This is a genomic window from Aeromonas sp. L_1B5_3 (assembly GCF_963866575.1).
Lineage (GTDB): Bacteria > Pseudomonadota > Gammaproteobacteria > Enterobacterales > Aeromonadaceae > Aeromonas > Aeromonas jandaei.
Genome location: NZ_CAWMDN010000046.1, coordinates 1 through 55867, shown reverse-complemented (window position 1 = coordinate 55867; position 55867 = coordinate 1). Strand labels below are relative to the sequence as shown.

Below are 55867 nucleotides of genomic sequence, written 5' to 3'. Positions count from 1 at the left end.
CGGCCATCTGCTGGCGCCGCTCGGCATCCAGCTCGCCTACAACCCCATCGGCGTCGTTATCGCCCTCACCTTTATCGGGCTGCCTTTTGTGGTGCGCACCCTGCAGCCGGTGCTGCGAGAGGCTGAGAGCGAGCAGGAGGAGGCCGCCGCCAGCCTCGGCGCCGATCGCTGGCAGACCTTTATCCACGTGCTCTGGCCGACCCTGATCCCGGCCCTGCTCACCGGCTTTGCGTTGGCGTTTGCCCGTGCAGTAGGGGAGTACGGCTCCGTCATCTTTATCGCCGGCAACCTGCCGATGGTCTCGGAAATCGCACCGCTGATGATCATGAGCCATCTGGAGGAGTACGACTATGCCGGCGCCTCTGCCATTGCCGTGGTGATGCTGCTGATCTCATTTATTTTGTTACTGCTAATCAACAAGTTGCAGGCCTGGAGCTGGTCTCGTATCGGAGGGAGCCGGATATGAACGCATCGACACTCGCCCTTGAAGTCGCCCCTGTGGAGGTTGCTCCCGTGCGCAAGGCACCTCCAGTGATCCGCGAACCCCAGTGGGTCAAATGGCTGCTCATCACGGTGGGTCTCGGCTGGTTTGCCGCCCTGTTGCTGCTGCCGTTGGCCACCGTCTTTATTCAGGCGCTGAGCCCAGGGCTGGCCTTCTTCTGGCACGCCATCAGCGAGCCGGATGCCCTGAGCGCCCTCGGTCTCACCGCACTGGTGACGTTCTGCGCCGTTCCACTCAATCTGTTGTTCGGGATCGCTGCGGCCTGGGCCATCGCCCGTTTCCGCTTCCCCGGTCGGCAGCTGCTCATCACCATCATCGATCTGCCCTTCTCGGTGTCGCCGGTGATCGCCGGTCTGATGCTGGTGTTGATGTTCGGCAGCCGCGGCTGGTTCGGTGACTGGCTGAGCGAACATGACATCAAGATCATCTTCGCCACCCCGGGGATCATCCTGGCCACCACCTTCATTACCGTGCCCTTTGTGGTGCGCGAGCTGCTGCCCCAGATGGAGGCGCGCGGCCCGGAAGAGGAGGAGGCGGCCATTATGCTGGGGGCGAGCGGCCTGCAGATGTTCTGGCGCGTCACCCTGCCCGGCATTCGCTGGAGCCTGATGTATGGCCTGCTGCTCTGTACCGCCCGCGCGGTTGGGGAGTTTGGCGCGGTGTCGGTAGTTTCCGGTCATATTCGCGGCCAGACCAATACCCTGCCGCTGCATATCGAGATCCTCTACAACGAGTACCAGACCGGCGCCGCCTTTGCAGTGGCAAGCCTCTTGGCTCTGTTCGGGATCTTCACCCTGCTGGGTGAAACCCTGTTGGCCCGGCTGCGTGCCCAGCCCACCAAATCTCACTGATCACCGTTTTAAAGAGGCAGCCATGAGCATTCAGGTTCAACAACTCAACAAGCATTTCAATCAGTACGCGGCGCTGGCAGACATCAACCTCGACTTTCACGACGGTGAGCTGGTGGCGCTGCTCGGCCCCTCCGGTTGCGGCAAGACCACCCTGCTGCGGATCATCGCCGGGCTGGAGCAGGCCGACTCTGGCCACGTCATCATCCGTGGCGAGGATGCCTCGGATCTCCATGTGCGTGAGCGCAACGTCGGCTTCGTGTTCCAGCACTACGCCCTGTTTCGCCACATGACGGTGTTCGAAAACGTGGCGTTTGGCCTTAGGGTCAAACCGCGCAGTGAACGCCCGGCCGAGGCGGCCATTCGTGCCCGGGTCAAGGAGCTGCTGGAGCTGGTGCAACTCAGCCACGTGGCCGAGCGCTACCCGACCCAGCTCTCCGGCGGTCAGCGTCAGCGGGTCGCGCTGGCCCGCGCGCTGGCGGTGCAGCCCAAGGTGTTGCTCTTGGACGAGCCCTTCGGCGCCCTTGATGCCCAGGTGCGCAAGGAGCTGCGCCGCTGGCTGCGCGAGCTGCACGACGAGCTGCACGTCACCAGTCTGTTCGTGACTCACGATCAGGAAGAGGCGCTGGAGGTAGCGGATCGGGTGGTGCTGATGAACGCCGGACGGGTCGAGCAGATCGGCACCCCGGCCGAGGTCTATGACCAGCCCGCCAGCTCCTTCGTCCACAGCTTTCTTGGCAGCGTGAACCAGTTCCGCGGTCGGGTGGCGGAGCAGGGATTCGGTGTCGGCGAGCAGCTGCTCGGCGGGCCGTCGGCTTCTCATCTGGCCCACGGCAGTGCCGCCATCGCCTATGTCCGTCCCCATGAACTGGAGATTCTGCCAGCCGATGCGCCGGGCGGGATCCGCGCCACCATCACCCGTCTGTTGCCCATGGGACCACGCATTCGGGTGGAGCTGCGTGGCGATGGCGAGACCAAAGGGGCCCACTACGAGGCGGAGCTGAGCAAGGAGGCGGCCAAGCAGTTTGCTCCGGGACAGGGGGTACGGCTGGTGGCCAGACAGGCGCAGTTCTATCCCGATTACCAGATTTGATGTTGTGTTGCGGGTGGCATGGTTGCCCGGGTTCAGGCGCTCTGCCGGGGCATGATCCGGCCAAATAACAAAAATGAGGGGGTGACCAGCTTGTGTCACCCACTCTTCGCAGGAGGCGACAAGGTGAATTTTCAGCAGTTACGAATTATCCGGGAGGCAGCGCGGCGGGATTACAACCTGACCGAGGTGGCCAACGCCCTTTTTACCTCGCAATCCGGGGTGAGTCGCCATATCCGCGAGCTGGAAGAGGAGCTCGGTATCGAGCTCTTTATCCGCTACGGCAAGCGGCTGCTCGGTATGACCGAGCCTGGCAAGGAGCTGCTGGTGATTGCCGAGCGCATTCTCAATGACGCCAACAACATCCGCAAACTGGCCAGCACCTTTGCCAACCGCGACTCGGGCCGTTTGCTGGTGGCTACCACCCATACCCAGGCGCGCTATGCCTTGCCGCGGGTGGTAAAGGCGTTTCGCGAGCAGTTCCCGCTGGTACAGCTGGAGCTGCGTCAGGGCAGCCCGGAGGAGATAGTGCGGCTGGTGCAGACCGGCGAGGTGGATATCGGCATCAGCAGCGAGCAGCTCGACAAGAGCGAAGGGGTGGTGGCATTCCCCTACTACCGCTGGCACCACAACATCGTGGTGCCCGAGCAACATCCGCTGGCAGGCGAGCGGGATCTGACGCTGGCGGCGCTGGCCAACTGGCCCATCGTCACCTATCAAGCCGGGTTGACCGGGCGGGTGCGGGTGGATGAAGCCTTTGCTGCGGCTGGTATCGAGCCGCAGATCCTGCTGACGGCGCAGGACTCCGATGTCATCAAGACCTATGTCGAGCTGGAGATGGGGGTCGGCATACTGGCCGACATGGCGTTCGACGCCCAGCGCGATCAGGGGCTGATACAGCTCGATGGCAGCCATCTGTTTGCCCCCCACACCGCCTGGATTGGCCTCAAGCAGGGGCAGTTCCAGCACAACTTTGCCTGGCAGTTTATCCAGCTCTGCAACCCCGAGCTGGCGTTGGCGGATATTCAGGCCCGCGCCATGGGCAGCGAGCCTGCCATCGACTTCCAGATTTGAATCGGAAGAGAAGAGCAGAAGGGGAGCCAATGGCTCCCCTTCTTTATTGCTGGCAGAGGAGATTGCCAGCGAAAATAGACGGCTTCATATGAATTTTTTCACTTAGGTTTGCCAGTTAATTTTGTTTGTTATCCGGTACTTGGATTGCAGGATGGAATAAGTGACTGACCAAAGTCGATCCATTCAGGATAAAGCATGCCGTATAGCTACCTATCACATCTGCGTTGCAGCAAGAGTGGCGAGATCCATGATGCCGACCAACCCTGGCAACTGAGCCGGGCAGGTGCACCACTGCTGGCCAGCTACGATCTCGATGCGCTGAAGCGAGCCTGGCACCCGGCGGCATTGTCGGGTCGCCCGGCCAGCCTGTGGCGTTATCACGAGTTGCTGCCGGTGCGGGATCCCGCCCATGTTGTGACGTTGGGGGAGGGGCTTACCCCGCTGCTACGGCTGCCCACGCTGGGCAAACAGATCGGTATTCCGGATCTCTGGATGAAGGACGAGAGTGTCATCCCCACCGGCTCCTTCAAGGCCCGTGGCGCAGCGGTGGGCATCTCCCGCGCGCGTGAACTCGGCGTCACTCACTTCGCCATGCCGACCAACGGCAACGCAGGGGCTGCATGGGCGCTCTACGGTGCCCGCGCCGGACTGCGCAGTACCATCGTCATGCCGCAGGCAGCTCCCGCCATCACCCGACTGGAGACCTCACTCGCCGGTTCCCGTCTCTATCTGGTGGATGGCCTGATCAGCGATGCCGGTCGCCAGGTGGCGCAGGCGGTGGCGGAGCACGCCCTGTTTGATGCCTCAACCCTGAAGGAGCCCTACCGGATAGAGGGCAAGAAGACCATGGGGCTGGAGATTGCCGAACAGCTGGGCTGGACCCTGCCGGATGTGATCATTTATCCCACCGGTGGCGGGGTCGGCCTTATCGGTATCTACAAGGGGCTGCGCGAGCTGCAGGAGCTGGGGTGGGTCAAGGGTGAGCTGCCCCGGCTGGTGGCCGTGCAGGCGAGCGGTTGCGCACCCATCGTACAGGCGTGGCAACAGAGAGCCGCCGAGTCGAGCTTCTGGCCCGACTCCAGGACGCTGGCATTCGGCATCAATGTGCCCAAGGCGCTGGGGGATTTTCTGGTGCTGGACGCCCTCTATCGCACCGAGGGTTGCGCCATCGCGGTCGATGACAAGGCGATCCAGAGCGAGATCCGCTTGCTTGCTTCTCGCGAAGGGAGCTTTGTCTGCCCGGAAGGGGCCGCCGCGTTTGCTGCCGCTCGCCAACTGCGCGAGGCGGGCTGGATCCGGGAGCAGGAGCAGGTTGTCGTGCTCAATACCGGTACCGGCATCAAGTACCCGGATGCGATCACTGTGCTGCCCCAGCGTCTGCAGCGTGACGGGAGGATCCCGGCATGAATCTGGATCTGCCCTTTATCGTCACAACGCTGCCCGCCTTCGGCAAGGCGGTCTGGGTCACCTTGCAGCTGGGAACCATAGTGATCCTCACTTCGCTGGCGGTCGCCTTGCTCAACGTCGCCCTGCTGAGCCTGCACAAGCGGCCGCTCAGCGCCCTGATCCGCGGATATGTCGAGCTGGCCCGCAACACGCCGCTGCTGATCCAGCTCTTCTTCCTCTATTTCGGGCTGCCTGCGCTCGGCTTGTCGCTCTCTGGGTTTACTACCGCGGTGATTGCCATGACCTTCCTCGGCGGTGGTTATCTAACCGAGGCGCTGCGGGCGGGCATTCAGGCGGTGCCCGCCAGTCAGCTGGAGGCTGGCAGGGCTATCGGGCTTTCTCGCTGGCAACTGCTGCGCCACGTGCAGTTGCCCCAGGCCTGGCTCGCCAGCCTGCCCGCGCTGTTTGCCAACTTCATCTTCCTGCTCAAGGAGACGACCGTGGCTTCGGCGGTGGCGGTGCCAGAGCTGCTCTACACCACCAAGAATTACATCGCCCTCTACTACAAGACCTACGAGATGCTGGCGGTGCTGACCTTGATGTGCGTGCTGATCTTTCTGCCGCTCTCTCTCGCTCTGCGCGTCGTTGAAAGGAGGCTGCAACATGGTCAGTTCGGTCACTGAATCGCTGATGCAGGCGAGGATCCCGATGTGGGCACTTATCTTCCAGCTGCCGCAGTCACTCGCCACCGAGGCGCAGGAAAGGAGGGCTCAATATGGCCAGTGAAATTTCTGAACAGCTGATGCAGGCGTTGCCACTGCTGGCGGTGGGCGCAGGCCAGACCCTCGCCATCTCGCTGCTGGCCATCCTGTTTGCCACCCTCGGCGGTGTCGCTTACGGCGTGTTGGCACAACAGGGCGGCCGGTTGGTGCGGGGTCTGCTGCGGCTTTATCTCGAGCTGTTTCGGGTAGTGCCGGTGCTGGTGTGGCTCTATCTCTTTTTCTTCGGGTTGCCGATCTTTTTCGGCCTCGATATTCCGGCCTTCTGGTGTGCCGTGCTGGTACTCGCCCTCTGGGGCGCCAGCGAGGTGGGGGAGGTGGTGCGCGGTGGCCTCAACTCCCTCGCCCGTGGTCAGCAGGAGGCCGGGTTGGCGCTCGGGCTCTCGACCTGGCAGCTCTATCGCCATGTGTTGCTGCCGCAGGCGTTGCAGCGGCTGACGCCGCCGACCATCAACATCTACACCCGCATCATCAAGACCAGTTCGCTGGCGGTGCTGATCGGGGTGGTGGAGGTGATCAAGGTGGGCCAGCAGATCATCGAGCGCACCTATGGCTCGCTGCTTATTTACGGTCTGCTGTTTCTGTTCTTTTTTCTGGTCTGCTATCCGCTCTCGCTCGCCTCGCGCCGGCTGGAGCAACAATGGGGTAATGCGGTATGACACCTCTGCTTGAACTCGGTTCTGTCAGTAAACAGTTCGGCCCGAATCTGGTGCTGGATCGGATCAGCCTCAGCGTGCGCGCCGGAGAGGTGATCGTCATCCTGGGGCCAAGCGGTTGTGGCAAGAGCACCTTGCTGCGCACTCTCAACGGGCTCGAACCCATTCAGGGGGGCGAGATCCGCTTCGATGGTGTGCTGCTGGATGGTGCCACCGACTGGCAACGAGTGCGCCAGCGGATCGGCATGGTGTTCCAGAGCTATCACCTCTTCCCCAATCTGACGGTGTTGGAAAATGTGCTGCTTGGCCCCCTGCAGGTGCAAAAGCGGGAGCGAGCAGAGGCGCTGCTGCAAGCCGAGCAGCTGCTGACCCGCATCGGCCTGTGGGAGCGGCGCCACGACTACCCGCGCCAGCTCTCCGGTGGTCAGCAGCAGCGTATCGCTATCGTGCGGGCGCTGTGCATGAACCCGCAGGTGATGCTGTTTGACGAGGTGACCGCCGCCCTCGACCCCGAGATGGTGCAGGAGGTGCTGGAGGTGATCCGCGATCTCGCCGGCAGCGGCATGACCCTGCTTATCGTCACCCACGAGCTGGCCTTCGCCCGGGCGGTGGCGGATCGCATCGTCTTCATGGATGGCGGCCACATTCTGGAGCAGGCCGCCCCCCACCAATTTTTCGACAATCCCAGGAGCCTGCGTGCGCGCCAGTTCCTCGCCAAGTTTTCTTATACAAATGTCATCAAACGAAAGGAGTCAGCATGAAAAAAATCACCTCGGTTCTGCTTAGTGCCTTATTGGGACTGGGTATCGCCAGCGGCGCTGCCTATGCGGCGGACGGTTCTCTCGACAAGATCAAGGCGCGAGACAAGCTCATCGTCGGCGTATTCACCGACAAGCCACCGTTTGGCTACGTGGACGAGAAGGGGAACTACGTCGGTTTTGACACCGATCTCGGCCGCCGCTTCGCCAAGGACCTGCTGGGGGACGAGAACAAGATCGAGTTCGTGGCGGTGGAGCCAGCCAGCCGCATCCCCTTCCTGCAGAGCGACAAGGTGGATCTGATCCTCGCCAATATGACGGTGACCCCGGAGCGGCGCGAGGTGGTGGATTTCACCAACCCGAACCTGCGAGTGGCGGTACAGGTGCTGGTGCCGGAAGGGAGCCCGGCCAAGAAGCTCGACGATCTGGCCAGCAAGACCTTGATCGTGACCACCGGCACCACGGCCGACATCTGGCTGACCCGCAACCACCCGGAGTGGAAGGTACTCAAGTTCGAGAAGAACACCGAATCCCTGCAGGCGCTGGCCCAGGGGCGTGGCGATGCCTACGCCCAGGACAACCTGGTACTGTTCAGCTGGGCCAAGGAGAATCCGGGCTATCGGGTATTGCCCGAAAAACTGGGCTCGGAAGATCCCATCGCCCCGGCGGTGAAGAAGGGCAATATCGAGCTGCGTGACTGGGTCAACGACCGTCTCGCCAAGCTGGGGGAGGAGAAGTACCTGCTGAAACTCTATGACCAGTATGTGCGTGACAAGCTGAGCCCTGATACCGATCCGAATGATGTGATTGTCGAAGGAGGAAAATGGCAGGGTTAATGGACAAACCCTGTTTTGAAGAGTGTGTTGAGTGTGTGAAGTAAGTGAAGAGTGAGGTCTTGGTTCCGTTGGTATGCAAACCGCAAGGTTTGATTTTTCCGGGCGTCCCCTGCTAGAGAGGACGCCCTTTTTTATGTGGCCAAGCGTGGGTTAGTGCACTTCATCCCAAGCCATCTGCCAGTGGGAGCCGATGCCCGGCTCGTACTGGGTAGCTGTGGTGGTCCACTGCTGGCAGTAGCCGCTGTAGGGGAAGGGCTTGCACTGATAGACCTTGCCATTTTTCGGCTGCTGCACCTTGGAGCCGGCGGCATAGGATTTGAGCGAGTTCGGGAAGACGAAGTCGTATTCGCCGCTGCTCTGCTCCTTGAACATCAGATCCATGGTCTGCTGGATGGTCTCGCCGCCCGCTTTCGGGGTGGCCTTGATCACCAGCTGGTGGTGACCCGCCTTGAGCCCTTCCAGCGCCATGGTGAAGGTGTGGCTGCTGTCCCTGATGTCGGCACTGCTTTCACCCTTGGCGACGCCGCCGTGGTCATAGAGGGTGTTGGTGACGGCCAGATCGCCCTGTGCGGTGACGGTGAAATCGAGGGTTGCCTTGCCGTTGTCCAGCACATAGTCGCTGGCCAGACCGCTGACGCTGATGCTGTCCACCACTGGCGGTTGCAGCTGTTGCAGGTCAATCTCGACTCGATCCAGTTTGCTGTCTCGATGCAGATAGACGGGGTTCATACCGTAGATCGGATTGAACTGGCCATCGGCTCCTTGCTGACCGGCGCGGATCAGGCTCTGCTCGGCGTTGATCTTGCTGGCGAGGGCATGAGCCCAGCTGTTCTTCTGGCCCTGCTCGGCGGTGGTGATGGTCAGCACGGTCTGCAGATCGGGGCGCTCGCCGTTGGCATCGAATACCCGGGTCATCGCCTTGTCACCCACAGCAAGGTCAATGGAGGGGTAGATGGTGCCTGCCTGGCTCCACTCCAGCGGCGGCTGGCTACCATCTTTGAACTTGGCATCGATGATGTTGTAGAAACTGTTGCTGGTATCGCCCACTTCCCACACGCCGAGGATCACCTGATAACCGGTGCGCTCCGGCAGCACGCACTGATGGGTCATCTCCTTGGGCGGCTGCACCATGTTGCCGTTGATGACGCAGAAGGGAGTCAGGTCGAACGAGGCGCGGGTGAGCGGCTGGTTGGGGTTCCAGTCCTGCTTGGTGAGGTAGTAGCGCCAGTTGCGGGTGACGTGGTTGGCAGTGAAGGTCCAGCTGATGGCGAAGGGGCCGGGCTGTACTTCACGCTTGGTCCAGCGGTCGCTGGTCTGGATGTTCAGCTCGCTCCAGCGCGGGCTGCCCGCCGAGGCGATTTGACCATCCTGCGGGCCGGTTTGCGGGAAGCCTGATGGGCCCTCCACGCTCTGGGGCTCCCACTGCACGCCGCCACACTGGCTGTTGCCACCTGTTTTGCACAGGTAGTTGCGACTCTCTGGCTGGTTGATGTAGCCGTGGGCCAGGGCGCTGCCGCTGGCCAGCAGGGCCAGCACCGTTGCGATGTGATTGAGTTGGATTTTTGCTGCCATACATTCCTCTGTTCGATAGATGTGGGCAGTCAGTTGGCCGGGGAGTTCCCCGATGCACACTTGCGTGTGGCAACCCCGCTATCCTGGACAAAACGTCTGTAGACCGGAGGCTTTGCGTCCCGACCTTTCGGTCAGTTTGCCAAATGACTAGATGGTTACTGATGGGCCAAATGTTCGGCCATCGCCATTGTGCACTGCTTTGATTAATTATTTGAAGTTAAATGTTTAAATACATCGTTCAGCGACGCACGAATCATTCTAACTAACTGTTTTTAAATTGTTCTCTAATTTATGAATGGCGTCGAATACCGTTGAATATGCCGATAAGGTGCATGCTGATTGCGTGTTGGCGGCGTAAAAAAACCTGCCAGCTTGGCTGGCAGGTCGGGTGACAAGGCGACACGGGTTGACGCCATCAATGACGGGCGCGCTGCTCTCCGGAGAGAGGAGACACAGGAGCCATCATTGGCGCTGCAGCTGACTCCTTGCCCAGTTTGAACACCGCAAGCCGCTCATCCAGGCTGCGGGATAGACCGGCCAGCAGCTCGCTCTCCTGCGCCAGTTGCGAGGCGGACTGGGACATCTCCAGCGCCGAGTCGTTGATGCCGCTGACGTTGCGGTTCATATCCTCGGCCACCATGCTCTGCTGCTCGGCGGCGGTGGCGATCTGGGTCGCCATGTCGCTCACATGCTGGATGTGGTTGACGATCAGGGTGAGATCCTGGCCCGCCTGCTGGGATTGATCGACGCTGCTCTCCGCCAGCTTGCGGCTGGCATCCATAGCATTGGCTGCACTGACGGCCCGTTGTTGCAGCTGGGCAATGGTGCTCTGGATCTCCTCGGTGGACTGGCGAGTGCGGCTGGCCAGTTGGCGCACCTCGTCGGCCACCACGGCAAAACCGCGGCCCTGCTCGCCGGCGCGGGCTGCCTCGATGGCAGCGTTGAGAGCCAGCAGGTTGGTCTGATCCGAGATGGCACTGATGACCGCCGTCACCTCGCCGATCTGCATGACCCCCTCTTTGAGCTGATTGACCTGTTGGGTCGCCTGCTCCACTTCGCTGGCGAGCGCCTTGATGCCGTTCACGCTGGCGTGCACATCCCGGTTGCCGAGGCCAGCCTCACCGGTCGCCTCCTGGGTGTCGCGCGCAGTGTTCTCGGCATGACCCGCGACGTCAGAGATGGTGGTACTCATCTCGTTCATGGCGGTAGCGAGCTGGGCCAGCTGATCCCGCTGGTTGGTGACCGCCTGATTGGTCTGCTCGGCGGAGGCGGCGATGCGCAGGGCGGCATCGGCCACGTTGCGGGCCCCCTGACTTGCCTCCAGCAGCGCGTGGCGGATGGCATCGAGACTCTGGTTGGTGCAGCTTGCCACCATGCCCAGCTCATCCTTGCCCTGCACCGGAATAGTGACCACCAGATCGCCCCTGGCGACTCGCTGCATGGCGTGGTTGATCTGGTTGAGCGGGGAGACGATGGAGTGGGTGATGCGCCAGCCCAGCAGCCCCATCAGCACAATGACGATGGCGGTGGCACTGCCCATCTTCATGTATTGGGCCCAGATGGTCTGGTGGATGTCCTGCAGCAGCATACCGGTGCCGAGGATCCAGCCCCAGGGTTGATAGCCAGAGACCATGGAGAGCTTGTCAGCGGTTTCCCCAGACGGGCCGGTCCAGATGTATTGCAGGGTTCCCTGCTTGCCGCCACGGGCGATGTCGACCATCTGGAACCAGAACTGCCCTGCGGTGGCACCCGAACCCTCTCCCATGGTCTGGCCGACCAGTTCGGGCCGGATGGGATGTACCAGCATCTTGCGGCTCTCGTCGATGACGAACAAATAGTTGTTGCCATCAAAGCGCATATTGGTCAGCAGCTTGCGCGCCTCCTGCTGCGCCTGCTCTGCCGGCAGGGTGCTGGCCAGAAACTGGATCTGGCTCATGGCCTGTCCCAGCACGGCATTGAGTCGCGCTTCCCGTTCACTCATCAGATTGCGCTGGAGTGCGTTGGCGGAGATGAGCAGCAGTGACACGAAACCGACAAACGCAACCGTGAGCAGCAAGATCAATTTGCGGCTCACGGTGATATCACCGAGCTTGAACATGACTAACCCCTCGTTATCCCGTTGATGTTATGGTGGCTCGATACAGCGGTAGCCTCTATCTCTCTTGCTGAACGTCTCATTTAACAATTCATTTACTTTCAGTGGCTTGGCGAGCCTGTTTAAATGAGCGTTTTAACATCAGTATAGTCAGCAGAGGTTACAACCCGCTTTCGGGTAGCACATTGAAAAGGGTTTCTTCGCACGATTTGCCGAAAAATGTGAATAGCTTGGCATTTCACCAACCAGAACAGGGGCCATCCGGAGCGCTCCTGCGACAAGAGGGAATTTATGAGTTCGATTGCCAGAGAGTATTTTGACCAGCTCAATCGCGACTATCTGCAGGTTCACAGATGCAAGGAGGATCTGTTCTGGGCCACCTACATGGGCACCAGCGACGATCAGGCCGGGTTTACCGCAGCCGAGCAGGCCTACAAGGCCTTTTGCGCCAATCCGGAGCGGTTGCCGGAACTGCGCAAGATGCACGCCCTCGCCGAAGATGAAGAGTTAAAACGGGGTCTGGCGGGCTGGATTGCCTTCTTCGAGTGCAACGTCATCGAGGATCCCGTTGCCGCCGCCCTGATGGATGAGCTGGTGGCTGCCGAGGCGGATCTGTTTGCCCGCCGCAAAGGTCTGAAACTGACCCTGCTGGATGAGCAGGGCCAGCAGGTGGTTGGCAGCCTGCCCGCCGCCAGCACCTCGCTGGCCGCCAGCTCGAACGAGGCGGTGCGACAAAGCGCCATCGCCATGTTCCACACCCTGGAGCAGTGGGTGGTCGGCAACGGCTTTCTCGAGGTGGTAGCGCTGCGCAACCGCTTTGCCCGCGCCATGGGCTATCGCGACTACTTCGCCTACAAGGTGCGCAAGAACGAGCAGATGAGCCCGGATCAGCTGTTCGCCATCCTCGATGACTTCATCGCCCGCACCGACGCCCGGTTGCAGCAGAGTCTGGTCGAACTGAAAGCGGCCAAAGGGGAGGTGGCCCTGTTGCCCCACAACCTGCGTTACTTCGTCAGTGGCGACGTGACCCGCCAGCTCGACCCCTATGTGCCCTTCTCGCGGGCGCTGCGAGATTGGGTCGAGAGCTTCCGCCGGCTCGGCATCCAGTATCGCGGTGCGACCCTGACGTTGGACTTGCTGACCCGGGAGGGGAAATACGAGAACGGCTTCTGCCACGGCCCGGTTCCGAGCTTCTTCCAGCAAGGGGAGTGGGTGCCTGCGGTGGTCAATTTCACCAGCTTGGCCAATCCGGCGCAGGTGGGCAGCGGCTGGAGTGGCCTCAATACCCTGTTCCACGAGGGGGGCCACGCCGCGCACTTTGCCAATGTCACCGGCAACGCGCCCTGCTTCTCCCAGGAGTTCCCGCCAACTTCCATGGCTTATGCCGAGACCCAGTCAATGTTCTGCGACAGCCTGCTGGACGATGCCGACTGGCTCAAACGCTACGCCAGAAATGCGGCAGGAGAGGCGATCCCCGATGCGCTTATCAAGGAGATGATCGAAGCGCGCCAGCCGTTTCGCGCTTTTAACGAACGCCAGATCGCGCTGGTGGCCTACTTCGAGCGGGATCTCTACGCCATGGCAGAGAGCGATCGCACTCCCGAGGCTGTGCTGGCACTGGCCCGCAAGTGGGAGCGCAAGATCCTCGGGGTCGAGAGCCCGCGCCCGTTGCTGGCCATTCCGCACCTCCTTAATCAGGAGTCGGCCTGCGCCTATCACGGCTACCTGCTGGCGCTGATGGCGGTGGAGCAGACCCGCGCTTACTTCCTCAAGCGCGATGGCTACCTTACCGACAACCCGCGCATCGGGCCGGATCTGGCTGCCCACTACTGGGGGCCGGGCAACGGCATGACTCACGATGAGACCTTGCGCAGCCTGACCGGTGAAGGCTTCAGTGCCGTGCCGCTGGCCGAGGCGTGCAACCTGAGCGCCGCCGAGGCGTGGCAACAGGCGCAAGCCTGCATGGCTGCCGCGCAGCAGCGCCCCGCGGCGGGTGAGGGAAGCCCGCTCGACGCCCATATCCGGGTGGTACACGGCGCCGAGCTTATCGCCGACAACCGCGAGTCGGAGGCGCGCATGCTGTCCGATTTCGAGGCGTGGATTGCTCAGCACTATTTTTCCGAGAATGTCGGGGAGGGGCGGAGCTGCGTGCAGTGAGCAATCTAATAGGCGTTAACTTGCTTTGATACGGCAATTGGCAGGCGGGGAAACCTTCCTGCCATTCTTTTTGCTCATTGTTCACTACTCATCGATGACCTTTTTTCCACAATTTTCACAGATGGCGTGGCGCTCAAAGCGATCCATGTTGGCCAGAAAGGGGCCGGCGGCCCAGCCGGTAATGAAGTCCTTGATAAACGCTTTGCGCTTTTGCTCCGGTGTCAGCTGCTGGCCAAAGGATTTGTCGACCAGCACCACGACATGGTTGGTCTCGAGTTGGCAACTGGGGCAGACGCGTTTTTCGGTGGATGAAAGCAAGGGGGAGCTCCTTGTCCGGAAGGTGGGTAGCAGGTTTTTCGCCGCAGATATGTGTCGTCCCCATTTGATTCCTTTTGCAGACCGGTCGTCAATCACGGCAGAGGTGGATTGTGCGCCATCTCCTGTGAAGAGGGGCGAGCCAACAAGGGTGATCACGAGGGGCCAGTCGGCCCCTCTTTTGTTTCCGTTTGTCACACATTGCCACACAAGCTTCCCCCTCTGGCAAAGTCTTGTGACCGGACGGGGTTGTAATGGAACCATGAGCAGGGGTGAGGCCCTGCCACGATGGAACCAGGGAGTATGTTATGACGGGTAAACGGGTGTGGTGGCTGTTGCCGCTGCTGGCGGTCGGAGTCTGGTGGCTGGGTTATGCGGGAGACGCGAACGGGGTGTGGCCCTGGCGCCATGAGATGTTGCTGCTGACGGGCCTGCTGGGGATGGCCTATATGGCCATTTCGCTGTTGCTGGCGTTGCGCCTGCCGCAGCTGGAGGTGTGGTGTGGCGGTCTGGACCGGATGTTGCGATTGCACCGCCAGACGGCCATCGGCGGCGCATTGGCACTGACCGCTCACTGGCTGCTGGTAGAGGCGCCCAAGTGGGCGGTCTCGGCGGGTTGGCTGAGCCGCCCCGCAAGGCGTGGGGCCAGTGCTGCCGCCGCTGGTGCAGGAGCAGGCAATGGCATCTCGCTCCATGCCCTTGGCAATACCCTGGGGGAGTGGAGTTTCTATCTGCTGATCGCGCTGGTGGTGGTGAGCTTGCTGGCGCTGGTGAGTTATGGCCGCTTTCGGCTGATCCACCGGTTGGCGCCGCTCATCTATCTGGCGGGCTGGGGCCACGGGCTCTGCCTGCTGCCTCAGGTGGGAGCCATGACGCCGGTTGGGGTAGCGATCTGGTTGATCGGCGGGATCGGCGCTATCGGGGCCCTCTACTCCCTGCTGGGGCAAGTGGGGGCGCGCAAGCGCCATCCCGGCCGGGTCGTTGCGGTGCGCACATTGGCGGATCAGACCTGCGAGCTGACCATGCAGCTGGAGCGGCCGCTCGCCCATTACCGCCCGGGTCAGTTTGCCTTTTTCGAATTTGACGCCAAGGAGGGGCCGCACCCCTTTACTCTGGTGCGGGTGTCGGCGGATCGGCGCCAGCTGGTGATCGCGGTACGGGCGCTCGGGGATCATACCCGTCAGCTGGTGGCAGAGGCGCGCGTCGGGGATGAGGTGGTGGTGACCGGCCCCTATGGCGCTTTTGTCGCCCCGCAAGGGGGAGGGCGAGCCCTCTGGCTGGGGGCCGGGATCGGTATCACGCCGTTTGTGGCCTGGCTGGAGGGGCTGGCTGCCCGTGGCGAGCGCGGCGAGGGGATTACCCTGATCCAGTGCGCACCGGATCTGGCGGGTGCTGTCTACCACCAGCGGTTGGCCGAGCTCTGTCATCGCACCGGTGTGCGCTATCAGCTGCATCTGGACAAGGCGGCCGGGCGGCTGGATCTGACCCGCATCGCGCAGGATGCACCCGAGCAGGTGTGGTTTTGCGGGCCGGAGGGGATGGCAGATGCCCTGACCCGGCTGTTGCCGGACGGGCATCTGCATCGCGAGCTGTTTCGTTTTCGGTGAGCTCGATGGGCGCCGTTATTTGGCGCTGGCGGGCAACTGCTTGAGGGCGGCTTTTACTGCGGCCTCCAGCTGGGGATCCCGCCCGGCCAGCATGTCGGCGGGGGTGAGGGGCACCTGCAGATCCGGGATCAGCTCCTGATTCTCGTAGAAGGTGCCGTCCGGTTTGCGCAGCCCCAGAGTTGGAATGCCGTAGGAGAGGCCGGGCACGAGGCGGGAAGTATGGCCATAGACCATGGTGCCGGTGCCGGGCACCGGCTCGCCGACGATGGGGCCAATCTTGAGCGCGCGGTAGTACTCGGGGAAGGCGGAGCCCTCCGAGTAGCTGCCGGCGTTGACCAGCACCACCGAGGGTTTGGTCCATTGACGGGTCGCGGCATCGCTGGCCCCTTGTCCCGCCTTGGGATCCGAGATGGCCATGCCGTGCGCGCTGCTGCTGCCGGTGAGGAAGCCGACCAGGGTATTGGCCAGATAGCCCCCCTTGTTGAAGCGCACGTCGACGATGAGCGCCTCGCTGCTGCGCAAACGGCCGAGCGCCTCCGACACCAGCTCCTCATAGACGGCGCTGTTCATCTCCGGCAGATAGACGTAGCCGACCCGGCCCTTGCTCAGCTTGGCCACCAGATCCCGCCGCTTGGTGATCCAGCTGTCGAGTTGCAGCCGATACTCCTGCTGCTGATCGATGGCGGTTACCTCCACCTCGTCCGGCTCCTTGTTGCCCACCTGCTGGAAGGTGAGGGCGAGCCGCGCTCCGGCCTTGTGGTTGAGGGCGCGATCTAGCTCTGTCCGGGTGGCAACCGGATTGCCGTTGATGGCAAGCAGACGGGCACCGGCAGCGATGTCGCTCTCCTGATCCAGCGGCCCGCCGGGCAGCAGATGGGTCAGCACTACCCCCTCTTTGCCATCCTGCCAGTAGCCCCCGAGGCTGGCGGTCTCATCCGCCATGTCGGGATAGCGGGTGGGGCCATAGCCCCAGGTGTGGGAGACGTTCAGCTCGCCCGCCAGCTCCGCCAGCAGGTCACCGAAGTCGCGGCCGTTGTTGATGCCGGCAAGCAGTCGGCGATAGGTGGCGACATAGCCGTTCCAGTCCACTCCGTTCATGTCGTCGCGATAGAACTCGTCCCGGGTGAGGCGGGCTATCTGGTCAAAGGCGGCCACCATCCGGGCGTGCTGGCCCCTGCTCTGCACCAGCTCGAAAGCGGAGCTGAGCGCCTCGCCGGAGTCGAGGTTAATGCGGGTGATCTCTCCGTCCCGCACCAGAGTGGCCAGGGTCGCCTCCCGATTGAGGGTGGCCATGGCCGGCCCCGGCTGATCGCCAAACAGCTGGCGGGTCTCCCCCTTGCGCAGGTCGAGCGCGTAACCCTTGATCTCGCTCTCGTTGTTGGGGCCCCCCTCTTCCACCAGATAGACGAGCTGGTCGTGAACGACCCGGCTGGCGAGCAGCGTGCCGCTGGGGAAGAGTTGCAGCGCCTCCCGATGGGAGAGGCGATCGGTCTCGAAGCCATACCCCTCCTTGGGCGGCGCCACTTCGGCCAGAAAGTCCGCCTTGGCCGCCCGGCTGCTGTAGATGCCGAGCAGGTTGCTGCCAAGGGGTTCACCATCGGCATCCAGCACACCATAGCGGGTCGATTGCCAGTAGAGGATGCCGCCATCCTGACTCCAGGCCGGCGCTCCGTCCTGATAGCCGTTGAGGCTGACGTTAACCGGCTTGGCTTTGGCATCGGCCGTATCGAGCACGGCGATCTCCTGCTGGGCCGAGTCGGGGCGGAAGGTGAGCGCCAGATGGCGGGAGTCGGGAGCAAAGGCGAGCATCACCTCGTGGCGCGAGGGGTTGAAGCTGGCGGGAACCAGCTCGCGCTCTTTGTTGCTCGCCAGATCGAGCAGATGGATGGCCTGACCATCGACCACGAAGGCGAGCAGCTTGCCATCGGGAGAGAGCACCGGACGGCTGATCCCCTTGCCGGGAATGGCCAGCAGCAGGCTCTCCTGCAAGGGGCCCGGATCGCTGAAGAGACGCTCCGGATCCGCTTTGCGCAGGCGATAGAGGGCGGCCGGCCCATCCTGCTCGGAGAGGTAGATAAGCGAGCTTTCCTTCTCGGCAAAGAGGGGGTTGGACTGCTCGCTAGGGGAGTCGGTGAGCTGGCGTACCCGCTCCCGCTCGGGATCGACGGCGAACAGGCTCCCCTCGCTCACCAGGATCAGCTCCTTGCCCTCCTCGCTGACCAGGATCTCGTCAGCCTGATTGTTGGACTGGCTCTGTTCATCCGGCTCGCTCACCACCTGCGGCGTGATGGCGAGCTTGCGCGGCTCGGTGCTGCCGGCATCGAGGCGGTAGAGCTCCCCGAGCCACGACCAGACCAGATCGCCGCTGCGCGAGGCGCTCAGCCCCCGCACCGGATTGCCCTTGTAGTGGGTCAGCTGCTGCTCCTTGCCGCTGGCCAGATCGCGGCGCCAGACGTTGAAGTCACCGCTGCGCTCGCTCAGGTAAAAGAGGGTATCCCCCTTGTCGCTCCAGACCGGGTCGGTGGCCGCCACTCGATCTTCGGTCAGCTGCTTGTGCTGCTTGCCATCAAACAGCCAGAGACGGGGCACCGCGAACGAGTGCTGGTGCTTGCGAAAGGGTTGCTCCATAGACGGCATCTGGTAGGCGAGCTGCTGCCCGTGCGGGCGAGCGAGGATCGCTGGCAGCGGCAGATCGGCCTGCAGCTTGCCTCCTGTTACCGGCGCCCAGTAGAGGGCGCTGACCTGAACTCCTTCGGCCACGAAGTGATCGGCATTGGGGTCGGTCAGCCTCTGGCTGCTCAGCAGCAGCTGTTTGCCATCGGGGCTGAATGCCTGCGGCAGGTCGTTGCGCGAGTCGCGGGTGAGCCGCACCATCTTGCCGCCGCTGGCGGGCACCACGAACACATCCTCGTTGCCATAGAGGTTGGCGGCAAAGGCGATCTGCTTGCCATCCGGCGACCAGATGGGGCGCTGGCTCAGGTAGCTGCTGCCGGTAAGGGCACTGGCCGGCCCCCCTTGTGCGCTGGTGATGAAGATCCGTCCCTGCCAGGTGAAGGCAAGCTGCTTGCCATCGGGGGAGAGGGCGGGATCGCGCAGCCAGAGCGCATCCGCTGCGTAAGATGCGGGCAGCCAGAGCAGCAGGGGTGACAACAGCAGGTGGACGAAGCGGCATGAAGAGCGCATGGCATGATCCTGTCGATGGATTGAAAAGTAATCATCGCCGATCATCAGGTCATACGCCAGAACTGATGTTTGACGCTATCTTATTGTTTTGAATATTAATTATTGAAGTCTGACCGACGTGCGCGGGGATCAGGCGAAACCGGTGCCAAGATATGTTTTATCGCGCATATTGAGTATTGATGGCGATCCAATATCATGGCGCTCGCTCGCCAGCAGGCGAAGATTATTCAGATGATTTGGCAACACCAAAGCCCGTATCAGAGGCTTGTCGAGGGATGGAATGAGAGCCGTATTACTGTGTTTACTGGGGCTGTGGCCCGCATTGAGTTTTGCCACCCTGTCTGCCGACATGGTGGTGGTCAAGAAGTCCACCTATAGCCTGACCCTGATGAAGGATGGCAAAGAGGTCAAACGCTACTGGATCGCGCTGGGCCCGGCGCCCAAGGGTCACAAGCAGCGGGAAGGGGATCAGCGCACACCGGAAGGTCGCTACATCCTCGACTATAAAAAGACCAACTCCGGCTATTACAAGGCGATCCACATCAACTACCCCAATCTGGACGACATCAAGGCGGCCAACGAGAAGGGGGTAAACCCGGGTGGCATGATCATGATCCACGGCCAGATCAACAGCATTGGCAACCGCAGGGTACAGCCCTCCAACTGGACCAATGGCTGCATCGCCATGCTCAACCACGATCTGGATGAGGTGTGGGAGGCCGTCAAGCCCGGCACGCCCATCATCATCGAACCCTGATTGATGAACAGGGCCCGCTCCATCGAGCGGGCCCCGTTGGTTTATAGCGGATGTGATCCCGCCTTTCGGATGTCTTTTATGGACATCCACCATGTTATGAATGTCAATTCCAAAAAAGCCTGCAAAAGGTGAGGATATGGGCTCAGCCAGTGAAGGAGCTTGCCATGTCTTTGACCGAAACCTGCCAGCGCATCGTGCGCGATCCCCATCTCTCTCCCGCCCAGAAGAGCCACGCGCTGGCGCTGGCCGCCGAGAATGCGCTGCCATACCCCGACCTGCCTGCCGCAGTGGCCGAGGCGATGGAGCAGGGATTTGTCTGTGACATGTTCGAGGGCCACGCTCCCTACAAGCCGCGCTATGTGCTGCCGGACTACGAGAAGTTCCTGACCCAGGGCTCCGCCTGGCTGGAGCTGGCAGCGCCGCGGGATTTCGATGAAGCGCTCGATGCCCTGCGCATCCTCTATCACCACGTTCCTTCCGTCACCGGCATGCCGGTCTGGCTGGGACGGCTCGATCAGCTGCTGCTCCCTTTTGTCGGCGAGCTGGATGACGAGACTCTCTACCGCAAGCTGAAAGGGTTCTGGATCTATCTGGACCGGGTGCTGCCGGACGCCTTCATGCACGTCAACATCGGCCCCGATGACAACCGGATCTGCCGCCTGATCCTGCGCATCGACAACGAGCTCAAGCAGGTGGCCCCCAACCTCACCTTCTTTCACGATCCGGAGCAGACTCCCGATGATCTGCTGCTGAGGGCTGTGAAGAACATCGCCGAGTGCAGCAAGCCGCACATCGCCAACTACCCGATCCATCGCGATACCTTCGACCAGCGTGGGTTTGGCATCGTCAGCTGCTACAACTCCCTGCCGCAGGCCGGTGGTGCCAACACCCTGGTGCGCATCTCCCTCAAGCGGGTCGCCGAGCAGGCACAGGGGATCGATGACTTCCTTGGTTGCCTGTTGCCCCACTACTGCCGTCTCACGTCCCAGCTGATCGCGGTGCGCGCCGCCTTCCTGCACGAGGAGTCCGGTTTCTTCGACAGCTTCCTGATCAAGGAGGGGCTGCTGGATGAGGATCGCTTCGTCCCCATGTTCGGCATCTACGGCATGGCGGAAGCGGTCAACATCCTGATGGATAAAGAGAATCTGCCGGGCCGCTACGGTCACGACGAAGAGGCAAATCAGCTTGGCTATCGCATCTCGGCCCAGCTTTCGGAATATGTCACTGCGACGCCGCAGGCCCATGCCTGGGGTGGGCACGCTCTGCTGCACTCACAGGGCGGCCTCAGCATCGATGTGGCGGTGACCCCGGGGGTACGGATTCCCTACGGGCAGGAGCCGGATCCTGCCAGCCATGTGCTGGCGCTGGCGCCGCACCACGGCTACTACCACTCGGGGATCAGCGAGATCCTGACCCTGGATCCCACCATCCGCCAGAATCCGCAGGCGCTGCTGCAGCTCTGCAAGGGGGCGCTCGCCATCGGCATGCGCGAGTTCACCGCCAACGTGGCCGACAGCGATCTGGTGCGGGTGACCGGCTACATGATCCGCAAGAGCGACGTGGCCCGCTTCGCAGAGGAGGGGTCGCGGTTGCAGACCACCTGTCTTGGTGCCGAGGCGAGTGAAGTGACCGCCATCCGCCAGCGGGCACCGCGAGTGGTGGCCAATGAGTCGACCATCAGCCAGTACTGAGCCGAGTCCGATGGATGAAGCTCTGCTGACGCGCAGCGCCCTGGTGAGCAGGGTGCTGCCTTTTTCCTGTGTTGACGGGCCGGGCAACCGGCTGGTCTTGTTTCTGCAAGGGTGCAACTTCAGCTGCCCCGGTTGTCACAATCCCCACACTATCGGGCTGTGCGACGATTGCGGCGACTGCCTTGCGGTCTGCCCGAATGGCGCCCTCACCATGAGCGAGGGCAAGGTTCATTGGCAGGAGGCGCACTGTACCGATTGCGACGCCTGTCTGGAGGCCTGCCCGCGCAGCGCCAATCCCAAAACCACTACCATGACGGTGGCCGACGTGCTGGCCCTGCTACGCCGCTACGGCCCGCTGCTGAGCGGCATTACCGTCTCGGGCGGTGAGGCGACCACCCGGCTTCCTTTCGTGGCGGCCCTGTTTCGCGCTATCAAGGAGGCGCCGGATCTGGCCCATCTCAGCTGTCTGCTCGACAGCAATGGCTCGCTGGCCGAGACTGGCTGGCAGCGGCTGCTGCCGCAGCTCGACGGCGCCATGATCGACCTCAAGGGGTGGCGTGACTCGGTACACCTCTCCCTGACCGGCTATGGCCGCGAGCGGGTGCTGGCTTCGCTCAGGTTGCTGGCAAGTCACGGCAAGCTGGCCGAGTTGCGGCTGCTCCATGTGCCGGGCAGGAGCGATTTTCTGGATGTAGAGGGGCAGCTCGATCGCGGTCTTGCCGATTTTCTGCGCCAGCTCGGCGCCGTGCCGATCCGGCTCAACGGTTTTCGCCACCACGGGGTGAGGGGAGAAGCGATCCGCTGGCCCGAGGCAACCCGTGACGAGCTGGAACAGCTGGCAAGTCGTTTGCGTGAGGCCGGGCTTGGGCCAGTGACGCTGCCGCCGCTAATCTGATTTCGGAGTCATGCCACAATACGACAGGCTGCGCCGCCAAAGCGGACAACTGTGATTTCTGTCTATTGGAGGGGGCGATTGGGGCGGCTAGAATATCGGCCATCCTCTTCCCCGCAATGACAAAGAATCATGAGTGAAAGCAAGGCGTTATATCGGGTTCAGTTTATTTGCCACAGCGAGCGCTACGAAGTGTATGTGCGCGAGGTGAATCAGGGTCAGCTGTTCGGCTTTATCGAGATCGCCGATTTTGTGTGGGACAACCACACGGCGCTTATCGTCGACCCCAGCCACGAGAAGCTCAAAAACGAATTTGCCGATGTCCGCCACACCATGATCCCCATGCATCAGGTGCTGCGCATCGATCAGGTGCAAAAACAGGGGGCGGCCCGCATTACCGAGCTGGGCAATAATGTCTCCCACTTCCCCAGTCCCATCTACACCAAACGCCCCTGATGGCACAGCGCCCAGCTCAGGGCGGCGTCAATTCACGGCCCAGCTGCAGGATCCGCTGGCGGAACCAGTGGCGGGCCGAACCATCGCCGGCCGGGCCATACCAGACCAGACTGTGGCTCACCTTGCCGTAATCGAACGGGACCGGCCGGATCGCCAGATCCTGCTGGCTGGCCATGCGTGTCGCCCAGCCACCGATGGCGGTGAGAATGAGATCGCAGTGAGGTAGCAGGGCCGCGGCGCTGGCAAAATCGGGCAGGGTGGCGCCAATCTGGCGGCGTACCTGCTGCTGGGCCAGGCTCTGCTCGAAGAAGGGATTGGCCAGCTCGCTGTCGCGGATGGCGATGTGGCGCCAGCTCAGGTAAGCATCGAGATCCCATGGCTGTGCCAGCGCCGGATGATCCTTACGCAGCAGGCAGACCAGCTGCTCCTCCCGGAGTGTCTCCCACACCAGCCCTTGCTGGCGCGGCAGTGGCTGGCTCTGATCGTGAGGCAGAATGACGAAGTCGAGCTTGCCCGCCGCCAGCGCCTCCAGCCCCTGCTCATCCTTGTTGCGGATCTCCGGCACCATGCCGGGCACCTCTCTCATCAGTTGCCCCAAGATCGGCCCCACCGGCCAGCTCATCACGCTCTCGCGCAATCCCAGCCGCAAGGTGCCTTGCCACTGTTGGGGGTCGAAGGCGTTCTGGCGGGTCAGTCCGCTCAGTTCGCTCAGCAGTCGGTGCAGGGTCGGGGCCAGCCGTTCGGCAAAGGGGGTGAGCAGCAGCTGGTTGCCCTGGCGGTAGAGCAGCTGGTCGCCGAGCTGTTCACGCAGCTGATTGAGGGTCTTGCTGACGGTAGAGGGGGTGGTGCAGAGCCGCTCTGCGGTGCGGGTGACACTCTGGTTGTCGAGCAGCAAGTGCAGGGTGACCAGATGGCGACCGCCCAATCTCGAGAGTGCGATCAGATCCATAACGACTCCACAAGCGAATGAAACAGACCAAAAGCCCCGCCAAAGCGGGGCTTGCGCGGATTAGCCCTTGAGCACCGCCGCCATGGCGTCAGCAACATAGTCGACGTTGCGGCTGTTGAGGCCCGCCACGCACATACGGCCGGAGCGCACCAGATAGACGGCGAACTCCTCGCGCAGGCGATCTACCTGCTCCGGGGTGAAGCCGGTGTAGCTGAACATGCCGCGCTGGTTGATGAAGTAGCTGAAATCTCGGCCTGGCACTTTGGCGCTCAACACCTCGAACAGCTTCTGGCGCATCGCCTTGATGCGGGTGCGCATCTCGGTCACTTCATCGACCCACATGGCGTGCAGCTCGGGCTGGCTCATCACCGCCGCGGTGATTTGGCCACCGTGAGTGGGAGGGCTGGAGTAGTTGCGGCGCACGGTGGCCTTCATCTGGCCCAGCACCCGGCCCGCCTCTTCGGCATCCTGGCAGATGACCGACAGGCCGCCACAGCGCTCACCGTAGAAGGAGAGGTTCTTGGAAAACGAGTTGCTGACGAAGAAGCTGACCCCGGCGGCCACCATGGCGCGGATGGCGTAGGCATCCTCTTCCAGTCCGTCACCGAAGCCCTGATAGGCGATGTCCATAAAGGGGATCAGGTTCTTCTCGACCACCAGCGCAATCACCCTATCCCACTGGGCGCGGGAGAGATCCACCCCGGTCGGGTTGTGGCAGCAGGGGTGCAGCAGCACGATGCTCTTGGCCGGCAGGCTGCTCAGGCAGTCGATCATCGCATCGAACTGCACGCCGCCGGTGGCCGCATCGTAGTAGGGGTAGTCGTGCACCTTGATGCCGGCGCCCTCGAACATCGCCTTGTGGTTGTCCCATGTCGGATTGCTGACCCACACCTCGGAGGCCGGGAAGTAGCGCTTGAGCAGATCTGCGCCGATCTTCAGTGCGCCCGAGCCACCGATGGTCTGGATGGTGGCGATACGTCCCGCCTTGATCGCTTCATGGTCGGCACCAAACAGCAGGTGCTGCACCGCGGTGCGGTAGTTGGCGGCACCCTCCATCGGCTGGTAGGGGCGCGGCGCCGGGGCGGCGGCGCGCTGGGCTTCGGCCTGCTGCACCGACGGCAGCAGCGGAATGCGGCCCTGCTCATCGTAATAGAGGCCGATCCCCAGATTCACCTTCTGCTCGCGGGTGTCTTTGTGGAAGGTCTCGACTAGGGTCAGGATGGGGTCGCCAGCATAGGCATCGACGTGTTCAAACATGGGGGGTCCTTGCGAAATGGAATCCAGAGTATGGCGATCAATGATCGGCGCTCATCATGGCGTAAAGCCGGCGAGGGCTCAAGTCGGAAAGGGGTAGGGCTGGCGGGTCGACACTGGTCTGCTGTAAACGGGATGATGCGGGGCTGCCAGCAGCCCCATTCTGAGGCCTTACTTCAGATAGGATCGCAAGACCCGCACGACCTGATCCAGATCCTCCAGCCGCTCGGCGTGGGTCGCCTCTTCGGCGCCCAGGTGTTCGCGCATGTGCCCCTCAAGCACCTCCAGCATCAGGCCGTTGACGGCACCGCGGATGGCGGCGATCTGCTGCAAAATAGCGGCGCACTCGCTCTCCTGATCCAGCGCGCTCTCCAGCGCACCGGCCTGTCCCTTGATGCGGCGCACCCGTGCCAGCAGCTTCTTCTTGTCGTGGATGGTGTGTGACATGCAGGATCCTCTCGATCAATAAAACTATACTGGGGTATAGTATATCGCGTTGTCGTTATCAGGAGAAATTCATGTCATCCCTCGCCTCATCCCACTGCCACCAACCCGTTGTGCACGAAGGCAATCCGCTGGCCGAACAGAAGACCCGCTGGGCCGTGCTGCTCACAGTCATCATGATGGTGGCGGAGATCGGCGGCGGCTGGTTCTACAACTCCATGGCGCTGTTGGCCGACGGCTGGCACATGAGTTCCCACGCGCTGGCGCTCGGTCTCTCGGTATTGGCCTACCGCGCCGCCCGCCACTTTGCCCGTGACCACAGATTCAGCTTCGGCACCTGGAAGATCGAGGTGCTGGGTGGCTTCACCAGCGCTCTCTTGCTGGTGGGGGTGGCCGGCATGATGCTGTTCGAGTCGGTATTCCGGCTGCTGGATCCCAGCCCGATCCACTACCAGCAGGCTATCGCCATCGCCATCGTCGGCCTGCTGGTGAACCTTACCTGTGCCTGGCTGCTCAAGGATGATCACGGTCACCACCATCATCACGGCCATGGGCATGGTCACCATGATGATCATCACGACCACGATCACTCGCACGATCATCACCACGGCCATCAGGATCTCAACCTGCGCGCCGCCTACATCCACGTGCTGGCAGATGCAGCCACCTCGGTGCTGGCGATTCTGGCGCTGGTGGGTGGCATGCTGTGGGGCGCTGACTGGCTCGATCCGCTGATGGGCATAGTGGGTGCCGGACTGGTCGCTGTATGGGCCTGGGGGCTGCTGCGCGACTCCGGCCGGGTGCTGCTGGATGCCGAGATGGATGCCCCGCTGGTGGCGGAAATCCGCGAGGTGATTGCCGAACTGCCACAGACCGAGATCCGTGATCTCCACGTCTGGCGAGTGGGGCAGCAGCAGTATGCCTGCGTGCTCTCCCTGCTGATGATGGCGCCCCTGTCGGCCAATCAGATCCGCGAGCGGCTCGCCATCCATGAAGAACTGGTGCACGTGACCATCGAGATTGCGACCGAATAAGAGCAAACATGGGGGCCTTGGCCCCCCGGTTTCAATGCCGTTGGCGCTCTGATGTCAGTGTGGTTGCCCGGTGATCTCCTCCTGCGGCTTGTGTTGCCAGACAGCGCCCAGCAGCAGCTTGAGTAGCAGTTGTGGCGGGTTATCGAGCAGTTTGCCTGACTCCAGCAGCAGCTGTCCGTCGGCACCAAAGCCAAGGCTTGCATCGATGGTGCCATCTTCGGCTACCACCTGGAGCAGGCCGTTGAGGGCGCCGCGCTCACCGGGCTGGCAGCGCAGCCGCAGCTCGCGGGCCTCTCCCAGCAGAGTGAAGGCGCGGCTCAGGGGAGGTGAGTCCTCATAGTCGGGCCAGTTGAAGAAGTGATACTGCTCGGCCAGGGTGCCAGCTTGCTGGCAAAACTGGTCGAACAACTGACCGATCGCCTGGTACTCCAGATCCAGTCGTTGCGCCTGTTCCTCAATCCTTTTCATCACCAGCTCCTTCTCTATCCACGTGATCGAAAATTGCTTTTCCCGACCCGGTGACCACCGTTAGTCAGATATGAGGCCAAATTGCCGCGGGGTCTGTGAGCCGGATCCAAGTTTCCATCTGAAAACGTTATCTTGTTGAAAAAGTTTGGCTTTTCTGCCTGACTGCTCACATTTGCAACGATTTTCGCTGATTAAGATGGCACCACCTGGCAATGACCGGGTGCTCGACTATCGAGACTAACTACACAGCGGGAATTATAAAAATCATGGATATGAAAAAGACCAAAGTGGCGCTGGCAACAGCCTCACTGCTCATGCTTTTGTCTGGCTGTAATGACAACAGCTCAGACTCCTCCGGTGTGAAACCCGTCCCCCCTACACCGCCTACGCCTGAAGTAACTGATGGGCCTGTTGCCCGTTTACCCAAGATGGATCCCCCCAAAGAGCTGCTGATGGCTGGTAACAATCAGGCGGTGATCGCTCTGGTCGATACCCAGACAGCGGCGGCCAAAAGTGCCCAAGGGCCCTTTGCCAGCTACAGCCTCCATCTCTGGAACAATGAGGCCTGCTCTGCCACCGAGGCGAGCGGTCTGAACAGCGGTTGGGACGACAAGAGCAAGAGCCCGGCAGCGGCTGACAGCTTTGGCCCGGCCTGGGTGGTGCCGCTCAGCAAGCTGGAAGGTTGCATCAACTTTATCGCTCGCAACGGCGATCTGGCCAACCTGACCGGTAGCGATATGAAGGTGATCTTCCAGGATCATCCGGATCGCACCGTGGCCATTGTGGCGGGCAAGAAGGAGGTGTTTGGCAGCCGCGCCGACGCCTTCACCGCCGCGTTTGGCGTGGCGGGGGCCAGCGCTCATCTGATCGATGGCAACACCCTGATCTGGCAAGGTGGCAAGGACAAGCCCCATGTTCGTCTCTATTACACCGACACGGGATCCATCAAGGCCAATGCTGATGGGGTGTTCGATTTCCCCTATATCAGCCTGACCGCGACCAATCTGACTGCCGAGCAGCAGGCCAAATATCCGCACCTCAAGGATGCGGCTGCCTTTGCCCTGCCGGCTGGCAAGGATCTCAAGCCGCTGCTCAAGGGGGAGCTGGTGGCTATCGGCACCGATGCCGACGGCATTTTGCAGGGAGCAACCCTGGTGCAGAGCGCTGGTGCCCTCGATGCTCTCTATGCGACCGAGGCAACCAAGCTCAGCTATGGCGCCGTGGTAGATGGCAATCGGGTGACCTTCCGCCTCTGGGCGCCGACCGCCAAGTCGGTCAAACTGGCTCTCTACAACGCCAGCCACCAGAAGAGTGGCGAGGTAGCTATGACCTTTGACAGCGCCAGCGGCAGCTGGAGTTACGAAGGGGGGAGCGAGCTGATCGGTAAGTTCTACCGCTACGACATGGAGGTGTACCACCCGCTGAGCCGCAAAGTCGAGCACTACGAGGTGACCGACCCCTATTCCCTGAGCCTCGCGATGAACTCCGAGTTCAGTCAGGTGGTGGATCTCAACGATCCGGCCCTCAAGCCGGAAGGGTGGGATAGCCTGAAGGCGCCCCACAGCCAGCAGAATCCAGCCGATATTACCATCTATGAAGCCCATGTCCGCGATCTCACCGGCAACGATGATTCCACCCCGGTGGAGCATCGCGGCAAGTTCCTCGGCCTGACCGACAATGGCACCAAGCCGGTCGCCCACCTGCAGGCGCTGGCCAAGAGCGGTGTCAGTCATTTGCATCTGCTGCCGGTGTTCGATATCGCTACCGTCAACGAGGATCCGGCCAAGGTGGCCAATATCAGCGATGACTTCAGCAAGCTCTGCCAGGTCAATCCGGATGTGAAAACGTCCAGGTTTGGCACTTACTGCGGTGGCGGCCAGACAGTCGGCCAGGTGCTGGATACGCTCAAGTCGGGCGACACCAAGGATAACCCGCAGGTGCAGGAGCTCTCCGGCTATCTGCGCGGCGTCGACTCCTTCAACTGGGGTTATGACCCCTACCACTACACGACGCCGGAAGGTTCCTACGCCACCAATGCCGAGGGCACCCAGCGCATCCTTGAGTTCCGCGAGATGGTCAAGGCCATCAAGCAGAATATCGGCATGAACGTGGTGATGGACGTGGTCTACAACCACACCAACGAATCCGGACTTGGCACCAAGTCGGTGCTCGACAAAATAGTGCCCTGGTACTATCAGCGCCTCAACCCGGAGACCGGCTCGGTGGAGAACTCCACCTGTTGTTCCAACACGGCGCCGGAGCACGCCATGTTCGCCAAGCTGATGGATGACTCTCTGGTCACCTGGGCGCGGGACTACAAGATCGATGCCTTCCGCTTCGACCTGATGGGCCACCACCCGAAAGATCAGATGGTGCAGGCGCTGGCCGCGGTGAAGAAGGTCAACCCGGATATGTACTTCTACGGCGAGGGGTGGAACTTCGGCGAGGTGCAGGATGACAAGCGCTTTGTGCAGGCGACCCAGAAGCATCTGGCCGGCACCGGCATCGGCTCCTTCTCCGACCGCTTGCGGGATGCGGTGCGCGGCGGCAGTCCGTTCGACGGTGGCGATACCATTCGCGAGACCCAGGGCTTTGGCAACGGTGCCTTTGTCTACCCCAATGAAGCGAGCAAGGTGACCAGGGATCAGGCACTCCATCTGGCGGATCTGGTGCGTCTTGGCATGGCGGGCAACCTCAGGGATTTCGTCCTGACCGACAAGGACGGGGTGCCGAAGAAGGGCTCCGAGATCGACTACAACGGCCAGAGCGCCGGTTATGCCAAGGATCCGGGGGAGGTGCAGAACTATGTCGACAAGCACGACAACCAGACTCTGTTCGACAACCTGATCTACAAGGCACCTGCCAGTGCCGATCTGGTGCGGATGCAGGGGGTATCGCTCGCCACCGCCATGCTGGGGCAGGGTATCCCCTTCACCCACGCCGGTGTCGAGCTGCTGAGATCCAAATCCATGGAACGGGACAGCTACGACTCGGGCGACTGGTACAACAAGGTCGACTACACCCTGGCTGACAACAACTTCGACAAGGGATTGCCGCGCAAGGATAAGGATGGCGACAACTATCCGCTGATCGAGAAGGTGCTGACGCTCAATGGCAAGCCAAATGGCACCGACATGGAGACCATGGTTGGCTTCTATCAGGAGCTGGCGGAGCTGCGCAAATCATCGCGTTTGCTGCGTCTTGGCAGCGGGGCCGAGGTGATCAAGCGGGTCGATTTCCGCAATACCGGCCCGGCTCAGGTGCCCGGCCTCATCGTGATGACGGTGGATGACGGCATTAATGCGGGAGCGGATCTGGATCCGGCCATCGACGGTCTGGTGGTGATGATCAACGCCACCAACCAGAGCCAGAGCATTGGCGATTTCCGTGATGGCAACGATCAGCCGATCGACCTGAGCGGCTTGCAACTGAGCTCCGCTCACCACGCTGGCAACAGCATCGCCCGCGATGCCGCTGTCAGTGGCGGCACCCTGACGCTGGGGGCCTGGTCGGCCGCTGTGTTCGTCAAGCCGCAGTCCGGTGCGCAGGGGGCGGGTCTGCCGCTTGGCAAGAAAACCGACCTGAGCACCCTGCCACCGTTTGGCAACACGGGCATTTTTGTGCGTGGTTTCCTGGGTCAGTGGGATGCGGTCAACCAGATGAGCTTTGATGGCAACTACATATACGGGTTGACCATGCCGGTCACCGATAGCCAATTGGGTCAGATCACCCTGAAGATCGCCGATGCCAGCTGGAACATCGCCAACTATGGCAAGTGTGCGCCGAGCGATGTGCTGACCGTTTCAGCCCCTCTTACCCTGTGCAAAGGAGGGAGTGACGTCGGTATGACCCTGAGCAAGGCGGGTAACTACAAGTTTGTCTTTACCGCCATGGACAAGGAGAAGCCGACCCTGAGCGTCAGCGTGGCGGATGCAACACCCTAGGTAAACCCATTGAGCCCGGGGGATGGCTCGGCGTCCCCGGGTTGAATTCCACCTCGCCAAGGGTGGGATAATCCGAGAGAGTAAGCAAAGCGCGACTGCCGACCGGCAGGCGCGCTTTTTCTTTTACGGGGCGCAATGAGAGGAAAAAGAAAAGCCGTCCCGGTTGGGGGACGGCTTTTGGTTGGGATGCTGTCGACTGGCTTAACGCTTGCGCAGCAGGCGCAGGGCGTTGGCGGTGACCAGCGCGGTGGCGCCGGTATCGGCCAGCACCGCAATCCATAGGCCGGTGATGCCGAGCAGACTGGTGACCAGGAAGATGGCCTTCAGTCCCAGAGCCAGCGCGATATTCTGGTGAATATTGGCCAGCGCCGAGCGGGAGAGGCGGATCATCGCGGCGATACCGGCGAGCTGGTTGTGAGTCAGCGCCGCATCAGCGGTCTCCAGTGCCACGTCGGTGCCACCACCCATGGCGATGCCGATACTGGCCCGCTTCATGGCCGGGGCATCGTTGATGCCATCACCGATCATCGCGACTTTCTGCGAGCTGGCGAGTTTGGCAATCTCATCGACTTTGCCCTCCGGCAACAGGCCGGCGCGCCAGCCCATCCCAAGTTCACCGGCGATGGCCTCGGCGGCGCGGGCGTTGTCCCCGGTCAGCATGATGCTCTGCAGGCCGAGTCGGTTGAGCTCTTGCAGCGCCTCTGCCGCTTCCGGCCGGATCTGATCCCGCAGGGCCAGCAGGGCTACCGGCAGAGCCTGTTCGCTGCTGCTCTGGCAGAGCACGACCACCGTCTTGCCCTGTTGTTCCAGCATGGCGATCTGGGCCTGTTGATCTTTGCTCAGCGTAGCTATCCGGCTCGGTGCCAGCAGTTGCCACAGCTCGCCGTTGATGCGCCCTTCAACCCCCATGCCCGGCAGGGCACGCAGATCGCGGGCTTCTACCTGTGCCAGCCCCTGCTCGTTGGCAGCGGCCACCACAGCACGGGCCAGCGGGTGGTGGGAGCCCTGCTCGATGGCGGCAGCCAGCGCCAGCAGTTCGCCATTGCTCTGACCATTGAGGCTCACCAGCTCGGTCAGCTGCGGCTTGCCCAGGGTCAGGGTGCCGGTCTTGTCAAACGCCACAGTATCGATATGGGCCAATCGCTCCAGTGCGGCACCACCCTTGATCAGGGCCCCCTGCCGGGTTGCCGCCGCCAGTGCGGAGGTAACCGCTGCCGGGGTGGAGATGACCAACGCACAGGGGCAACCGATCAGCAGCAATGCCAGCCCACGATAAACCCACTCATCCCAGCTCTGGCCGAAGACAAGGGGCGGCACCAGCACCACCAGCAGGGCAACCAGCATCATGGCCGGGGTATACCAGCGGCTGAAGCGGTCGATAAAGCGCTCGATAGGGGCGCGCTGGCTTTCGGCCTCCTCGATGAGGTGCAGGATGCGGTCGATGGCGTTGTTGCCCGGTTCCGATACCACCTCAAGACGCAGCACCCGATCGGCAGCCAGACTACCGGCCGGCACCTTGTCACCCTGGCTGCGCTCCACCGGAATGGATTCACCAGTCAGGGCGCTCTCGTCAAAGGCGCCGAGGGCGTCGAGCAGGCGGGCATCGGCCGGGAGGCGCGCACCCGGAGCGATTTCGATAATGTCACCGGGACGCAGCTCATCGGCGCCGACCTCTTCGCGCACCTCGCCCTCGGCAGTGGTACGGATCCGCAACGCCTTGTCAGGCACCAGCGCCATCAGGGCGGTGACCCCGGCCCGGGCGCGACCGGCGGCGTAGGCCTCCAGATGCTCGCCCAACATGAACAGCAGCAACACCATGGCCGCTTCGGCGGTTTCGCCGAGGAACAGGGCCCCCACGGCGGCGACCGTCATCAGGGTCTCGATGGCGAAGGGGGAGCCGCTCTTGGTCAGCGCCCACGCCTTGCGGGAGATGGGCCACAGTCCCCAGAGGGTGGCCAGGGTAAAGAGCGGTTGGCCGATTTCCCCCGGCAGCAGGGCCGCCACCAGCATCAGGCCGGCCAGCGACAGCGGCTGCCAATATTTGGCGAGCAGGGTCTGCAGCGGGCCGCGCTCACGGCCGGGCTCCTGCTTGCCGCTGCTCTCGCCCTTGAGCTGGAAGCCGGCGGCCAGCACGGCGGCAGTGACGGGATCAGGGGAGAGGCCGGGGGCCAGATCCACCACCAGCTTCTCGGTGGCAAACAACACGCGTGCCTGCTGGACACCGTTGACGCGGCTGACGGCTGTCTCGATCTTGCGAGCGCAGCTGGGGCAATCCATCCCCAACACCTGCCAGCTGTGGCGACTGTTGCCTTGCGCGGGTGCGGTCAGCGGCTCGACAGGAGCCTGCGCATCGTGGTCATGATGGTCATGGTCATGGTTATGGTCATGGGATGAATTCGCTGTGCAGCAGCTCCGGGAGTGCGCGCCGCCTAGGGGGGGCTCTTCATCTCCCGGTGAGTCGCACTTCTCGAGATCCTGATGATCATGAGAGGTGGTGCCGCCACAGCAGCTGACCGGCGCGGCATTGTCACAGCAGTGACTGTTATGCTGGTGCTCGGTGGAGCTGGCCTTGCTGACAGCCTTGATGGGGGTCGCAGCATGCTGGGTGGAGCAGCAGGATTTGCTCATGGTGTGTTCCTCTTGGCTGGATCCCGCCCCTGCGGGATCCTGAATAACTGAGGCGAGTGTAAACCTTGGTGTTATATCCAAGGTCAACCCCCTTTTTATCGCGTTGATGGTGCGGCCGGGGAGGCGCCATTTTTCCCGTTATATCCCTGTGGTTGGCGGGTGTTTGTGTACCCCGGGCACGCCTATACTGGGAGGCCTGATTTTTACAACACCAATAAAGGACATGACACATGAGCAACTCAGTCACTCTGCAAGGCAACCCGGTTTCCGTCGCTGGCCACTTCCCGCTTGCCGGTGAGCAGGCCAAGCCTTTCGCTCTGGTGGCCAAGGATCTCTCCGACCTGACCCTGGAGAGCTTCGCCGGTCAGCGCAAGATCCTGAACATCTTCCCGAGCGTCGATACCCCGACCTGCGCCACCTCGGTGCGCAAGTTCAACGAGCAGGCCAGCGCCCTGAATAACACAGTCGTGCTCTGCATCTCCGCCGACCTGCCGTTCGCCCAGTCCCGCTTCTGCGGCGCCGAAGGTCTGGACAAGGTGGTAACCCTCTCCACCCTGCGTGGTGCCGCCTTCCTGCAGGATTACGGCGTGGCCTTCTCCTCCGGCCCGCTGGTAGGTCTGGCTGCCCGTGCCATCGTGGTGCTGGATGAAGAGAACAAGGTGCTGCACAGCGAGCTGGTGGCCGAAGTGGCCGACGAGCCGAACTACGCCGCCGCGCTGGCCGTGCTGTAAGAGGCAGAGCGTAAAAAATCCCGCCTTGGCGGGATTTTTTTATGGGGAGGGAACCTGTTCAGGGCTTGGTGGTTACCGATTCAGCCCTGGCAAGCGGGGATGGTTGCCAATCAACATAAGGTCGGTGGATTTTCTCGTAAATCTCGGCCAGCTTGCCGGAGGCGGCGAGTTGCTCGATGGCGCGACTTAAAAATTCGTCCATTTCATCCCCGTTCCCCCCTTTCTGGATGATGAATACATCCTCGAAATCACCAAAGAACTCACGGTGAATATTGGTCAGTTTCAGATTTTTCAGCATGAGATCCGCCTCTTCCTGAGCCCAGACAAAGGCGTCGATGCGACCCCGAGAGAGCTTGCGCAGTGACTGCTCGATACTCATCGAACGCTGTACCGGGAAGGGCATATAGTCGGGCACGGCTTCGATCAACAGATCCCGTTTGGTGGGAACTATGCCATAAGCCATGTCAGTGGTGACCGGATTGGCGGTATTGCTGTAAATCACGTGGGTCACCTTGCCAAAGCTGCGGGTGCTGAAGCGGTAGGGCAGCATGTCGACATCCTTGAGATTGCGGATGGCGGGCAGGCCGAGATCGGCTTTGCCGGCGATCACCCCGACCATGGCTCGCGCAATGGGATAGATAGTGATCTTGATGGTCACATCGGGGTAGAGATCGTCGATGGCGTGCACCAGATCGACGAAAGGGCCCGTCTTGTCGGCATTGATCAGCCCCGGTAGCTCGCCAAGGTGGGCATTGATGATGCGAGCCGGTTTGGCCTGAGTGGTGGCAGTGTCACTCGCCGTGCTGCGGGAGAGGCCGAGGGTGACGCTGCCGGTCAGGGCTGCAGCCAACAGCAGGAGGGGGATGTGTCTGATCATGGCTTCTCACTCTTTGCATAGGGTCAGGACAAGTGTAGCCATCCCCCTCTCCCTGCCGTGCCATAACGGATTGGGTTTTACTTCTCTCTCCCTGCTCACTAGACTTCGCCTCCACCTCTTCATTCAGCCGATATCTGCGTAACGCCATGACCTTTAACGAACTCGCCCTCGCGCCCGCTCTGCTGGCAGCCCTGCCAACCGACCTCAAGCACCCGACCCGGGTGCAGCAACTGGCCATCCCTGCCGTGCTGGCGGGACGGGATCTGCTGGCGCTGGCCCGAACCGGCAGTGGCAAGACGCTGGCGTTCGGTCTGCCGCTGCTGCAGCGGCTGGATCCCGCCATATCCGAGGTGCAGGGGGTGGTGCTGGTGCCGACTCGCGAGCTGGCCGCACAGGTGAGCGGTGCGCTGCAAGGTTTTGCCGATGAGCTGGGCGTGCGGCTGGTGACCCTGTGTGGCGGGGTAGCGCAGGAGCAGCAACAGGCCGAGCTGGCGCAGGGGCCACAACTGCTGGTGGCGACGCCGGGGCGATTGCGGGATCTGCTGGGTCAGCAACTGCTGAATCTGGCCGGGTTGCGCACCCTGGTACTGGATGAGGCTGATCGCCTGCTGGAGATGGGCTTCTGGCCCGACATCCAGTGGCTGCTGAACGGCATGCCGGTCGGGCGCCAGACTCTGCTCTTCTCTGCCACCCTGCCGGGCGAGCTTGAGGAGTTGGCGACCGGCCTGCTGAAGGAGCCGGATCGGGTGGAAGCGGATCCTCGCAACAGCGTGGCCGACGATATCGAAGAGCGGCTCTATCGGGTCAACAAGAGCAGCAAGGTGCCGGCGCTCATCAGTCTGCTCAAGGAGCAGGCGTGGCCGCAGGTACTGGTCTTTATCAGTGCGCGGGATGATGCCGACGGCGTCGCCAGAAAGCTGGCCAAGGCGGGCATTGCGGTGGCGGCTCTGCACGGCGAGAAGGAGCAGGCGGTGCGCGAGCAGGCTCTTGCCGATTTCAAGGCGGGCAAGGTTCGGGTGCTGGTGGCCACCGACCTGATGGCGCGCGGCATCCATGTGGAGGCTCTGCCGGTGGTGATCAATCTGGATCTGCCCGCCAGCGCCCCCGTCTATGTGCACCGCATCGGCCGTACCGCCCGGGCCGGGCGCAGCGGGCTCGCCATCTCGCTCACCTGTCATGGTGAAGCCGATATGCTGATTGCGATCCGCACCCTTACCGGACGTGAGTTGCCGGTGAGTGAGCTGGCCGGCTTCCCGGTCACCGACCAGCCAGCCAGCGGGGAGGGCAAGCGCCCACCCCGCGACAAGCAGGCCAATCGTCGCACTCAGGCCAAACGCAGCGTCAAGCAGTTCAAGGGACGGCGCTAACTCTCTGTTCGTTGGCGAAAAAATCGCGCCTGAACCGGCTTAGCTGCTCTTCGCGGTACTGCTGCCACGCGGCAGGCGCCATAGCCCCCTGCGCGGCGGCCAGCTGCTGTTCCAACGCTGCGAGCTGCTGCTGATAGCGGCTGCGCTGATCCAGCTGTTGCTGGCGGTTGGCGGCAAACTGCACGGTCGCCTCTGCTCGCTCTGCTGGCAGGAAGTGGCGAGCCTGCGTCGCCAGCTCCTCATCCCCCCACAGCTGGCGAGCCTGCTGCAAACGGGCATCCGGATTGAACAGTTCGCCCGCCAGATCCGGGTGATCTGCCGCCCACTGATCCTGCAAGCGGCTGAGGGCGTCCAGTCGCTCGGCCAGTGATAACTGCTCGCTCTCCTGAGCCAGCTCCTCCAGCGCCAGCGCATAGCGCCCCTGTAGCCGATACAGGCTCTCCCCCTCGCCAAGCCAGCGGGCCTCTGCCCCTTCCAGATTGGCAAGCCGCTCGGCCAGTGGCAGATCGCTGTCGCTTACCTCGCTCGCGAGCTGCTGGCTCAGCTCATCCGGCATAGCCCGCCAGCTGGCGGGCAGGGGTTCGCTGCGAGCAGATGACGCAGTGGTGGCCTGCGAGCTGACGACCGTAGAAAGCGGCACCTGAGCTGCCACGTTGGCTGCTCGGGTCGGCTGGCTGGCCGGAGCCTGCTGCTCTGGTGTTGTTTGTTCGCCGAACAGGTTGAACAGCAACAGTGCCGGCACAGTCAACGCCAGCAAGCCGTGGTAACGTTTCATCGGCTTATCTCTCCCTTGACCGGGAAGTGATCGGAGAGGTTGCTGGCGGGCCAGAGGCTGGCGGCGCTGCTGCGCGGGATCCAGACGCTGTTGAGGTTGTGGCGTACGGCGCCGTACTCACGGCTCACCACCAGATAGTCCAGATACTCGACGTTGGCTCCGCCCGAGAGCGGCCCACCGGCATAGGGGTTGATCCTGGGATCGAAGGTCGCTTCGGTATAGCCGCCGTAGGCCGGCTCATCGGCATTGAGGTTGGCCAGCATGCCGGCGTAGTCATCGGCAAACTTGCGTTTGTTGACGTTGAAGTCACCGCCGTAGATGACGGTATCCGTGGTCGGGATCTTCAGGCTGGCAGCCAGAGTGCGGATCTGGCCGAACTGGATCTGGCGCAGCTTGCGCGCCTCGTCGGTGTCGAAGCTGGCGGTGTGGGTAGCGAACAGGTGCCACGCCTTGCCCCCCTTGATCACCTCGGCGTACATCACCCCCTTGTCGGCGAAGCAGTCGGTGCCGGTGCATTGGGGATAGACCAGCTGTGCCTCCCGCACTATGGGATAGCGGCTGACGATCACCACGCCGCCGTCGTGGACGTTGACCCCGGGCTTGTCGAGCACCTTGGTCTGGTAGGGATACTCTTTCGCCAACGCCTGCAAAAAGCCCTCGCGGCGGCCATCGAATACCTCTTGCAGCAGCAGGGCGTCATAGCCCTTGAGATGCTCTGGCAGCAGTGCCAGCCGCTCACCGATGCTGGAGGCGATCACCGGCAGCGCCCAGACGTTGTAGCTGGCCACCTTGAGCCTGTTTTCTGCCGGTTCCGGCTGCTCCCGTTTTTGGGGTGGCGTGATCATATAGTGCAGATCGTCGTAGCGGCCGGTGAACTTGGCGGCAAAGGCCAGCTCTTGTGGCCCCGCCACGCGATGGATCTCCCGATCGTTTTGCCAGCCGGATGCGCCGGTCGGCGTCTCGCCACCGTGCTGCAAGGTGGTGTTCCACCAGGTTCCCTCCATGAGCTGGTTGAGGCGATAGACGTCGCCACTCGCTGTAGTCACGCGGGTTTCGAACAGATAGCTCTTGCCCGCCTTGACCCCCTCATAGCGATTGAAGCTGAGCACCATGGCACTCTCCCATGGGCCCAGCTCGGTGCGGTGCTGAAGCCACTGACTGCCGGGTTGCAGCTCGCCGGAACCGCTTTGGCGGATGTCGATCTGGAGCGGTTCAGGGCTGTTGTTGGTGAGATAGACATCGGTATCGGCCAGTGCCAGTTGCGGGAACTGGCTGACCAGCAGCAGGGCGGCATAACTGAGGGTTTTCTGCATCACAGGATCCTTTTGGTTGCAGGGCAATGGAAAGTGACTGTTATGGCGAATGCAGAGGTCAGTTTGTTTACATTTTCGTTACAAGTAAATGAATTGGTTTTGTTTGGAGCTTTGTGGAGCTGTAAAGCGAGCAAGGCAGCACGCTTGAAGAGAGGGCGTTTCGCGAGAAAGCGCCCGTGTCGGGCGCCTGCAGGAGTTAGTGATGGGCCAGCGGATAGGTGAAGAGCGCCAGATGTGCGAAGTTGAAGGCGAAGTGCACTGCGATGGCGACGCTGAGTCGGCCGCTTAGCTGGAAGGCCAGACCATAACAGCAGCCCGCAAGGGCAGCGAAGAGCGCCAGCAGGGGCCCGCCCGGCAGGTGGATGGCGCCAAACAGCAGGGCGCTGGTCACAATGGCAAACCAGGGTTTGCTGCGGCTTGCCAGCTCCTGCTGGATCGCGCCGCGAAACAGCGCCTCTTCCGCCACACAGGTGAAGAGCAGATTGTTGAGGGCAAACAGCCACCACCAGTGGGGCAGCCCCACCTCGGGGCGCAGTGCTCCCAGTTGCCAGGCAATGCCGAACAGCGCCGCCAGCGGCAGGATCAGCAGAGCCAGCGGACGCCAGCGAATGATCCCTCCTTTGCCTAGCAGGGTCGGGAAGGCGAGCAGCAGGGCGAAGATCTGCAGCGGCTTGTCCAGATTGAGGTACATGTTGAACGGCACGCTGCCGGGGCCGGCGAGCACCTTGTCCAGCACCTTGAGATTGCTGAAGCCGGGGATGAAGTGCAGGGTCAGCGCAAGCGACCAGACAATCAGTGCAACTCTGGCCGCGGTCGCCCAGCGGGGGGGCAGGGCGGGCGTGCGCCACGCCAGCAGCAATCCCGCCAGCGTGATGACCAGCGCAGGCGGCGTGATACGGCCAAGCCAGAGGGCCAGCAGCAGAGAGAAGCCCAGCAGGCCAAACGCGGGAAGGCGCTGGCGCAGCAGGGCAAACAGCACGGCCAGCGCCAGCGCGCCCCAGATAAGCGAATCGGGAAGGGGTAACATTGGATCTCCTTGGTCGAGGCAAACGGCCACCTTAACAAGGGGCCGCCGCGAGAACAACCGCGCAGCAGGTGGTCGGGCCCCTTCTCTATACTCATCACAGGGTGAAGGGAGAGTCGGTGATGAAGCACTATCTGTGGTTGTTCTGTTGTTGGTGCACCTGGTTGCAGGCAGCCCCCGTGCTGCTGGCGACCGGGGAGTTTGCTCCCTATAGCGGCAAGGAGCTGGCGGATGGCGGGGAGAGCACCCGGCTGGTGACAACGCTGCTGCGCCAGGCCGGTTATGACGAGGTGAAGGTAGATTATCTGCCCTGGAACCGGGGTTATGAACTGACCCGCAATGGCCTGATGACGGCCACCTATCCCTACGCCTGGACGAGCGAGCGGGCCAAGCTCTTCTACTACAGCGCCCCGCTCCATATCGATCACCTCTCCTGGTTTACCTATCAGGGCAGCGATGCGGTGCTGGACGGCAAGTGGCAGGGGCTGCGGGTCTGCATTCCGGCGGGCTGGAGCACCAGTCATGCCGACGAAGTGATCGCCCGCTTTTCGCTGCAGCTGATCCGTCCAGCCTCTCTGGCGCAGTGCCTGCAGATGGTGGCACTGAAGCGGGTGGAGCTGATGCCGATGAACGATACGGTTACTGCCGATGCCAGCATGCAGATCTTCGGCGATCCCAACTATCTGCAGCCGCTCCCCTATTTTCGCCAGACCGACAGTTTTTATCTGATGGTCTCGCGCAAGGCGCCCGGTGGCCGGGAGCTGATCGAGCGGTTCAACGAGGCGCTGGCGGCGAGTCGGGCCAGCGGTCATTACGACAAGCTGGTGCCAAGAAGCATGCCCCGCTCGCCTCGCTGCAAGTAAGGGGGTCAGAAACAACAAAGCCGGAGCAGTGGCTCCGGCTTTGTTTATTCAGGGACGTGATTAGCGGCCTGATTCGGCGATGACGCGGGCGATGATGTCGGCGCGCTGGTTGGCATCCAGCTCACCCAACGCGATCAGGCCTGCCTTGAAGATGACGTTCTTCGGCAGGCTGACATCATCCAGGGTGGTGATTGCTTCAACGTGCATGCCGTTCAGACGGCTGGCATCGCGCGGGCTCAGGTTGACCTGAGTGTTCAGCACCTGCTTGCCCTTTTTCTTGGGTTGGGCGGGTTTCTTCGGTTGATCCTGCTCGTCTTCCGGCAGCTCGTCATCAAAATCGTAAATAGACATAGTCAATCCTGTTGGTTTGGATGGTCGACCGCAGTGGCCGACCAGAATAAGCGAAACGGGGTCAATCAGCCCATATCCTCGTTGCGGATAAAGGCGCGCCAGGAGGTGAGCACCTGGGCAAAGTCTTCCAGCCCGCACATGGCAAGCTGTTCATCATCGTAGTAGGCGAGATCGTCGAGATCCTCGCCCAGTTCGATATTGAGGACGTTGGCTTTCACCTCCGCCTCTTCGTGGGTCAGCAGCAGGGAGTAATCCCCGCCGGTGAGCCGGTATTCGGTGCGACTCCGACTGGATAGCTGGTCGATGATGGCGAAGAGCTCGTCGATCTTCTCCTCATCTTTGCCCACTTCGTCGATCAGCCACTGGCCGATGGCTTCATGGCCCATGGAGAAGCGGGCGCGATAACCACCGAACGGGTCGCGGCGAAATTCATAATCCATAGCGCACTCCAAATCGGGGGGATGGGCCTGCACGAAGCCGTGGTGGCAGCACCAAATCCTGCTCCATGGCGGGCTCACATCGGGTAAAGTGGCCTATTCTAGCGATCCCCCTCTCGCTTGTCTTGATGATGTGGCATCTTTGCCCCGTAGCAGGCGCTTTCCTGCGGGTTGCCGAGTCCCTTCTTTGGAGATGTTATGCAGCTAAACGATACCCTGGCGCGCCAGATTGTGAGCCGGGCGATGAAGATCCTGTCGTTCTCGGTCAACGTGATGGATGAACACGGTCTCATCATTGCGTCCGGCAATCCGGAGCGGCTCCATCAGCGTCACGAGGGGGCCGTGCTGGCACTGACCGAAAACCGGGTGGTGGAGATCAGCGAAGCGACCGCCCGCGAGCTCAAGGGGGTGCGTCCTGGCATCAACCTGCCCATCGCCTATCAGGGGGAGTTGCTGGGGGTCATCGGTATCTCCGGCGATCCGGACATCGTTCGAGCTTACGCCGAGCTGGTGCGAATGACTGCCGAGCTGATCCTGGAGCAGGCGGCGCTCACCGAACAGCTGCAGTGGGACAAGCGCCACAAGGAGGAGCTGGTGCTGCAGCTGATCCGCGGCGAGGGGCGGGTCGATCAGTTGCAGCAGGCGGCCCGTTTCCTCGGGCTCGATCTCGGCCAGCCGCGAGTGGTGGCGGTGCTGGCACTGGAGGAGAGCGATCCGGCCCGGCTGCGAGAGCTGGTACATCTGCTGGAGAACCCGGAGCGGGACAATCTGGTGGCCATCAACGGTCTTGACGAGATAGTGGTGCTAAAACCGGCCCAGCTCAGCGACGGCCTCTGGCAATCGGCGCAGGAGCGCAGCCGCATCAAGCTGCTGCTGGCACGCATCCCCCACTTCAAGGTGCGGATCGGGGTGGGGGATTACTTCGCCGGGATCGACGGGCTGGCGCGCTCCTACCAGACGGCGCGCGATACATTGCGCCGTGGCATGCGCCAAGCGCCGCGCAAGCAGGTCTACTTCTTCGAGGATTACCGCTTGCCGGTGTTGCTCGGCAGTCTGGCGGACTCCTGGCAGGCGGATCAGCTGCGCACACCGCTGCAGAAACTGGCCAAGGAAGATGGCAAGGGGACGCTGCAGAAGACCCTGCGCCAATATTTCTTGCAGGATTGTGATCTGCATCGCTGTGCCGAAGCCTTGTTCATTCACCCCAATACCCTGCGTTACCGGCTAAGCCGGATCGAGCAGATAACCGGATTGAATTTCAACAAGTTAGACGACAAATTTTTGCTCTATCTCGGCCTTAATCTAGATTTGTGATTGTTCAGATAGACAAATAAACCCTGTTCTATGACGCAATGTTTGGCCATTTGGCCAAAGCATTCTGATTGCAGATCTCCATAATGGCGGCCATTCACTCCCATTGAAGGTGTCCGTCATGATCCAGGTTACTGCCCTTGGCGCCATCGCGGCGCTCTCCATCGCCATCTTCCTCATTCTGAAGAAGGTTCCGCCCGCTTACGGCATGATCGTCGGCGCGCTCGCTGGCGGCCTGATCGGCGGCGCCGATCTCAGCCAGACCGTTGCCCTGATGATCGGCGGCGCCCAGGGGATCACCACTGCGGTGATGCGGATCCTGGCGGCCGGCGTACTGGCCGGCGTGCTGATCGAATCGGGTGCGGCTACCACCATCGCCGAGACCATCGTCAAGAAACTGGGTGAGACCCGCGCCTTGCTGGCGCTGGCGCTGGCGACCATGATCCTGACTGCGGTCGGTGTATTCGTGGACGTGGCAGTCATCACGGTGGCGCCCATTGCGCTGGCCATCGCCCGCCGTGCCGACCTCTCCAAGGCGGCCATCCTGCTGGCGATGATCGGTGGCGGCAAGGCGGGCAACGTCATGTCACCCAACCCCAACGCCATCGCGGCTGCGGATGCCTTCCACCTGCCCCTTACCTCGGTCATGGCGGCCGGCATCATCCCGGGCCTGTTTGGTCTGGTGATGGCTTACTGGCTGGCCAAGCGTCTGAACAACAAGGGCAGCAAGGTTGCCGCTGACGAGGTGGTGAGCTTCGAGGGCACCAAACTGCCGGGCTTTGCTGCCGCCATCAGTGCGCCGCTGGTTGCCATCCTGCTGCTGGCCCTGCGCCCGGTCGCCGGTATCGTGGTGGATCCGCTGATTGCGCTGCCGCTCGGTGGTCTGGTCGGTGCCCTGATGATGGGCAAGTTCAGCAAGGTGAACCAGTTTGCTGTCTCCGGCCTCTCCCGCATGGCGCCGGTGGCCATCATGCTGCTGGGTACCGGTACCCTGGCGGGCATCATTGCCAACTCCGGCCTGAAAGATGTGCTGATCAGTGGCCTGACCGCCTCCGGTCTGCCCTCTTACCTGCTGGCCCCCATCTCCGGTGCCCTGATGTCGCTGGCAACCGCCTCGACTACCGCCGGTACTGTAGTGGCTTCCAACGTATTCAGCTCCACCCTGCTTGAACTGGGTGTCAGCGCGCTGGCGGGTGCCGCCATGATCCATGCCGGTGCCACCGTGTTTGACCATATGCCCCACGGCTCCTTCTTCCATGCTACTGGCGGCAGCGTCCACATGGGCGTGGGTGAGCGTCTCAAGCTCATCCCTTACGAAACCGCAGTCGGTCTGACCATTGCTGCTGTCTCTACCCTGATGTTTGGCGTGTTTGGCCTCGCCTAAGGAATTGATATGAAAATTGTTATTGCCCCCGATTCATTCAAGGAGAGCCTGAGCGCCATGGCGGTGGCCGATGCCATCGAGGCCGGTTTCAAACAGGTGTTGCCAAACGCCACCTACGTCAAATTGCCGATGGCCGATGGCGGCGAGGGCACGGTGCAGTCGCTGGTCGATGCCACCGGCGGCCGCATCCTCCCGGTCGAAGTGACAGCGCCCCTTGGCAACAAGGTGCAGGGTTTTGTCGGCCTGCTGGGTGATGGTCAGCGCGCCGTCATCGAGATGGCCGCCGCCTCCGGTATCCATCTGGTCGCTCCCGAGCAGCGCAATCCGCTGCTCACCTCCAGCTTCGGTACCGGCGAGCTGATCCTGGCCGCACTGGAGATGGGGGTGAAGCACCTCATCCTCGGTATCGGCGGCAGCGCCACCAATGACGGCGGTGCCGGTATGATCCAGGCACTCGGCGGCAAGTTGCTCAAAGCCGATGGCTCAGCCATCGAGCTGGGTGGCGCCGGTCTTGCCGAACTCGCGACCATCGACCTGAGCGGTCTGGACCCGCGTCTGGGTGAGCTGGTTATCGAGGTGGCGTGTGATGTGAACAACCCACTGTGCGGCCCGAAAGGTGCCTCCGCGGTGTTTGGCCCGCAGAAGGGGGCGACCCCCGAGATGGTGCAGCAGCTCGATGCCAATCTTTCCCGTTATGCCGACTGCATCGAGCAGGCCCTTGGCAAGCAGGTGAAGGATATTCCGGGGGCGGGCGCTGCCGGTGGTATGGGGGCTGCGCTGGTCGGTCTGCTTGGTGCCGAGCTCAAGCCCGGTATCCAGATTGTCATCGAAGCCCTGAAACTGGCTGATGAAGTGGCCGATGCGGATCTGGTCATCACCGGTGAAGGTCGTATCGACAGCCAGACCATCCACGGCAAGACGCCAATCGGTGTCGCACGCTGCGCCAAGCAGTTCGGCAAGCCGGTGATCGGTATCTCCGGTTGTCTGACCGATGATTGCGGCGTGGTGCACGAGCACGGGCTGGATGCGGTGTTCGCCGTGGTCAACCGTGCCATGTCTCTGCCGGAAGCACTGGAAACTGCCAGCACCAACATTCAGCTGACTGCGCGCAACGTCGCGGCACTCTATCAACTCAAGGGTTGATCCGGTTCGGCCGATGGGCGCCATCGGCCACCCAATATTCCCGTATGGGGCATCTCTCATCCCGCGAGATGTCTGGCTGCCCTAGCACTTCTTTGCCGATCCTCCGTGATCGGCTTTTTTCTTGTTACATCCTCCAGCTCCATGTTCGATACCATGGGGTCACGCGGTTTCTATAGGCGCATTCCGCCCTTTCCGGCATAGTGGTAGCCACACGAACAAGGAGAGACCCATGATCCTGCTGACTCTGGGCGTCGCGCTGTTTACCCTGATCCACCTCTACCCCTGTTTTGCAGCGGCGCATCGGGCACGGCTGCGCGAGCGGCTCGGGGAAAATCGCTACAAGGGGCTCTTCTCCCTGCTGGTTTTCGTTGCCATCGCCTGCATCATTGCCGGCTGGCGCACTGTCCGGCCATTTCCGCTCTATTTCCTGCCGGATTGGGGGCCGCTGGCCATGATGGGGATGATGCCCATCTCCCTCATTCTCTTTTTTTCGGGGCAGGGCCCCAACCATTTGCGGCGCTGGCTGGTTCATCCGCAGCTGCTCGGCACCCTGCTCTGGGCTATCGCCCACCTGCTGGTCAACAGCGAGGCGCGTTCGCTGGTGCTGTTTGGCGGTATCGGGCTGTGGGCGCTGGTGAGCATCGTCTGGATTTCGGTGCGAGACTGGCAGAAATATCCACGTCCCGAAGCCAACTGGACCGGTACCGGCATCAGTGTCGGGGCTGGACTGGCGGCCACGGCGCTGCTCATCTTCTGGGGCCACGGCTGGCTGACCGGCATTCCTCTTCATTGAGAGTGAACCGCCCCGGAGCAAGGGACGTATCAGAGAGAAAACCACAAGGAGTGTTGCCGATGAAATGGTTAGCGCTGTTGTTGCTGCTTGGCAGCGGCATTGCATCTGCCGCCTGTCCCGACTATTTCAATGTGGAGATGCGCGAGCTCAACAGCACCCAGCGCCACAATCTCTGTCAGCTGACCGAGGGCAAGGTGGTGCTGGTGGTCAATACCGCCTCCTACTGCGGCTATAGCGGCCAGTTTCGCGATTTGGAGAAGCTTTATCAGAGCTACAAGGATAAGGGGCTGATTATTCTCGGTTTCCCCTCCAACGACTTCTGGCAGGAGGCGGGCAACGAGAACAAGACCGCCGAGGTGTGCCGTCGCGACTATGGTGTGACCTTCCCCATGTTCAACCGGGTGGCGGTGCGTGGTTCTGATGCTGTGCCGCTGTTCAAGGGGCTGGCGGCGGCCGCAGATGGCGATGAACCGAACTGGAACTTCCACAAGTATCTGGTGGGGCGCGATGGCAAGCTGATTGCCAGCTACGGCGCCAACCAGAATCCGTCCGATGATCCCCTCAAGCTGCAGATCACCCGGGCGCTGGCGCGCTGACCCTACCCCTTGGCGAGGAGCTCTGGAATAATGGGCTCCCGCCCTTTCAACCCGGTTATCCTGTGCTGCAACGTCTTCCGCAAATGGTGATCTTCGATGCGCTGGTGCGTGAGCAGGGGATCTCTGCTGCCGCCCGCCGTCTCGGCGTCTCCAAATCTCACATCAGCAAGCAGCTGGCACTGCTGGAGACCGCTCTTGGCGCCCAGCTGGTACAGCGCACCACCCGTCGCTTCGCTCTGACCGAGCTGGGTCAGGAATATGCCCGCCACTGCCATGCGCTGGTGGCGGTGGCGCAGGAGGCGAACTCGATGATTGCCGAGCGGCGTGGCAAGGTGAGTGGCGTGCTCCATCTCGGGGTGGGCCAATCTTTCGGCCGTCTGCATGTCATTCCCCATCTCAAGGCGTTTCAGGATCGTTATCCCGAGCTTGAGCTGGAGGTCTCCCTGTTCGACCACAAAACCAATCTGGTGGACGAAGGGCTGGATCTCTGGCTCACCACCTATGAGGACAAACCGGAAGGGCTGGTCGGGCAGCGGCTGGCCGATATCGGCTTCGTGCTGGCTGCTTCGCCGGATTACCTGTTGAGCCACGGTACGCCGCTCCACCCGAAAGAGCTGGCCCAGCACAACTGCATCACCTATCAGAGCCGGGAGCGGCGCTATCACCAGTGGTCGTTCCGTCAGGGCAAGGAGCGCCAGACGGTGCAGGTTGCTGGCAACTATCGGGTCGACATGGCGGAAGCGGTGCGCGATGCTGCGCTGGCCGGACTTGGCATCGCCTATATCGCCAACTACTTGCTGGACAAGGAGTTACAGAGCGGCAAGCTGATCCCGCTGCTGCCGGAGTGGCGGCCGAATCAGCAGATGGCGGTGCACGCCGTCTATGCCCGGCGCGAACATCTGGATCCCAAGATCCGTCTCTTCATCGATTTCCTCAAGGCTCGCTTTGGCCCGGAACCCTACTGGGAGCAGCGGCTGGCCCCCTGGCTCGGTGGTCGATTGTCCGGTAGCGAGGAATAATTGTTTTTAAATGGAAACACTCGATTTCTTCTGATACTAAAATCGAGCCAAATCAGCCAGTTGGCGCAACCGGTATCGTGCAAACGTTTTTTCTAACAGGCCCGTAACCAAGTGGACTTGCAGTGACGGGGGGAGAGGCGCAGAATCCGCGCCCATCTTTTTCCCCACCTGATGGAGTCCCTATGATTGCCCTGCTCGGCATCCTGAGTATCCTGGCGCTTGCCGTGATCTGCTCTGATAATCGTCGTCGTATCCCGTTGCGAACAGTTGGCCTTGCCCTCTGCCTGCAGGTCATGTTTGCCGCGCTGGTGCTCTGGCTGCCTGCTGGTCAGCACGTGCTGAATGGGGTGAGCGAGAGTGTCAGCAGCGTGATTGGCTACGGTCAGGAGGGGATCGCCTTCCTGTTTGGCGATCTGGCCAAGTTCAAGCTGGGCTTCATCTTTGCCTTCAACGTGCTGCCGGTCATCATCTTCTTCTCTGCGGTGATCGCCATCCTTTACCACATCGGCCTGATGCCGCGGGTGATCTCTCTGCTGGGCGGCGGTCTGCAGAAGCTGCTGGGCACCGGCCGTGCCGAGAGCCTCTCCGCCACCGCCAACATCTTCGTCGGCATGGTGGAAGCGCCGCTGGTGGTCAAACCCTACCTCTCCAAGATGTCCGATTCCCAGTTCTTCGCGGTGATGAGCTGTGGTCTCGCCTCTGTCGCGGGCGGCACTCTGGTCGGTTACGCCAGCATCGGGGTCGAGCTGAAATACCTGATTGCGGCCGCCTTCATGTCCGCGCCAGCCGGTCTGGCGATGGCCAAGATCCTGGTTCCGCCGAGTGTTGAAGAGGTGGATCACCATCAGGACGTCGAGATCCCCCGCGCCACCAACGTGATTGAAGCGGCTGCCGATGGTGCCATGGCCGGCCTCAATATCGCCGTGGCGGTCGGTGCGACCCTGCTGGCCTTCGTCGGTGTGATCGCCATGCTTAACGGTCTGCTCGGCTGGGCTGGTGGTCTGGTGGGTCTGGATCTGAGCTTCCAGATCATTCTGGGTTGGTTGTTTGCCCCGTTATCCTGGTTGATCGGTGTGCCCTGGGAGCAGGCACAGGCTGCCGGTGCTCTGATTGGTACCAAGATCGTGGTCAACGAGTTCGTCGCCTTCATCGCCCTGGTGCAGGATCAGACCCTGAGCGAGTCGAGCAAGGCCATTGTGACCTTCGCCCTGTGCGGCTTCGCCAATATCTCCTCCATGGCCATCCTGATCGGCGGTCTGGGTGCCATGGTGCCGGAGCGCAAAGGCTTTATCGCCCGTTACGGTATGCGTGCCATCCTCTCCGGCGTGCTGGCCAACCTGATGAGCGCCTCCCTCGCAAGCATCTTCCTTGCCCTGTAACAGGCCTGGATAATTCATAAAACAGGGGCGCCATCATGGCGCCCTTGCTGTTTTTCCCGAATAAAAAGCCCCGACCTGAGTCGGGGCTTTTTGTTGCGCTATTCAGTCAACGTAGAAGGTTTGCTGGAAGGTGAGGATCTGCTGCTGACCGCCCCCCATGATCTTCAAGGTGAACTGGTAGGTATCTTCATTGCGGTAGGGGAGGGTTGCCAGATAGTAGATGGCATCCCCCTCCTTGACCTCCTGGAAGCTGAGGTTGCGGATGGTGCCGGTGAGGTTTTTGGCCTCGCCGGTGACGGAGACCGCCTGGGCCTTGCCCTGCTTGTCCTGCACCGCAATGTTGATGATGCCGTTGTAGCGGCTGCGCTCCAGACCGTAGGTTTTGGCCACCTCGGGGGTGAGGAAGCTGGAGTTGAAGGCGTTGTAGTGCACCTGCCAGGGGCCCAGCTCCTTCATCTGTTCAGCCCGCAGGGGCTGGGTCATCAGCAGTGCCAACAGGCAGCTCATCCAGGCTGTTTTCATGGTGTCATCCCTCTCGTATCAATGTTGGCTCAGGCCGGATTGTCCAGCAGAGCGCTCACTTCCGGCGGCAACTGTTTGGGGCTGTCGATGGCGACCGTCTTGTGTCGCCCCAGCTCGCCCCGCACTATGGTGACCTGCCCCTTGGCCACCTTGAACTGCTTGGCCAGAAACTTGATCAAATGGCTGTTGGCCTGGCCATCGACGGGTGGTGCCGTGATGGCCACTTTCAACTCTTCTCCGTGCAATCCGACGATCTGATCCCGGCTCGCCTTGGGCTGGATCATCAGATGCAGTACCAGTTCATCCCCCTGTAGCAGGACGGCAGGCATCAAATCATCCACCACAGCTGGCCGAACAGGTCGCCCAGCAGATAGTTGATGGCCTGCAGCCCGATAAAGGCAACCAGCACCGAGAGATCCAGTCCGCCCAGCGCCGGCAGCACGCGGCGGATCGGAGAGAGGAAGGGCTCGGTCAGCTGGTACATCACATATTCGATGGGGTTGCGGCCCTGGCTGACCCAGCTCAGGATGGCGCGGATCAGCAGTACCCAGAAGATCATAGAACCGGCCTTTTTCAGCACGGTCAGCGCGGCGAAGAGGCTGAGGCTGAGCCAGTCGGCCAGCAGCACGTTCATGCTCTTGAGCAGGGCCAGTTTGAGGAAGGCGACAGCCAGTGCCAGCACCACAGAGGCGAGATCCAGCCCCCCCAGACCCGGGATAACCCGGCGTAGCGGCACCACCAGCGGGTTGGTCAGCTTGACCACCATCTGGCTCATGGGGTTGTAGAAATCGGCACGCGCCCACTGCAGCCAGACGCGCAGCAGCACTACCATCAGGTAGAGATCGAAAACGGTGTTGATCAGAAAGTAAGCGGTGTTCATCTGGGCTCCTGTCAGAAAAGAGTTTCCATTTCGGCGGCGCGAGCTACGGCTGCCTGCATGGCGTTGGCAGTCAGCGGCATCAGCCCCTGCTGCTGGAATGTCTTGATGGCTTCGGCGGTTGTGCCGCCCTTGCTGGTGACCTGCTCACGCAGGGTTTGCAGCGACAGCTCGGGATTTTGCTCCACCATGGCAGCTGCACCGAGGGCGGTCTGCTGCACCAGTTGGCGTGCCTGCTCGGGCGAGAAGCCCATCGCTTCAGCCTCTTCGGCGATCGCCTGCATAAAGAGGAAGAAGTAGGCCGGGGCGCTGCCGGCTGCGGCGATGACGCTGTTGATGCCGGACTCCTGCTCCACCCAGAGAGTCTTGCCTACCGCCTGCATCATCTGCTCGGCAAAGTCGCGATCCGCGGCGGCAATATGCTCGGGGGCGTATAGCCCGGTCATGCCCAGACCCAGCAGGGCCGGGGTATTGGGCATGGTGCGGATGATACGGTCGTGACCACCGGCCATCTCGGCAAGGCGAGCAACCTTGATGCCGGCCGCGATGGAGACGAGCAGCTTGCCCGCAAGGGAGCCCAGCTCGGCAACCAGTGCTGCCAGCATGCCGGCCATCAGCTGTGGTTTGACCGCCAGCACGATCACCTCGGCATGGCGGGCAGCCTCGGCATTGGACCGGGTGGTGCGAATGCCGTAGTCGTTGGCTAGCGCATCCAGTTTGGGCTGGCTCGGGTTGGCGGCAGTGATAAGCGTTGCCGGATAACCCGCTTTGACCAGACCGGCGATGATGCTGCGGCTCATGTTGCCTGCGCCGATAAAGGCGAGCGTCCTGTGCTGTTGCATTAAAGGCTCCTGTTGCTTGGTGGGGCGCTGGCACGCGGCGTGCGTTGCATGCGCTCGCGCACCGGCTTATGAGTAGTCGCGGGCGCCGAAGATAGCTGTGCCGACCCGCACCATGGTGCTGCCGTGGGCGATCGCCAGTTCAAGATCCTCGGTCATCCCCATCGAGAGGGTATCGACGCTCGGGTATTGTCGCGCAAGCTCGGTGAACAGAGTCTGCATGCGGGCCATTTGGGCGGCCAATACTGTCTCGTCACTGGTGTGTTCGGGAATGGCCATCAGCCCGCGCAGCACCAGCCGCTCACTGCGAGAAACCAGTTCGGCAAGGCGGAAAATCTCTTGTTCCGACGTTCCGGATTTGCTGCTCTCTCCGCTAATATTGATTTGCAGACAAACATTTAGCGGTGCCATGCTGGCAGGGCGCTGATTGTTCAGACGTTCGATCAGCTTCTCTCTGTCCACGCTTTGCACCCAGTCGAACCGTTCGGCAACCAGCCTGGATTTGTTCGATTGCAAAGGGCCGATAAAGTGCCACTCTATGTCGTTATATTCGGGTTGCTGGCGCAGGGTGTCGATCTTGGTGGCCGCTTCCTGAGCGTAGGATTCGCCAAAGCAGCGCTGTCCGGCAGCGTGAGCGGCCATCAGGGCCTCAAGGGGTTTGGTTTTGCTGACCGCAAGCAACCGGACCTGCTCCGGATCGCGGCTCGCCCCTCTGGCTGCCTGGGCAATACGTTCTTTTACCTGAAGCAGGTGCTGGGCAATCTGGTTCATGTTTCGTTAGTGATCTTGTGATGGGAGAATGACAAATCTATGGATATCACAGAGTTATTGGCTTTCAGTGTAAAGCATAAAGCGTCGGATCTACACCTGTCCGCCGGGGTTCCCCCGATGATCAGGGTTGATGGCGAGGTTCGCAAGATCAATTTGCCCGCCCTGGAACATCGGGAAGTGCACGCCCTCATTTACGACATCATGAACGATCACCAGCGCAAGGAGCTGGAGGAGAACTTCGAGGTCGACTTCTCGTTCGAGGTGCCCAATCTGGCCCGTTTCCGGGTCAACGCTTTCCAGCAAGCGCGCGGTTCCGGCGCGGTATTTCGTACCATCCCCAGTACTGTGCTGAGCCTCGAAGATCTCGATGCGCCGGAGATCTTCCGCAAGATCGCCGAGTTCCCGCGTGGTCTGGTGCTGGTGACCGGGCCGGCCGGTTCCGGTAAGTCGACCACGCTGGCGGCCATGGTCAACTATATCAACGAGAACTTCCATCACCATATTCTCACCATCGAAGACCCCATCGAATTTGTGCACGAGAACAAGCGCTGTCTGGTGAACCAGCGGGAAGTGCACCGCGATACCAAGAGCTTCAGCAACGCCCTGCGCTCGGCACTGCGGGAAGACCCGGACATCATTCTGGTAGGCGAGATGCGCGACCTTGAGACCATTCGTCTGGCTATGACTGCCGCCGAAACCGGCCATTTGGTGTTTGGCACCCTGCACACCTCGTCGGCGGCCAAGACCATCGACCGTATCATCGACGTCTTTCCCGGCGCAGAGAAAGACATGGTGCGCTCCATGCTCTCCGAATCCCTGCGGGCGGTTATCTCCCAGACCCTGCTCAAGCGCATTGGCGGCGGCCGGGTGGCAGCCCACGAGATCATGATGGGGATCCCGGCGGTGCGTAATCTCATCCGGGAGGACAAGATCGCCCAGCTCTACTCGGTGATCCAGACCGGGATGACCCACGGCATGCAGACCATGGATCAGAGCCTCAAGCAGCTGGTGAGTCGTGGCATGGTGGCGTCTCTTGATGCCAAGGCCAAGGCGGTTGACCCCAACAGCATCTGATGATGCCGGATCCAGGGAGGGATCGATGATGAATCTGGATGAACTGCAGGGCCAGCTGGTAGAGAAAAAAGGGTCGGATCTCTTTGTGACGGTGGGGACGCCCCCAACCCTCAAGGTGAACGGCCATCTGCTCTCTTTGGGAGGCGAAGCGCTCGATAAAAAAGCTGCTCTTACGCTGGTGAGGGAGACCCTGAGCCCCGAGCATTTCGAACGCTATATCCGCACCAGGGAGGCCAACTACGCCATTCACCGCGAAACCTTGGGCCGGTTTCGGGTCAGCGCTTTCTGGCAGCAGGAGCTGCCCGGCATGGTGGTTAGGCGTATCGAGACACGTATTCCTACCTTCGATGACCTGCAACTGCCCGTGATCCTGCAGGAGGTCGCATTGGCCAAGCGCGGACTGGTGCTGTTTGTCGGCGCCACCGGGGCGGGCAAATCGACCACCCAGGCGACCATGATCGGTTATCGCAACCAGCATGCCGACGGCCATATTCTGACGGTGGAAGACCCGGTGGAGTTTGTCCATCAGCATGGCCGCAGCCTGATCACCCAGCGGGAGGTGGGGATCGATACCGAGTCGTTCGATGTGGCGTTGAAAAGCTCGCTGCGTCAGGCTCCTGACGTCATTCTGATCGGCGAGATCAGAAGCTCTGAGACCATGGAGTTTGCCCTGCAATTCGCCGAGACCGGTCACCTCTGTCTCGCGACCCTGCATGCCAACAATGCCAACCAGGCGCTGGATCGCATTTTGCATCTGGTGCCGCAGGAGAAGCATCGCCAGTTCCTGTTCGATCTCTCCTTCAACCTCAAGGCCATTGTCGCCCAGCAACTGGTGCCGAGCGTGGATGGCAAGCGGCGCTGCGCCGCGTTCGAGATCCTGCTAAACACCCCGCTTATCACTGACATCATTCGCAAAGGGGAGATGCACCGGCTCAAGGAGGTGATGACCAAATCGACCGAGCTTGGCATGCAAACCTTCGATCAATCGCTCTTCAACCTGTTCTGCTCCGGCCAGATTGGCTACAGTGAGGCCCTTGCCCATGCCGACTCGGCCAACGACCTGCGGCTGCTGATCAAGCTTTCCGGCCGTGATCAGCTTGGAACCGGTACGCTGGACAATGTGACGCTGGATGAATGAACAATGGGGTCGGGCCGCGGCTTGGCCCCACGCAATAAAGGAACCTTATGCTGATTGTGGTCTCCCCGGCCAAGACGCTGGATTACGAGTCACCGCTGGTGACAACCCGATTCACCCAACCCGAGCTGCTCGATCACTCTGCAGAACTCATCAAGCGGGCTCGCCAACTGAGCCCGGATCAAATTGCCACCCTGATGAAGATCAGCGACAAGCTGGCGGGTCTCAACGCCGCCCGGTTTGCCGAGTGGCAACCCGACTTTACTCCGGCCAACGCCCGTCAGGCGCTGCTGGCCTTCAAGGGGGATGTCTACACCGGATTGGCGGTGGAGGATTTCAGCGAGGCCGATTTTGACTTCGCTCAGGCGCATCTGCGAATGCTCTCCGGTCTCTACGGTGTGCTGCGCCCACTCGATCTGATGATGCCCTACCGACTTGAGATGGGAACCAAGCTCGACAACGGTCGCGGCAAGGATCTCTACCAGTTCTGGGGCGAGGTGATCACTCACCACCTCAACGACGCGCTGGCCGCCCAAGGTGATGAGGTGCTGATCAATCTGGCCTCCGACGAGTATTTCAAGTCGGTACGACCCAAGAGCCTGAAAGGGCGGATCGTTACCCCGGTGTTCAAGGATGAGAAGAACGGCCAGTTCAAGATCATCAGCTTCTACGCCAAGAAGGCGCGCGGCATGATGGCTCGCCACATCATCAAACACCGCCTGACCGAGGCGGAACAGCTGACCGGTTTCAACGCCGAGGGGTACTACTTCGTGCCGGAAGAGTCGGACGCCAATACCCTGATGTTTAAACGCGCCGAAAATTAATTACAAAAAGAGGGAACCAATCTTTCGACCCGCGGGTCTGAATATGTGAATCCTCTGTTGTAAGCACTTTTTATTCGCCGACGTTTGATACGTCGGCTTTTTTATTGCCGTTTTTATTGTCCATAGATTGCCTTCGCGGGGACTATGTGGTTCAGATAGACTCAAGACAGGGAGTGAGTCGTCGCGAGGTTTATATGGAACAGAAAAATGCCATTCGGCAGGTTGCCGTACCTTGGGCTCCGTCCCGCCAGCTCCCGCCCGGACTGGTCGTTGCCGAGCTGCATCAGGATCTCTGGAGCGACTCCCTGACCATCATGCTGGGTCGGGCGCGCAGCATCGATCTGCCCCCGCAAATCCTCTGCCGGGTCTATTTCCGCCATATCTACGCCCTGCGGGTGATCGAAGATTGCGATCTGGCTGAGGGGAAGGATAGCCACGCCATCGAAGAGCAGATCCAGCTCATCACCCCATCCCGTTTTGCCAGCTGGTTTCATCAAGAGTCTGATGGCCTGCATCTGGACGAAGATTTGCAGCACTACCGCATCTCGACCTGGGATTACTGCGCCGACGTACTCACCTCTTCGGCTCCGGAGCTGCAGTTTATCGCCCCGCGCGAGTCCTGATCCGGTCATCGTCTGGTAGCAACAAGGGGGAAGGCCGTTTCAGCCTTCCCCCTTCTCTTTACAGACGAATTCTTCCGGACACAAAAAAAGCGCCTCAAGGGAGGCGCTGGGGAAAAAAGACAGATTGGAAGCGTCACATGGGTGCTACTTGGAGTGGTGAATGAGCCGTGCCACTCAAGTATGGAGCCATCATGCCAGCTGCTATCTGAAGTAGTTCTGAGACAATTCTTCATCCTCTGTTCATCTTCTCGACACGTTTTCAGCAAGGTGACCGAGGCTCGCCTCTGCTGCGATGATTCTTCAGAGCACCGCGTTTATGAGGTCAGGACAAACGGCGCGTGACGCTGCTCCAGCTCCAGTAGCCAGCGTTTGATGGGAATGCCGCCGGCATAACCGGTTAGCTCGCCGCTGCGGCCAATCACCCGGTGGCAGGGCACTATGATGCCTGTCTCTTATACACATCT

General features: G+C 61.6%; 52 protein-coding genes, 1 pseudogene and 1 riboswitch (1 of these 54 cut by a window edge). Of the genes and pseudogenes, 32 read left to right on the top strand and 21 right to left on the bottom strand.

Going from position 1 to position 55867, the window contains the following annotated elements; translation table 11 throughout:
• From cysT to AACR93_RS03600, 10 genes are all read left to right on the top strand, one after another.
• Nucleotides 1-466, top strand: the 3' portion of a protein-coding gene (cysT, locus tag AACR93_RS03645; protein ID WP_041209035.1) for a sulfate ABC transporter permease subunit CysT. 374 nt of this gene lie to the left of the window's left edge; the window shows 466 of its 840 coding nt (coding positions 375-840); its start codon lies off the left edge, out of view; it ends in the stop codon at nt 464-466.
• Entirely contained in the window at nt 463-1353 is an 891-nt protein-coding gene (gene cysW, locus AACR93_RS03640) for a sulfate ABC transporter permease subunit CysW (RefSeq protein WP_043850030.1), read from the top strand. The genes cysT and cysW overlap by 4 nt, the downstream gene beginning before the upstream one ends.
• 22 nt (nt 1354-1375) lie before the next feature.
• Nucleotides 1376-2443, top strand: a complete 1068-nt coding sequence (locus AACR93_RS03635; RefSeq protein WP_043850029.1) for a sulfate/molybdate ABC transporter ATP-binding protein — start codon at nt 1376-1378, stop codon at nt 2441-2443.
• A gap of 123 nt (nt 2444-2566) precedes the next feature.
• Nucleotides 2567-3514: an HTH-type transcriptional regulator Cbl gene (gene cbl / locus AACR93_RS03630; RefSeq protein ID WP_043850028.1), complete on the top strand. Its 948-nt coding sequence runs from the start codon at nt 2567-2569 to the stop codon at nt 3512-3514.
• Nucleotides 3515-3709: 195 nt separating this feature from the next.
• Complete coding sequence (locus AACR93_RS03625) at nt 3710-4921, top strand: threonine synthase (protein WP_043850027.1); 1212 nt, start codon at nt 3710-3712, stop codon at nt 4919-4921.
• Nucleotides 4918-5583, top strand: a complete 666-nt coding sequence (locus tag AACR93_RS03620) for an amino acid ABC transporter permease (protein WP_043850026.1) — start codon at nt 4918-4920, stop codon at nt 5581-5583. Before AACR93_RS03625 ends, AACR93_RS03620 begins: the two co-directional genes overlap by 4 nt.
• Nucleotides 5564-5686: a hypothetical protein gene (locus AACR93_RS03615; protein WP_269429841.1), complete on the top strand. Its 123-nt coding sequence runs from the start codon at nt 5564-5566 to the stop codon at nt 5684-5686. Before AACR93_RS03620 ends, AACR93_RS03615 begins: the two co-directional genes overlap by 20 nt.
• The gene (locus tag AACR93_RS03610; RefSeq protein WP_043850025.1) at nt 5676-6338 is read left to right on the top strand and encodes an amino acid ABC transporter permease; all 663 of its coding nucleotides are present in this window, start codon (nt 5676-5678) and stop codon (nt 6336-6338) included. Before AACR93_RS03615 ends, AACR93_RS03610 begins: the two co-directional genes overlap by 11 nt.
• Complete coding sequence (locus AACR93_RS03605) at nt 6335-7096, top strand: amino acid ABC transporter ATP-binding protein (protein ID WP_043850024.1); 762 nt, start codon at nt 6335-6337, stop codon at nt 7094-7096. The genes AACR93_RS03610 and AACR93_RS03605 overlap by 4 nt, the downstream gene beginning before the upstream one ends.
• Nucleotides 7093-7929, top strand: coding sequence for a transporter substrate-binding domain-containing protein (locus tag AACR93_RS03600; RefSeq protein ID WP_043850023.1), 837 nt, complete (start codon nt 7093-7095; stop codon nt 7927-7929). The genes AACR93_RS03605 and AACR93_RS03600 overlap by 4 nt, the downstream gene beginning before the upstream one ends.
• A gap of 150 nt (nt 7930-8079) precedes the next feature.
• Here the strand turns inward: AACR93_RS03600 and gbpA are convergent, their stop codons facing one another.
• Nucleotides 8080-9501 carry an N-acetylglucosamine-binding protein GbpA gene (gene gbpA / locus AACR93_RS03595; RefSeq protein WP_043850022.1) on the bottom strand — a complete coding sequence of 474 codons (1422 nt, stop codon included), beginning with the start codon at nt 9499-9501 and terminating at the stop codon, nt 8080-8082.
• Nucleotides 9502-9566: 65 nt separating this feature from the next.
• Nucleotides 9567-9652, bottom strand: a riboswitch (cyclic di-GMP riboswitch).
• A 264-nt stretch (nt 9653-9916) separates the two neighbouring features.
• Nucleotides 9917-11599 (bottom strand): methyl-accepting chemotaxis protein, encoded by a 1683-nt coding sequence (locus AACR93_RS03590; protein WP_043850021.1) that lies wholly within the window; start codon nt 11597-11599, stop codon nt 9917-9919.
• A gap of 288 nt (nt 11600-11887) precedes the next feature.
• Between AACR93_RS03590 and AACR93_RS03585 the strand changes: the two genes are divergently transcribed.
• The gene (locus tag AACR93_RS03585) at nt 11888-13753 is read left to right on the top strand and encodes a M3 family metallopeptidase (protein WP_043850020.1); all 1866 of its coding nucleotides are present in this window, start codon (nt 11888-11890) and stop codon (nt 13751-13753) included.
• Nucleotides 13754-13837: 84 nt separating this feature from the next.
• Here AACR93_RS03585 and AACR93_RS03580 read toward each other — a convergent pair whose 3' ends face one another.
• A complete protein-coding gene (locus AACR93_RS03580) occupies nt 13838-14071 on the bottom strand; it encodes a hypothetical protein (protein WP_043850019.1) in 234 nt (77 codons plus the stop codon).
• Between the two features lie 305 nt (nt 14072-14376).
• On the opposite strand from AACR93_RS03580, the gene AACR93_RS03575 reads away from it, so the two are divergent.
• Nucleotides 14377-15675, top strand: a complete 1299-nt coding sequence (locus tag AACR93_RS03575; RefSeq protein ID WP_043850018.1) for a ferredoxin reductase family protein — start codon at nt 14377-14379, stop codon at nt 15673-15675.
• A gap of 15 nt (nt 15676-15690) precedes the next feature.
• Here AACR93_RS03575 and AACR93_RS03570 read toward each other — a convergent pair whose 3' ends face one another.
• Complete coding sequence (locus AACR93_RS03570) at nt 15691-18858, bottom strand: S41 family peptidase (RefSeq protein ID WP_043850017.1); 3168 nt, start codon at nt 18856-18858, stop codon at nt 15691-15693.
• A gap of 280 nt (nt 18859-19138) precedes the next feature.
• Here AACR93_RS03570 and AACR93_RS03565 point away from each other — a divergent pair, with 280 nt between their 5' ends.
• From AACR93_RS03565 to AACR93_RS03550, 4 genes are all read left to right on the top strand, one after another.
• A complete protein-coding gene (locus AACR93_RS03565) occupies nt 19139-19615 on the top strand; it encodes a L,D-transpeptidase family protein (protein WP_033114013.1) in 477 nt (158 codons plus the stop codon).
• Nucleotides 19616-19779: 164 nt separating this feature from the next.
• Complete coding sequence (locus tag AACR93_RS03560) at nt 19780-21306, top strand: YjjI family glycine radical enzyme (RefSeq protein WP_043850016.1); 1527 nt, start codon at nt 19780-19782, stop codon at nt 21304-21306.
• Between the two features lie 10 nt (nt 21307-21316).
• Nucleotides 21317-22201, top strand: a complete 885-nt coding sequence (locus AACR93_RS03555; protein WP_043850015.1) for a YjjW family glycine radical enzyme activase — start codon at nt 21317-21319, stop codon at nt 22199-22201.
• A gap of 129 nt (nt 22202-22330) precedes the next feature.
• Nucleotides 22331-22654 carry a DUF1820 family protein gene (locus AACR93_RS03550; RefSeq protein WP_033114015.1) on the top strand — a complete coding sequence of 108 codons (324 nt, stop codon included), beginning with the start codon at nt 22331-22333 and terminating at the stop codon, nt 22652-22654.
• 16 nt (nt 22655-22670) lie between these two features.
• Here AACR93_RS03550 and AACR93_RS03545 read toward each other — a convergent pair whose 3' ends face one another.
• From AACR93_RS03545 to AACR93_RS03535, 3 genes are all read right to left on the bottom strand, one after another.
• The gene (locus AACR93_RS03545) at nt 22671-23603 is read right to left on the bottom strand and encodes a LysR family transcriptional regulator (protein ID WP_042030354.1); all 933 of its coding nucleotides are present in this window, start codon (nt 23601-23603) and stop codon (nt 22671-22673) included.
• A 60-nt stretch (nt 23604-23663) separates the two neighbouring features.
• Nucleotides 23664-24860: an amino acid aminotransferase gene (locus AACR93_RS03540; protein WP_043850014.1), complete on the bottom strand. Its 1197-nt coding sequence runs from the start codon at nt 24858-24860 to the stop codon at nt 23664-23666.
• Between the two features lie 168 nt (nt 24861-25028).
• Nucleotides 25029-25304: a metal/formaldehyde-sensitive transcriptional repressor gene (locus AACR93_RS03535; protein ID WP_043850013.1), complete on the bottom strand. Its 276-nt coding sequence runs from the start codon at nt 25302-25304 to the stop codon at nt 25029-25031.
• Between the two features lie 71 nt (nt 25305-25375).
• Between AACR93_RS03535 and dmeF the strand changes: the two genes are divergently transcribed.
• Nucleotides 25376-26335, top strand: a complete 960-nt coding sequence (gene dmeF, locus AACR93_RS03530) for a CDF family Co(II)/Ni(II) efflux transporter DmeF (RefSeq protein ID WP_043850012.1) — start codon at nt 25376-25378, stop codon at nt 26333-26335.
• A gap of 54 nt (nt 26336-26389) precedes the next feature.
• Here dmeF and AACR93_RS03525 read toward each other — a convergent pair whose 3' ends face one another.
• On the bottom strand, nt 26390-26803 hold the full coding sequence (locus AACR93_RS03525) for a hypothetical protein (protein ID WP_043850011.1): 414 nt from the start codon (nt 26801-26803) through the stop codon (nt 26390-26392).
• 266 nt (nt 26804-27069) lie between these two features.
• On the opposite strand from AACR93_RS03525, the gene pulA reads away from it, so the two are divergent.
• On the top strand, nt 27070-30747 hold the full coding sequence (gene pulA, locus AACR93_RS03520; RefSeq protein ID WP_231556893.1) for a pullulanase-type alpha-1,6-glucosidase: 3678 nt from the start codon (nt 27070-27072) through the stop codon (nt 30745-30747).
• A 201-nt stretch (nt 30748-30948) separates the two neighbouring features.
• Here the strand turns inward: pulA and AACR93_RS03515 are convergent, their stop codons facing one another.
• Entirely contained in the window at nt 30949-33375 is a 2427-nt protein-coding gene (locus AACR93_RS03515; protein WP_043850010.1) for a zinc/cadmium/mercury/lead-transporting ATPase, read from the bottom strand.
• 230 nt (nt 33376-33605) lie between these two features.
• Between AACR93_RS03515 and tpx the strand changes: the two genes are divergently transcribed.
• Nucleotides 33606-34106, top strand: coding sequence for a thiol peroxidase (gene tpx / locus AACR93_RS03510; protein ID WP_043850009.1), 501 nt, complete (start codon nt 33606-33608; stop codon nt 34104-34106).
• A gap of 58 nt (nt 34107-34164) precedes the next feature.
• On the opposite strand, the gene AACR93_RS03505 is transcribed toward tpx, so the two are convergent.
• Nucleotides 34165-34983: a transporter substrate-binding domain-containing protein gene (locus tag AACR93_RS03505; RefSeq protein WP_043850008.1), complete on the bottom strand. Its 819-nt coding sequence runs from the start codon at nt 34981-34983 to the stop codon at nt 34165-34167.
• A 146-nt stretch (nt 34984-35129) separates the two neighbouring features.
• Between AACR93_RS03505 and AACR93_RS03500 the strand changes: the two genes are divergently transcribed.
• The gene (locus AACR93_RS03500; protein ID WP_043850007.1) at nt 35130-36350 is read left to right on the top strand and encodes a DEAD/DEAH box helicase; all 1221 of its coding nucleotides are present in this window, start codon (nt 35130-35132) and stop codon (nt 36348-36350) included.
• Here AACR93_RS03500 and AACR93_RS03495 read toward each other — a convergent pair.
• The 3 genes from AACR93_RS03495 to AACR93_RS03485 all read right to left on the bottom strand — a co-directional run bounded on the left by AACR93_RS03495 (nt 36334) and on the right by AACR93_RS03485 (nt 39465).
• On the bottom strand, nt 36334-37125 hold the full coding sequence (locus AACR93_RS03495; RefSeq protein ID WP_043850006.1) for a hypothetical protein: 792 nt from the start codon (nt 37123-37125) through the stop codon (nt 36334-36336). The two genes, AACR93_RS03500 and AACR93_RS03495, sit on opposite strands and share 17 nt — an antisense overlap.
• Nucleotides 37122-38438: a sphingomyelin phosphodiesterase gene (locus AACR93_RS03490; protein WP_043850005.1), complete on the bottom strand. Its 1317-nt coding sequence runs from the start codon at nt 38436-38438 to the stop codon at nt 37122-37124. Before AACR93_RS03490 ends, AACR93_RS03495 begins: the two co-directional genes overlap by 4 nt.
• Before the next feature lie 196 nt (nt 38439-38634).
• Nucleotides 38635-39465 (bottom strand): CPBP family intramembrane glutamic endopeptidase, encoded by an 831-nt coding sequence (locus AACR93_RS03485; protein WP_043850004.1) that lies wholly within the window; start codon nt 39463-39465, stop codon nt 38635-38637.
• 119 nt (nt 39466-39584) lie between these two features.
• On the opposite strand from AACR93_RS03485, the gene AACR93_RS03480 reads away from it, so the two are divergent.
• A complete protein-coding gene (locus AACR93_RS03480) occupies nt 39585-40325 on the top strand; it encodes a substrate-binding periplasmic protein (RefSeq protein WP_043850003.1) in 741 nt (246 codons plus the stop codon).
• A gap of 60 nt (nt 40326-40385) precedes the next feature.
• Here AACR93_RS03480 and AACR93_RS03475 read toward each other — a convergent pair whose 3' ends face one another.
• Nucleotides 40386-40676, bottom strand: coding sequence for a hypothetical protein (locus AACR93_RS03475; RefSeq protein ID WP_041209062.1), 291 nt, complete (start codon nt 40674-40676; stop codon nt 40386-40388).
• A gap of 65 nt (nt 40677-40741) precedes the next feature.
• Nucleotides 40742-41116: a YacL family protein gene (locus AACR93_RS03470; RefSeq protein WP_033114030.1), complete on the bottom strand. Its 375-nt coding sequence runs from the start codon at nt 41114-41116 to the stop codon at nt 40742-40744.
• 195 nt (nt 41117-41311) lie between these two features.
• On the opposite strand from AACR93_RS03470, the gene AACR93_RS03465 reads away from it, so the two are divergent.
• The 7 genes from AACR93_RS03465 to AACR93_RS03435 all read left to right on the top strand — a co-directional run bounded on the left by AACR93_RS03465 (nt 41312) and on the right by AACR93_RS03435 (nt 48738).
• Nucleotides 41312-42427, top strand: a complete 1116-nt coding sequence (locus AACR93_RS03465) for a sugar diacid recognition domain-containing protein (RefSeq protein WP_043850002.1) — start codon at nt 41312-41314, stop codon at nt 42425-42427.
• A gap of 118 nt (nt 42428-42545) precedes the next feature.
• On the top strand, nt 42546-43808 hold the full coding sequence (locus AACR93_RS03460) for a GntP family permease (protein ID WP_043850001.1): 1263 nt from the start codon (nt 42546-42548) through the stop codon (nt 43806-43808).
• A 9-nt stretch (nt 43809-43817) separates the two neighbouring features.
• Nucleotides 43818-44951: a glycerate kinase gene (locus tag AACR93_RS03455; RefSeq protein ID WP_043850000.1), complete on the top strand. Its 1134-nt coding sequence runs from the start codon at nt 43818-43820 to the stop codon at nt 44949-44951.
• Between the two features lie 229 nt (nt 44952-45180).
• Nucleotides 45181-45744: an NnrU family protein gene (locus tag AACR93_RS03450; RefSeq protein ID WP_041209067.1), complete on the top strand. Its 564-nt coding sequence runs from the start codon at nt 45181-45183 to the stop codon at nt 45742-45744.
• 59 nt (nt 45745-45803) lie between these two features.
• Nucleotides 45804-46340 carry a glutathione peroxidase gene (locus AACR93_RS03445; RefSeq protein ID WP_043849999.1) on the top strand — a complete coding sequence of 179 codons (537 nt, stop codon included), beginning with the start codon at nt 45804-45806 and terminating at the stop codon, nt 46338-46340.
• An 83-nt stretch (nt 46341-46423) separates the two neighbouring features.
• The gene (locus tag AACR93_RS03440) at nt 46424-47359 is read left to right on the top strand and encodes a LysR family transcriptional regulator (RefSeq protein ID WP_033114036.1); all 936 of its coding nucleotides are present in this window, start codon (nt 46424-46426) and stop codon (nt 47357-47359) included.
• A gap of 182 nt (nt 47360-47541) precedes the next feature.
• Nucleotides 47542-48738 carry a NupC/NupG family nucleoside CNT transporter gene (locus AACR93_RS03435; RefSeq protein ID WP_043849998.1) on the top strand — a complete coding sequence of 399 codons (1197 nt, stop codon included), beginning with the start codon at nt 47542-47544 and terminating at the stop codon, nt 48736-48738.
• A gap of 102 nt (nt 48739-48840) precedes the next feature.
• Here the strand turns inward: AACR93_RS03435 and AACR93_RS03430 are convergent, their stop codons facing one another.
• The 5 genes from AACR93_RS03430 to AACR93_RS03410 all read right to left on the bottom strand — a co-directional run bounded on the left by AACR93_RS03430 (nt 48841) and on the right by AACR93_RS03410 (nt 51747).
• A complete protein-coding gene (locus AACR93_RS03430; protein ID WP_043849997.1) occupies nt 48841-49260 on the bottom strand; it encodes a DUF4426 domain-containing protein in 420 nt (139 codons plus the stop codon).
• 29 nt (nt 49261-49289) lie between these two features.
• A complete protein-coding gene (yggU, locus tag AACR93_RS03425) occupies nt 49290-49589 on the bottom strand; it encodes a DUF167 family protein YggU (RefSeq protein WP_033114039.1) in 300 nt (99 codons plus the stop codon).
• Nucleotides 49589-50140, bottom strand: a complete 552-nt coding sequence (locus AACR93_RS03420) for a YggT family protein (protein WP_041209071.1) — start codon at nt 50138-50140, stop codon at nt 49589-49591. The genes yggU and AACR93_RS03420 overlap by 1 nt, the downstream gene beginning before the upstream one ends.
• 11 nt (nt 50141-50151) lie before the next feature.
• Nucleotides 50152-50979 carry a pyrroline-5-carboxylate reductase gene (gene proC, locus AACR93_RS03415; RefSeq protein WP_043849996.1) on the bottom strand — a complete coding sequence of 276 codons (828 nt, stop codon included), beginning with the start codon at nt 50977-50979 and terminating at the stop codon, nt 50152-50154.
• Between the two features lie 66 nt (nt 50980-51045).
• Entirely contained in the window at nt 51046-51747 is a 702-nt protein-coding gene (locus tag AACR93_RS03410; RefSeq protein WP_043849995.1) for a YggS family pyridoxal phosphate-dependent enzyme, read from the bottom strand.
• Nucleotides 51748-51786: 39 nt separating this feature from the next.
• Between AACR93_RS03410 and tapT the strand changes: the two genes are divergently transcribed.
• From tapT to AACR93_RS03390, 4 genes are all read left to right on the top strand, one after another.
• Entirely contained in the window at nt 51787-52821 is a 1035-nt protein-coding gene (tapT, locus tag AACR93_RS03405; protein ID WP_043849994.1) for a type IVa pilus ATPase TapT, read from the top strand.
• A 28-nt stretch (nt 52822-52849) separates the two neighbouring features.
• Complete coding sequence (gene tapU / locus AACR93_RS03400) at nt 52850-53959, top strand: type IVa pilus ATPase TapU (protein WP_043850046.1); 1110 nt, start codon at nt 52850-52852, stop codon at nt 53957-53959.
• Nucleotides 53960-54006: 47 nt separating this feature from the next.
• The gene (gene yaaA / locus AACR93_RS03395; RefSeq protein WP_043849993.1) at nt 54007-54780 is read left to right on the top strand and encodes a peroxide stress protein YaaA; all 774 of its coding nucleotides are present in this window, start codon (nt 54007-54009) and stop codon (nt 54778-54780) included.
• A gap of 194 nt (nt 54781-54974) precedes the next feature.
• Nucleotides 54975-55403, top strand: a complete 429-nt coding sequence (locus AACR93_RS03390; RefSeq protein ID WP_043849992.1) for a hypothetical protein — start codon at nt 54975-54977, stop codon at nt 55401-55403.
• 314 nt (nt 55404-55717) lie between these two features.
• On the opposite strand, the pseudogene AACR93_RS03385 reads toward AACR93_RS03390, so the two are convergent.
• Nucleotides 55718-55846: pseudogene (locus AACR93_RS03385) on the bottom strand (methylated-DNA--[protein]-cysteine S-methyltransferase); the annotation flags it as partial.
• Between the last annotated feature and the right edge of the window lie 21 nt (nt 55847-55867).

Excerpts from the sequence above, each read along its gene's own strand:
- AACR93_RS03590 (WP_043850021.1), bottom strand. The coding sequence starts at position 11,599 with ATGTTCAAGCTCGGTGATATCACCGTGAGCCGCAAATTGATCTTGCTG.
- AACR93_RS03610 (WP_043850025.1), top strand. The coding sequence starts at position 5,676 with ATGGCCAGTGAAATTTCTGAACAGCTGATGCAGGCGTTGCCACTGCTG.
- AACR93_RS03440 (WP_033114036.1), top strand. The coding sequence starts at position 46,424 with ATGGTGATCTTCGATGCGCTGGTGCGTGAGCAGGGGATCTCTGCTGCC.
- AACR93_RS03420 (WP_041209071.1), bottom strand. The coding sequence starts at position 50,140 with ATGAACACCGCTTACTTTCTGATCAACACCGTTTTCGATCTCTACCTG.
- AACR93_RS03450 (WP_041209067.1), top strand. The coding sequence starts at position 45,181 with ATGATCCTGCTGACTCTGGGCGTCGCGCTGTTTACCCTGATCCACCTC.
- AACR93_RS03585 (WP_043850020.1), top strand. The coding sequence starts at position 11,888 with ATGAGTTCGATTGCCAGAGAGTATTTTGACCAGCTCAATCGCGACTAT.
- AACR93_RS03555 (WP_043850015.1), top strand. The coding sequence starts at position 21,317 with ATGGATGAAGCTCTGCTGACGCGCAGCGCCCTGGTGAGCAGGGTGCTG.
- AACR93_RS03455 (WP_043850000.1), top strand. The coding sequence starts at position 43,818 with ATGAAAATTGTTATTGCCCCCGATTCATTCAAGGAGAGCCTGAGCGCC.
- AACR93_RS03480 (WP_043850003.1), top strand. The coding sequence starts at position 39,585 with ATGAAGCACTATCTGTGGTTGTTCTGTTGTTGGTGCACCTGGTTGCAG.
- AACR93_RS03495 (WP_043850006.1), bottom strand. The coding sequence starts at position 37,125 with ATGAAACGTTACCACGGCTTGCTGGCGTTGACTGTGCCGGCACTGTTG.
- AACR93_RS03410 (WP_043849995.1), bottom strand. The coding sequence starts at position 51,747 with ATGAACCAGATTGCCCAGCACCTGCTTCAGGTAAAAGAACGTATTGCC.
- AACR93_RS03570 (WP_043850017.1), bottom strand. The coding sequence starts at position 18,858 with ATGCGCTCTTCATGCCGCTTCGTCCACCTGCTGTTGTCACCCCTGCTG.
- gbpA (WP_043850022.1), bottom strand. The coding sequence starts at position 9,501 with ATGGCAGCAAAAATCCAACTCAATCACATCGCAACGGTGCTGGCCCTG.
- AACR93_RS03620 (WP_043850026.1), top strand. The coding sequence starts at position 4,918 with ATGAATCTGGATCTGCCCTTTATCGTCACAACGCTGCCCGCCTTCGGC.
- AACR93_RS03470 (WP_033114030.1), bottom strand. The coding sequence starts at position 41,116 with ATGGATTATGAATTTCGCCGCGACCCGTTCGGTGGTTATCGCGCCCGC.
- cysW (WP_043850030.1), top strand. The coding sequence starts at position 463 with ATGAACGCATCGACACTCGCCCTTGAAGTCGCCCCTGTGGAGGTTGCT.
- dmeF (WP_043850012.1), top strand. The coding sequence starts at position 25,376 with ATGTCATCCCTCGCCTCATCCCACTGCCACCAACCCGTTGTGCACGAA.
- AACR93_RS03615 (WP_269429841.1), top strand. The coding sequence starts at position 5,564 with ATGGTCAGTTCGGTCACTGAATCGCTGATGCAGGCGAGGATCCCGATG.
- AACR93_RS03545 (WP_042030354.1), bottom strand. The coding sequence starts at position 23,603 with ATGGATCTGATCGCACTCTCGAGATTGGGCGGTCGCCATCTGGTCACC.
- AACR93_RS03600 (WP_043850023.1), top strand. The coding sequence starts at position 7,093 with ATGAAAAAAATCACCTCGGTTCTGCTTAGTGCCTTATTGGGACTGGGT.
- tpx (WP_043850009.1), top strand. The coding sequence starts at position 33,606 with ATGAGCAACTCAGTCACTCTGCAAGGCAACCCGGTTTCCGTCGCTGGC.
- AACR93_RS03565 (WP_033114013.1), top strand. The coding sequence starts at position 19,139 with ATGAGAGCCGTATTACTGTGTTTACTGGGGCTGTGGCCCGCATTGAGT.
- proC (WP_043849996.1), bottom strand. The coding sequence starts at position 50,979 with ATGCAACAGCACAGGACGCTCGCCTTTATCGGCGCAGGCAACATGAGC.
- AACR93_RS03390 (WP_043849992.1), top strand. The coding sequence starts at position 54,975 with ATGGAACAGAAAAATGCCATTCGGCAGGTTGCCGTACCTTGGGCTCCG.
- AACR93_RS03515 (WP_043850010.1), bottom strand. The coding sequence starts at position 33,375 with ATGAGCAAATCCTGCTGCTCCACCCAGCATGCTGCGACCCCCATCAAG.
- AACR93_RS03540 (WP_043850014.1), bottom strand. The coding sequence starts at position 24,860 with ATGTTTGAACACGTCGATGCCTATGCTGGCGACCCCATCCTGACCCTA.
- AACR93_RS03635 (WP_043850029.1), top strand. The coding sequence starts at position 1,376 with ATGAGCATTCAGGTTCAACAACTCAACAAGCATTTCAATCAGTACGCG.
- pulA (WP_231556893.1), top strand. The coding sequence starts at position 27,070 with ATGGATATGAAAAAGACCAAAGTGGCGCTGGCAACAGCCTCACTGCTC.
- AACR93_RS03475 (WP_041209062.1), bottom strand. The coding sequence starts at position 40,676 with ATGTCTATTTACGATTTTGATGACGAGCTGCCGGAAGACGAGCAGGAT.
- AACR93_RS03485 (WP_043850004.1), bottom strand. The coding sequence starts at position 39,465 with ATGTTACCCCTTCCCGATTCGCTTATCTGGGGCGCGCTGGCGCTGGCC.
- yggU (WP_033114039.1), bottom strand. The coding sequence starts at position 49,589 with ATGCCTGCCGTCCTGCTACAGGGGGATGAACTGGTACTGCATCTGATG.
- AACR93_RS03560 (WP_043850016.1), top strand. The coding sequence starts at position 19,780 with ATGTCTTTGACCGAAACCTGCCAGCGCATCGTGCGCGATCCCCATCTC.
- AACR93_RS03505 (WP_043850008.1), bottom strand. The coding sequence starts at position 34,983 with ATGATCAGACACATCCCCCTCCTGCTGTTGGCTGCAGCCCTGACCGGC.
- AACR93_RS03430 (WP_043849997.1), bottom strand. The coding sequence starts at position 49,260 with ATGAAAACAGCCTGGATGAGCTGCCTGTTGGCACTGCTGATGACCCAG.
- AACR93_RS03525 (WP_043850011.1), bottom strand. The coding sequence starts at position 26,803 with ATGAAAAGGATTGAGGAACAGGCGCAACGACTGGATCTGGAGTACCAG.
- tapU (WP_043850046.1), top strand. The coding sequence starts at position 52,850 with ATGAATCTGGATGAACTGCAGGGCCAGCTGGTAGAGAAAAAAGGGTCG.
- tapT (WP_043849994.1), top strand. The coding sequence starts at position 51,787 with ATGGATATCACAGAGTTATTGGCTTTCAGTGTAAAGCATAAAGCGTCG.
- AACR93_RS03550 (WP_033114015.1), top strand. The coding sequence starts at position 22,331 with ATGAGTGAAAGCAAGGCGTTATATCGGGTTCAGTTTATTTGCCACAGC.
- AACR93_RS03490 (WP_043850005.1), bottom strand. The coding sequence starts at position 38,438 with ATGCAGAAAACCCTCAGTTATGCCGCCCTGCTGCTGGTCAGCCAGTTC.
- AACR93_RS03575 (WP_043850018.1), top strand. The coding sequence starts at position 14,377 with ATGACGGGTAAACGGGTGTGGTGGCTGTTGCCGCTGCTGGCGGTCGGA.
- AACR93_RS03500 (WP_043850007.1), top strand. The coding sequence starts at position 35,130 with ATGACCTTTAACGAACTCGCCCTCGCGCCCGCTCTGCTGGCAGCCCTG.
- yaaA (WP_043849993.1), top strand. The coding sequence starts at position 54,007 with ATGCTGATTGTGGTCTCCCCGGCCAAGACGCTGGATTACGAGTCACCG.
- AACR93_RS03460 (WP_043850001.1), top strand. The coding sequence starts at position 42,546 with ATGATCCAGGTTACTGCCCTTGGCGCCATCGCGGCGCTCTCCATCGCC.
- AACR93_RS03465 (WP_043850002.1), top strand. The coding sequence starts at position 41,312 with ATGCAGCTAAACGATACCCTGGCGCGCCAGATTGTGAGCCGGGCGATG.
- AACR93_RS03445 (WP_043849999.1), top strand. The coding sequence starts at position 45,804 with ATGAAATGGTTAGCGCTGTTGTTGCTGCTTGGCAGCGGCATTGCATCT.
- AACR93_RS03605 (WP_043850024.1), top strand. The coding sequence starts at position 6,335 with ATGACACCTCTGCTTGAACTCGGTTCTGTCAGTAAACAGTTCGGCCCG.
- AACR93_RS03435 (WP_043849998.1), top strand. The coding sequence starts at position 47,542 with ATGATTGCCCTGCTCGGCATCCTGAGTATCCTGGCGCTTGCCGTGATC.
- AACR93_RS03625 (WP_043850027.1), top strand. The coding sequence starts at position 3,710 with ATGCCGTATAGCTACCTATCACATCTGCGTTGCAGCAAGAGTGGCGAG.
- AACR93_RS03535 (WP_043850013.1), bottom strand. The coding sequence starts at position 25,304 with ATGTCACACACCATCCACGACAAGAAGAAGCTGCTGGCACGGGTGCGC.